The following is a 55,543-nucleotide window of genomic DNA, read 5'->3' as shown; positions in this document are numbered from 1 at the left end:
CTCGCGCCGGCGTGCTGGTGCGGGCCGGCGCGTCCAACCGCCAGATGGCCACCCTGATGGGCGTGCGCGTGCCGCTGCTGTTCCTGGGCGTGTTCGTGCTGGGCGCCATGCTGGCCGCCGTGGCTGGCGCGCTGCTGGGGCCGATCACCTCGGTGCAGGTGGGCATGGGCGAGGAAATCCTGATCCTGGTGCTGGTGTGCATCGTCATCGGGGGTATCGGCTCGATCCGGGGCGCCTTTGTCGGCGCCCTGCTGGTGGGCATGGTCGACACGGCGGGGCGGGCCTTCCTGCCGATGCTGCTGCGCCAGGTCTTTTCTCCGGCCGTGGCTTCCAGCGTCGGCCCGACGCTCGCCGCCATCGCTATTTACGTATTGATGGCGGCTGTGCTGGTGTTCCGGCCCTCCGGCCTGTTTCCGGCGCGGGGCTGACCATGAAGACCAAAATCTGGACCGTGGTCCTGCTGGCCGCGCTGGCGGTGTTCCCGCTGGTGGCGCCGATGCTGGGCCTGGACTTCTACATTTCGTTCGTGCGGCGCGTGCTCATCTATGCGCTGGCCGCGACCAGCCTGAACCTGATCCTGGGCTACGGCGGCATGGTGGCGCTGGGACACGCGGCGTTCTTCGGCGCGGGCGCCTATGCGGTGGGCATCCTGGCCATGTCCGGCGTCACGTCCGCGCTGATCTCGTGGCCTGTGGCGATGCTGCTGGCCGCCGTGCTGGCCTGCATCACCGGCGCGATCTCCCTGCGCACGCGCGGCGTCTACTTCATCATGATCACGCTGGCGTTCGCGCAGATGCTGTTCTACATCTTCATCTCGCTGCGCCAGTACGGCGGGGAAGACGGGCTGAACCTGCCCGGCTATTCCAGCCTGCCCGGCATCGACCTGGCCAACGACGTCAGCTTCTACTACCTGGTGCTGGCGCTGTTCGCGCTGCTGATGTGGGTCTTCGGCCGCGTGGTGGCGTCGCGCTTCGGCACGGCGCTGCAGGGCATCCGCGAGAACGAGTCGCGCATGGAATCCATGGGCTATCCGGTCTACCGCATCAAGCTCATGGCGTTCACCCTGAGCGGCGCGGCGGCGGGACTGGCCGGCGCGCTGCTCGCCAACCACAACCTGTTCATCTCGCCCAGCCTGATGCACTGGACCCAGTCGGCCAACCTGCTGATCATGGTGCTGGTGGGCGGGATCGGCCTGCGCTACGGCGGCGTGGCCGGCGCGGTGGTGATGCTGACGCTTGAAGAAGTGCTGCGCCTTTGGACCGAATACTGGCACTTGCCGTTGGGCGTGCTGTTGCTGTGCGTGGTGTTTGGCGCGCCGCGCGGCCTGGTCGGGCTGTTCGGCCCGCTGTTCAGCGGACGCGCCGCGCCGCAATCGGGCAAGGTGGGCTCATGAGCAATCCGATGCATGCTTCCTCGAACGCCGCCGCGCCCGCCTTGCAGGCGCACGGATTGGTGCGCCGCTTTGGCGCGCTGGTGGCCACGGACAACGTGTCGCTGTCCCTGCAGCCGGGCGAGATCCACGCGCTGATCGGCCCCAACGGCGCTGGCAAGTCCACGCTGATCCATCTGCTGTCCGGCACGCTGGCCGCGGATTCCGGGACGCTCTCGGTCGATGGCCGCGACGTTACCGCGATGAACGCGCACCAGCGCGTCGCGGCGGGGCTGTCGCGGTCGTACCAGATCACCAATATCTTCAAACAGTCCAGCGTGCTGGACAACCTGGTCCTGGCCGTCCAGGCCCATTCAGGCAGCAGCTTCCGGTTCTGGAAGCCGCGGGTGGCCGAGTCCGCGCTGTACGAGCAGGCGCGGGAACTGGCCCGGGAATGCGCCATTGATGCCGGCCTGCTGGAACGCCCGGCCGGCACCCTGCCGCACGGCGAGCAGCGCAAGGTGGAATTCGCCCTGGCGCTGGCCGCCCGGCCCAAGGTGCTGCTGCTGGACGAGCCCATGGCGGGCATGGGGCCCGACGAAACCGTCCGGCTGACTGAACTGATCGAATCCATGCGGGGACGCGCCGCGATGCTGCTGGTTGAACACGACATGCAGGCGGTGTTCCGCCTGGCCGACCGCCTTTCGGTGCTGGTGTATGGCCGCGTGATCGCGTCCGGTACGCCGGACGAGATCCGCGCCAATCCGGAAGTGCGCCAAGCCTACCTGGGCGACGAGGAGACCGCGTAATGCTGACCATCGAATCGGCCAAGAGCGGCTACGGCGCCAGCCAGGTGCTGTTCGGCGTGGACCTTGAAATTGGCGCGGGCCAGGTCGTAACCCTGCTGGGCCGAAACGGCATGGGCAAGACCACGCTGCTGCGCACCCTGTTCGGCCAGTTGCCGCTGCGCGGCGGCAAGATCAGCTTCGCCGGACAGGACATCAGCGGCTGGAGCCCGGATCGCATTGCGCGGGTCGGCATGGCCATCGTCCCGGAAGGACGGCAGTGCTTTCCCAACCTGACCGTCCGCGAACACCTGACCGCCTTCGTGGCGGCGCGCAACCCGGAAATCGGCGAACCCTGGACCCCCGAGCGCGTGTTCGAACTCTTCCCCCGGCTCGCGGAGCGGGCCCGCAACATGGGCAACCAGTTGTCGGGCGGCGAACAGCAGATGCTTGCGATCGGCCGCGCGCTGGTGACCAACCCGCGCCTGCTCATCCTGGACGAGGCGACGGAAGGCCTGGCGCCGAAGATCCGCGAGGAAATCTGGAATTGCCTGGCGCGCCTGCGCGAGGCGGGGCAGACCATTTTGGTCATCGACAAATATGTCGAAAGGTTGCTGAGCCTGGCCGACCGCCACGTCATTCTCGAACGCGGCAAAGTGGTCTGGACCGGCGATTCCGCCGCCCTCGACGCCGACCGCGCCCTGTGGGAACGCTACCTGGGCGTGTAGCAATAAAGCTGCAATAGGCGTGGCCGAGTGGTAACAAAACCTGATATAAACCGCAATAAATCAAGATTTATATTGCTGCGGTGAAACTTAAGGTGTCCGCAACGCATCCAGACGTTTGCACCTGTATCAATTAACCCCACTGTTATCTACACTAGCCGCGCCGGCCTCCCTATAGGGTGGTTCCGGCGATCCGGCTCATGGCTCAAGAGGCAGGACACCAGCAGCAGCGCGCCGACACGGCCTGCGCTCATGTTGCGTCCCCTTTTCGCGCGTGGCGACTCATCAGGCTGTCAGGAAGACTTTGCATGGCGAAATGGGGTTTGCGCAAGAAATCACTAATGGCGTTGCTGTTGGCGTGTCTGGTCGCCCTGGCGCCGGCCGCCTTGATCGGCTGGCAGGTGCTGGACGGGGTCAAAGAACACTTCGGGCGCGCCTTTGCCGACAATTTCACACAGCTGAACCGCCAGCGCGTGCTGGCGCCGGTGTCGCGCGAGCTGGCGCTGTCGCAGCGGCTGGCCGACAGCGAGGTCACGCGCCGCTGGCTGCGCAACGAGAGCGATCCGGCCGCGCGTGAACTCTTCTTCCGCGAAGCCGACGGCTATCGCCGCGACCTGCTGGGACGCGCCTATTTCATCGCCAGCGCCGCGACGGGCAATTACTACTTCAATGACGACAAGCCGCTGTCCGATGCGCCGCGCTACACCCTCAACCCCGGCGCCGCCGACGACGGCTGGTTCTACGCGTCGCTCAAATCGCCGTCCCGCTACAACATCAACGTCAATCCCGACCTGAAGATCAAGACCACGAAGGTCTGGATCAACGTGCAGGTGCGGGACGGCGACCGGGTCTTGGGTCTGACCGGTGCGGGCCTGGACGTGGGCGGCTTCCTGAAGGAATTCGTCAACAGCGGGCAGCCCGGCGTCACGCCCATCATCGTCGACGAAGAGGGCGCCATCCAGGCGCACATGAATCCGGCGCTCATCGCCTACAACTCCGGCGCGGGCGGCGCGACGGGCAAGGGCATGGTCTTCAACCTGCTGGACGCTGGCGAGGGCCGCGCCGATCTGCTGGCGGCCATGCGCGCCGCCCAGGCCGATCCGCAGTCCGTGCAGTCGGCCTGGGTGAAGATGGACGGCGTGCGCCAGCTGGTCTCCGTGGCGTACATGCCCGAACTGCACTGGCACGTCATGACCGTAGTGGACCTGGGCGCGGCCCGCGTGCTGGAGACGGGCTGGCTGTGGCCGGCGGCTATCGGCCTGGTGGTGCTGTTCGCGGCCATGCTGCTGTGCTTCGGCTACGCGATCGAACGCCTGATGCTGCGGCCCCTGCGCCGCCTGCAGCAGTCGGCGCGCGCCATTGCCGACGGCAGCTACGACGTGCGCCTGCCGCCCGGCGGGCAGGACGAAATCGGCGATCTCAGCCGCGCCTTCGGCGTCATGGCCGACAAGGTCCGCAAGCACACGGCCGAACTGGAAACCAAAGTGCGCGAACGCACCTCGGAGCTTGAGGACGCCAATCGCGCCATGGCGGCCGCACACAAGAAGATTGACGACTCCATCGACTACGCCAGCCTGATTCAGCGCGCGATCCTGCCGGACCGCCAGCTGACCCAGTCGCTGGGCGCGCATCACTTCGTGCTGTGGAAGCCCCGCGACGTGGTCGGCGGCGACTTTTACGTGTTCCGCTCGGACGGCGCCAATTGCCTGCTGGGCATCATGGATTGCGCGGGCCACGGCGTGCCCGGCGCGCTGATGACAATGCTGGCGCGCGCCGCGATCGACCTGGCCATCACCGAGGTGGGACCGGGCGATCCGGCCGGCATCCTGACCCGTACCGACAATGCCATCCGCGCCATGCTTGCGGACGCGCAATTGCCTCGGGCCCTGGCCACCAACACCGATGCGGGCCTGGTATATATTGACCGCCAGACCGGCAGGCTGCTGTACGCGGGCGCAAAGATCAGCCTGTACGCAAGCGACGGCCAGACCTTGCGCGAGGTGCCGGGCGCCAAGCGGGCGCTGGGCGACAAGCGCGTGGGGGTCTACGAAAACATTGCATTGCAGATGGAGCCGGGCTGGACGTACTACCTGGCCACCGACGGTTTCCTGGATCAGGCGGGCGGCGAGCACGGGTTCGGATTTGGCAACACGCGATTCGCGGAGATGCTCAAGACGCACGCCGGACGGCCGTTAACCGAACAGGCGTCCGCGTTCACCCAGGCGCTTGCCGAGTACCAGGGTGGGCGGCCCCAGCGCGACGACATCACCCTGCTGTCTTTCCGTTTCGAATAATCGTTATCAAGGCGGTACCCTCCATGAATGCCTCCGATCTCTACGCGTTGGGCGAACGGTTCGACCAGAACCGCACGCTGCTGTGCTTCAACGGCCCGATCTCCCGCAGCCTGATCGAGGAAATCGGCAATGCGCTGAAGAACTACCTGAATGCCGAACACGTGCGGCCCGCGGAAGCCATGGACGTGTTCTCGGTCTACATCGAGATGATCCAGAACATCCGCCAGTACGCGGCCCTGAATGGCGATGTGGACGCGTCCGCCACGGTCGTCATCGGCCGCCGCGACGCATCCCGCTACGTGGTGTCCGCGGGAAATCTGGTCAACGCGGACGACGGCCAAAGCCTGGTCGCCCGCATCCAGGAATTGGCCGCGCTGGACAAGGCGGCATTGAAGGCCGAGTACAAGGCCCAGCTGCACAAGCCGCGCACCCAGGGCGTGGCGTCGGGCGCGGGCCTGGGACTCATCGACATCGCGCGCCGCGCCGGCGCCCCGCTGGAAGCCAGCCTGACCCCCGCCACGCAGCCGGGCAAGGCCTTCTTCAGCCTGAGCGTCGTCGTCTGAGGTCGCGCGCTTCAAGCAATATTTTCGGAGTATTTGATGAAAGACCTGATCATTCCCGGGACCCAGTCCACGCCCGCCATTGCCGCCGACGTCGCCGCCGGCGTGCTGGCGATGCGCGGCGACTCCTATCCCGAGAATTCCTTTGAACTGTTCGGTCCCGTCATCGAATGGGTTGAGACCTACCTGCAGGAACGGGCCGAACCCCTGAAGCTTGAGCTGGAACTGCTGTATCTCAATACCAGCAGCATCAAGTCGGTCATGGACATCTTCGACGTGCTGGAAGCCGCGCACCGCAAGGGCCGCGAGGTCGGCGTCACCTGGTTCTACGACATGCGCAACGAGCGCGTGGGCGAACTGGCGGAAGAGTTCAAGGAAGACTGCACGTTTCCGTTCTCGGTGGTCGGACGCCAATGAAGCCGGGCGCCGCCGAACTCGATCAGCGCATCGCCGAGTTGCTGGGGGATCCGGCCTATGCCGGCCATCCGCTGCGCGAGGCGCTGGAGGCGCTCTGGCGGCACACCGGCGAACAAATGGCGCGGATCCAGCGCGTGACCCAGCTGTCGGACGCCTACCAGAGCATGGCGCACGAGCGCGAACTGGGCCTGTGCGACCAGTTCGACCGCCAGTTGCGGCGCCTGACGCGTATCGCGCGGATCTCGGACCACTACCAGAACATGATGCGCGACTTGAACCGCGCGCTCGAGGAAACGTCCAGCCGAGACCCATTGACCGGCCTGCTGAACCGCCGCGCCCTGATGGAAATGATCAAGCAGGAAGTCCAGCGCGCTGCGCGCAGCGGCGACAGTTTCGTCGTCGCCATGCTGGACGTGGATCACTTCAAGTCGGTCAACGACCGCTACGGCCACGAAACCGGGGACCGGGCGCTCGTCGAGCTGGCGGGCGTGCTGGGCGAAAGCCTGCGCGAATACGATCTTTGCGGCCGCTGGGGCGGCGAGGAATTCCTTGTGCTTCTGCCGCAGACGCAACCGGACGCGGCCCAGACGGTCATGGACCGGCTGGTGGGCGACGTGCGCGGGCTTGCGATAGCGGCGGGGGGCGATGTCGTGCGGCTGACGGTCAGCATCGGCATGGCGCATCACCAGCTTGGCGAGACGTTCTCCGAGACGCTCAGCCGGGCGGATCAGGCGTTGTATCTGGCCAAGCAGGACGGACGCGACCGCGTCGCCCTTGGTTTCCCGAGGCGCTGAATGAAACCGGAACAGCTGTTTTCCGGGCTGGAGCCCCTTATGCTTGATTCTCATCTTGGCGGTTCGAGCGCGAACCCCCAAGGCGCCGCGTGGCATGTGGGCAATTACCTGATGTCGATGGACCGGGCGCTGCTGCTGTTCGACTTCGACGCGGCCGGCTCTCTGCTGAACGCCAACGCAAATTTCCTGGCCGCCGTGGGCTATACCCGCGAAGAGGCCCTGACGCTGCGCCACGACATGCTGTGCGACAGCATGGACGAAGGCAAGGGCATCGTCAGCGGGGAGCAGATCGGGGCACGGCTGCGCGGCGGCAAGCACTTTTCGGGCACCTGCCGCTACCGGAAGAAGGACGGCAGCTCGCTCTGGATCGAGGCAACCTATCTGCCCATGACGGACGAGACCGGCCAGGTTGCCCGCGTCTCGGTCATTTCGCGCAGGTCGATCGCCGACGCCGAGCGCCAGGAAGAAATCCGCCTGCTGATGCTGGGCATCAACGAAACCGGCAATGCGGTGGCCGTGTCCGGCTGCGACGGGCGCATCGTCTACGTGAACGACGGCTTCCAGCGCATGCTGGGCTTTTCGCGCAGCGACGCCGTGAATCAGGATCTGGGCGAACTGCTGGCCGGAGGGCGGCCCGATAGCGGTACGCGCGAGGAACTGCACCGGCGCATCGCCTGCCGCGAGGGCTACCACAAGGACGTGCTGGTCTACGACAGCAGCGGCAAGCCGCTGTGGGTGTCGGTTATGGCCAACTCGGTCTTCGACGAGCGCGGCACGCTGGTCAATATCGTCGATGTGCTGACCGACATCACGCCCACCAAGGTGCACGAGGTTCTGCAGCGCCGGGTGCTTCAGGCCATGGTGAACGAGGCTTCGGTGGTCGAGGTCATGAACATGGTCTGCCGCGAGGTCGAGCGGCTGGCGCCCGAAGTCGTGGCGACGGTGGTGCGCGTCGACGAAGCCGGGCTGTTGCGGCCGTTGGCGGCGCCCAGCCTGCCGCAGGCCTACGCGGACGCCCTCGAGGGCGTGGCGATCGGCCCGCAGGTCGGCGCCTGCGGCACCAGCGCGTATCTGGGGCGTCCGGTCATCGTGCCGGACATCGCCACCGATCCGCTCTGGGACGACTACCGGCACCTGCCGCTGCCGGATGACATCAAGGCGTGCTGGTCGTCCCCGATCAAATCCAGCGACGGCAGGGTGATCGGCACGTTCGGCTTCTATTTCCGCGAGCGCCGCCTGCCCGACGATTTCCACCATCGCCTGGTGGACGTCTGCGTCTACCTGTGCGCGCTGGCGCTGGAGCGCGAGGAAGCCCGCGCCCGCATCCGCCAGTTGGCGTTCTACGACGAACTGACGGGCTTGCCCAACCGCAATCTGCTGCTGGCCCAGGCCGAACAGGCCATCGCCCGCGCCGAGCCGGAGCGCAAGCGCGTCGCGGTGCTGTTCCTGGACCTGGACCGCTTCAAGCAGGTCAACGACACGCTTGGCCACCCGATCGGCGACGCCTTGCTGCGCGATGTGGCCCAGCGCCTGCGCCGGCTGGCGCGTCCTACGGATATCGTCGGCCGGCTGTCGGGCGACGAGTTCGTGATGCTGATGCCCGAGTTCGAGCACGGCCGACTGACGGCGGCCGCGGAGCACATCCTGGTGGCGCTGGCCCAGCCGTTTTCGGTGGGCGGCATTACCCTGAATCCGTCGGTCAGCATCGGCATCAGCGTGTTCCCGGAGAACGGGCGCGACATGGACACGCTGCTGCGCCATGCCGACATGGCCATGTACCAGGCCAAGACGGCGGGACGCAACCGCATTTCATTCTTCAGCGCGGAAATGAACCGTCAGGCGCAAGAGCGCCTGGCGCTGGAAGCCGCGCTGCGCGACGCCCTGGAGGCCAAGGCGCTGCGCCTGCACTATCAGCCGCAGGTGGGCCTGAAGAACGGCAGCCTGTATGGGGTCGAGGCCCTGGCCCGCTGGTGCCATCCCACGCTGGGCGAAATCTCGCCGGCGCGTTTCGTGCCGCTGGCCGAGGAATGCGGCCTGATCGGCGACCTGGGCGACTGGGCGCTGCGCGAGGCCTGCTCGCAGCTGGCCATCTGGCGCAACAACGGCCTGCGGGTGCCTTCGGTGTCGGTGAACCTGTCGGCCACGAATTTCCACAACCTCAACCTTCCGCGCATGATTGCCGCGACGCTGGCCGAGTTCGGTCTGGCGCCAGCGGACCTGATGCTGGAGATCACCGAGGGCGTGGTGCTCGACGCCACGGCCGGCACGCTGCGCACGATCGCCGAACTGCACAGGCTGGGTGTACGCCTTTCGATGGACGACTTCGGGACGGGGTATTCCAGCCTGGGGCACTTGCGCCGGCTGATCGTCGACGAACTGAAGCTGGATCGCAGCTTTGTGCAGGGGCTGGAGAGCGACGACGCCGCCCGGGCGCTGACCAGCGCGGTGATCCGGATCGGGGAAAGCCTGAGCCTGCCCGTGGTGGCCGAGGGCGTCGAGAACGAAGAGCAGCGGCGATTCCTGATCGAGCAGGGTTGCGCGGCGGGGCAGGGATTCCTGTTTTCGCCGCCGTTGCCGGCGGGGGATCTTGAGGAGTGGCTGCGGGGCAGGGGGTAACGGGTTCTGCTTTCTTGGCTTGGTTTGGTGTGTTGCTTGGTGCGTTGTGCAGGGTTCTTGAGACGCCCGGCGCGGCGGGGGCCTGGGGCGCGCGGGGCTACGATTGCGGTCCGGAGCGTTCGCTCCGGACTTCCCCTTCCTCATCCTCGTCATCGCCTTCGGCGATTCCTTCGGATTCCGTCGGGCGCATCTACACGCCCCGCGCACCCCAGGCCCCCGCCACACCGGGCTCTGGCGGTGTCAGCTTCACGGGCGCTGGGGTGGAGTGAGTTCTTGAGGTTCTAGCCGCCAAGGGTTGTGGTGTGGAGCGTCTTGCGGGGCCCGTCCCCGGCCGGCCGCGCGGGCGGCCTTTGGGGACGTACGCGGTGTCTTGCGTCGTGGCGATGCCGCTTCGCGGATGGCTGCTCGGGGGGGGCGTCGCAGGTGACTGACACCGGAGTGAGGCGGCTTCACTCTGCATGCAAGGTGTCTGACACCCTGGTGCGACGGGCTCCAATCTGCAACGGCGTCTCGGCGGGTGTCAGACACCGGTCGCGTGACGTCGCTGCCCACTGGAAGCCCCAAACATCCGCTCGCCGCTATTCGCCAAGTGAACTCCAGTGCCGGATGGGCGGCGCGCGCGAGAAAATTTGCGCAAGCATGCGGCTGCCTGCCGCGCGCCGCCCATCACCACTCCCCCAGTGATGCTGGAGCCACTAGCAAACCACCCGCCACCTGCGCGCAAGCGCACACCGCCGCGACGCCTCACCGTGCGTATGCCAATCGCGGCCGCCCGCGCGGCCGTGATTGGCGGGCCACGCAAGCCTCGTCCCTGACCCTGGACCCAGCAGCGTTCCGGACTGGCAATCCGCAGCGGCACGGTGCGGGTGGTGGGGTGGCGAGCAACCTCGATGCGCCCGAGGGAATCTGAAGGCAGTCGCCGAAGGCGACAACGAAGATGACGACGGGGGGGGCCGCCTAGGCAAGTCCGGAGCGAACGCTCCGGACCGCAATCGTGGGCGCTCGCCGCCCCACCACCCGCGCCGGGACGCGGATCAAGAACTCAAACGCGATGCCCGGGACAAGAACCACTGGCCGGCAACAGCTTCGTCCCGATCCCGTCTCCATATACAAACCGCGAATAAAACTGTCCCCATTTACCATCCCCTCCTAAATACTTTCCCTCATTTGCACACCCCCCACTTCAGGTATATATTTCAAGCCTAAACTATCCAGACCTAAATTTCTGCGGCTTCCCGCTACAGCATCCAGCGACCGTCGCGTACTTCGGAGCATCACGGCAATGAAAATAGTCTGCATCGGCGGCGGTCCCGCCGGCCTGTACTTCGGCCTGCTTATGAAGCTGCAGAACCCTGCCAACGAAATCACCGTCATCGAGCGCAATCGCCCGTACGACACCTTCGGCTGGGGCGTGGTGTTCTCCGACGCCACCATGCAGAACCTGCGCGAAGCCGACCCCGTTTCCGCCCAGACCATCGGCGACGCCTTCAACCATTGGGATGACATCGACATCCACTTCAAGGGACGCAGCATCCGCAGCAGCGGCCACGGCTTCATCGGCATCGGCCGCAAGAAGCTGCTGAACATCCTGCAGGCGCGTTGCGAAGACGTCGGCGTGAAGCTGGTGTTCGAAAACTTCGTCCAGGACGACCAGGCCATCGCCCGCGAATATGACGCCGACCTCGTCATCGCCTCCGACGGCATCAACAGCCAGGTCCGCACCCGTTACGCGGACACCTTCCACCCCGATATCGACCAGCGCCGCTGCCGCTTCGTGTGGCTGGGCACCAAGAAGGTGTTCGACGCCTTCACCTTCGCCTTTGTGCAGACCGAGCACGGCTGGTTCCAGGCGCACGCCTACCGCTACGAAGACGGCATGTCCACGTTCATCGTCGAAACGCCCGAAGAAACGTGGCAGGCCGCCGGCATTGAGAAAATGAGCCAGGAAGAGGGCATCGCCTACTGCGAAAAGCTGTTCGCGCCCTGGCTGGACGGCAACAAGCTGATCAGCAACGCGTCGCACCTGCGCGGTTCGGCCATCTGGATCCGTTTCCCGCGTGTCATCTGCAACACCTGGGTCCACTGGAACACCCTGGACACGGCGCGCGGCCAGCGGCGTGTGCCGGTTGTGCTGATGGGCGACGCCGCGCACACCGCGCACTTCTCCATCGGTTCCGGCACCAAGCTGGCGCTGGAAGACGCCATTGAACTGGCCCGCTGCCTCAGCGGCGCCGAGGGCAGCGTGGAAGCCGGCCTGCACCACTACGAGCAGGTGCGCAGCGTGGAAGTGCTGAAGATCCAGAACGCCGCCCGCAACTCCACCGAATGGTTCGAGAACGTCAAGCGCTACGCCGACCTGGAACCCGAGCAGTTCGCCTATTCGCTCCTGACCCGTTCGCAGCGCATCTCGCACGAGAACCTGCGTCTGCGCGACCCGGCCTGGCTTGAAGGCTTTGAGCGCTGGATCGCCGAGCGCGCGGGGGCCGCCACGCCCGACGGCCGGCGTCCCGCCATCCCGATGCTGACGCCCTACCAGGCGCGCGGCGTGCGGCTCAAGAACCGCATCCTTGTGTCGCCGATGGCCATGTATTCCTGCACCGACGGCGTGCCGGGCGATTTCCACCTGGTTCACCTGGGCGCCCGCGCGATGGGCGGAGCGGGGCTGGTGATGGTGGAAATGACCTGCGTGTCGCCCGACGGCCGCATCACGCCGGGGTGCCCGGGCCTGTGGAACGACGAGCAGCAGCAGGCGTTCGCCCGCATTGTGAATTTCGTGCACGCCAACAGCGATGCCCGCATCGGCATGCAGTTGGGTCACGCCGGCCGCAAGGGCTCCACGCAACTCGGCTGGCAGAAGATCGACCATCCGCTTTCGGAGGGCAACTGGCCGCTGGTGTCGGCGTCGGCCCTGCCGTACATCGAGCGCGTGTCGCAGACGCCGCGCGCCATGACGCGCGAAGACATGGACCAGGTGCGCGACAACTTCGTGGCGGCCGCCCGCCGCGCCCAGGCCGCCGGCTTCGACTGGCTGGAACTGCACTGCGCGCACGGCTACCTGCTGTCCAGCTTCATTTCGCCGCTGACCAACCGCCGCCAGGACGAATACGGCGGCAGCCTGGAAAACCGTCTGCGCTTCCCGCTGGAAGTCTTTCACGCGGTGCGCGCCGTCTGGCCCGAAGACAAGCCCATGTCGGTGCGGATCTCCGCCAGCGACTGGGTGGAAGGCGGGATCACGGCCGACGATGCGGTGGAAATCGCGCGCCATTTCAAGGCAGCCGGGGCCGACATGATCGACTGCTCGTCGGGCCAGGTCAGCAAGGAAGAAAAGCCGGTGTACGGCCGCATGTTCCAGACCCCGTTCGCCGACCGCGTCCGCAACGAGGCCGGCATCCCCACCATCGCGGTGGGCGCCATCTTCGAGGCCGACCACGCCAACGGCATCATCGCCTCGGGCCGCGCGGATCTCTGCGCCCTGGCGCGTCCCCATTTGGCCGACGCCTCCTGGACGCTACGCGAAGCGGCGCGGGTGGGCTATGTTGATGTCTCGTGGCCCAGCCAGTACTTCGCCGGCAAGCGGCAGCTGGAAACCAACTTTGAACGCGCCGCCGCCATGGCGCAACTGGATATCAAATGACCACTCTCACGCAACCGCTCGCCGGGCGTCACGCCCTGGTGACCGGCGGCGCCCGCGGCATCGGCCTCGCCAGCGCCCGGGCGCTGCTGCAGCGCGGCGCCCGCGTCACGCTGCTGGGCCGCGACGGCGCGGCGCTGGACACCGCGGCCGACGAACTGGCCCGCATGGGCCAGGTGCAGGCCGTCAGCGCCGACGTGGCGGACGAGGCCTCGGTGCGCGCGGCGTTCGCGCAGGCCGAGGCCGAGTTCGGCCCTGTGCTGATCCTGGTGAACAACGCGGGGCAGGCGGTCAGCCAACGCTTTGACCGCACCGACGCCGCGCTGTGGAACCAGATGCTGGCCGTCAACCTGACCGGCACGTTCCACTGCATCCAGGCCGCGCTGCCGGGCATGCTGCAGGAAAGATGGGGCCGCGTGATCAACGTGGCCAGCACGGCGGGCTTGATCGGCTATGGCTATGTAAGCGCCTACTGCGCCGCCAAGCACGGCGTGATCGGACTGACGCGCTCGCTGGCGCTGGAAACCGCGCAGAAGGGCGTCACCGTCAACGCGGTTTGCCCCGGCTACACCGAGACCGACATCGTGCGCGGCGCGGTCGCGAACATTGTCGAGAAGACCGGCCTGACGCCGGAAGCCGCCAGGCTCAAGTTGGCCGAGCGCAACCCGCAGGGCCGCCTGGTGCAGCCCGAGGAAGTGGCCGAGACGGTTGCCTGGCTGGCGCTGCCCGCTTCCGCGTCCATCAACGGCCAGGCCATCGCCGTAGACGGCGGCGAAGTGATGACCGGCTGACCCAGGCCGCCGATCCCCCAAGAATCCACGAACGGAGACACCATGAGCACCCAGCCCGAAGAGCACACCATGAAGCATCACAAGCGTCCATTCGCCGGCTATCAGGCGAAGACGTTCCTGTGGCAGGTGTCGGCGGACGGCAAGATCGGCACCATCACGCTGAATCGCCCCGAACGCAAGAACCCGCTGACGTTCGACTCTTACGCCGAACTGCGCGACCTGTTCCGCTCGCTGGTGTACGCCACCGACGTCAAGGTGGTGGTGGTGACGGGCGCGGGCGGCAATTTCTGCTCCGGCGGCGACGTGCATGAAATCATCGGCCCGCTCACCAAGATGAGCATGCCGGAACTGCTGGACTTCACGCGGATGACGGGCGACCTGGTCAAGGCCATGCGCGCCTGCCCGCAGCCCATCGTGGCCGCCGTGGACGGCGTGTGCGCCGGCGCGGGCGCAATGGTGGCGCTGGCTTCCGACATGCGCCTGGGCACGCCCGCCGCGCGTACCGCCTTCCTGTTCACCCGGGTGGGCCTGGCGGGCGCCGACATGGGCGCGTGCACGCTGCTGCCGCGCATGATCGGCCAGGGCCGCGCGTCCGAGCTCCTGTACACGGGCCGCGCCATGACGGCCGAAGAAGGCGCGAACTGGGGCTTCTTCAACGCCCTGCACGACTCCGAAAAACTGCTGGAAGCCGCCCAGACGCTGGCGGCGCAACTGGCCGCGGGCCCGACCTTCGCCCACGGCGTGACCAAGAAGCTGCTGCACCAGGAGTGGAATATGGGCGTGGACGAGGCCATCGAGGCCGAAGCCGAGGCCCAGGCCATCTGCATGCAGACGCGCGACTTCCATCGCGCCTACGAGGCCTTCGTGGCCAAGCAGAAACCCGTCTTCCAGGGGAATTGACGATGCGCGACGCTAGCTGGCTGGACTGGCCCTTTTTCGACGACGCGCACCGCAAGCTGGCGCATGAGGTCGACGCCTGGTGCGAACAATCGCTGGGCGACGTTGACCACCACGACGCCGACGCCGCATGCAAGAAACTGGTCAAGGCCATGGGCCAGGCCGGCTGGCTGCGCTATGCGGTCGCGGGCGGCCCGGAAGGGGCTTGGGGCGGCGCGCTGCCCGAAGTGGATTCCCGCGCCGTCTGCATCTTGCGCGAGACCTTTGCCCGCCACGAAGGCCTGGCCGACTTTGCGTTCGCGATGCAGGGCCTGGGCAGCGGCGCGATTTCGCTGATGGGTTCGGACGAATTGCGCCAGCGCTATCTGCCGCGCGTGGCCCGGGGCGAGGCCATCGCGGCGTTCGCGCTGTCCGAACCCGATGCGGGCTCGGACGTCGCGGCGCTGGCATGCGAGGCGCGGCTGGACGGCGATCACTACGTGCTCAACGGCGCCAAGACCTGGATCTCCAACGGCGGCATCGCGGACTTCTATTGCGTGTTCGCACGCACCGGCGAAGCCCCCGGCGCGCGCGGCATCAGCGCGTTCGTGGTGGATGCCGGCACCCCGGGATTCGAGGTCAGCGAACGCATCGACCTGATTGCGCCGCACCCGTTGGCCACGATTACCTTCGACAACTGCCGCGTGCCGGTCTCGCATCGGCTGGGCGACGCGGGCCAGGGCTTCAAGCTGGCCATGATGACGCTGGACATCTTCCGCGCGTCGGTCGCGGCCGCGGCGCTGGGATTTGCGCGCCGGGCGCTGGATGAAGGCCTGGCGCGCGCCAAGTCGCGCCGCATGTTCGGCCAGACCCTGGCCGACCTGCAATTGACGCAAGCCGCGCTGGGCGACATGGCTACGGCCATCGACGCCTCGGCGCTGCTCACGTATCGCGCCGCGTGGATGCGCGACGTGCAAAAGCTGCGCACCACGCGCGAAGCCGCGATGGCCAAGATGACGGCCACCGAATCGGCGCAAACCGTGATCGACCGGGCACTGCAGATGTTCGGCGGCGCGGGCGTGGTGTCGGGGATGCCGGTGGAGAAGCTTTACAGGGAAATCAGAGCGCTGCGTATCTATGAAGGCGCCACGGAAGTGCAGAAATTGATCATCGCCCGTGAACTGCTGAAGGCGTAAAGGGCCACCGAGCGCCTGCCTTTTGCATCGAAAACCGCATCGCACTAGCCAAGGGGAATTTTCATGGAAGTATCCGCCCACATCGACACCTTCGCCCGGGACAATCTGCCCCCGGGCGAACAATGGCCAGAATTCCTGCTCGACGGCCCCGACGTGGCCTATCCCAAGCGCTTTAACTGCGCCGTGGAATTGGTGGACGCCATGGTCGACCGCGGCCACGGCGACCGTGTGGCGCTGCGCTGGCGGCAGGACGGCAAGCCGGCCGCGATGACCTACCGCGAACTTGCCGCCCTGACCAACCGCATCGCCCATGTGCTGACCGAGGACATGAAGCTGGTGCCCGGCAACCGCCTGCTGCTGCGCGGGCCGAACAACCCCATGATGGCCGCGTCCTGGCTGGCCGCGATCAAGGCGGGGCTGGTCACCGTGCCGACGATGCCGCTGCTGCGTTCCAAAGAGCTCAAGCAGATCATCGACAAGGCGCAGATCCAGGCCGTGTTGTGCGATGTGCGCCTGAAGGAAGAGGCGCAGTTCTGCGCGCAGCCGGACCACGAGAATCACTGCCCCGGCCTGTCCCAGGTCGTGTACTTCAACGACGCCTCGCCGGACGCACTGGACGCGCTGGCGGCGGCCAAGCCGGATGCCTTCGAGGCCTGCGATACCGCTGCCGACGATGTGTGCCTGATCGCCTTCACCAGCGGAACCACGGGCTCGCCCAAGGGCTGCATGCATTTCCACCGCGACGTGCTGGCGATGTGCGACCTGTTCCCCAAGCATGTGATCAAGCCGGGGCCGGACGACATTTTCTGCGGCACGCCGCCGCTGGCCTTTACGTTCGGCCTGGGCGGGCTGCTGTGCTTCCCGCTGCGCGTGGGCGCGAGCACGGTGCTGGCTGAAAAGCTGTCGCCGGAAAGCCTGCTGGAATTGATCCAGGACTTCCTCGCCACGGTCGTGTTCACGGCGCCGACTTTCTATCGCCAGATGGCGGCGCTGGTGGGCAAGTTCGATCTGTCGTCGCTGAAGAAAAGCGTGTCGGCTGGTGAAGCCTTGCCGGACGCCACCCGCCAGCTCTGGAAGGAAGCGACGGGCATCGAGATGATCGACGGCATAGGCGGAACGGAAATGATCCACGTGTTTGTGTCGAGCCCGCCCGAGGCAGTGCGCCGCGGGGCGATCGGCCGTGTGGTGCCGGGTTATGTGGCGCAGATCGTGGACGACGACATGAAGCCCGTGCCCAATGGCACGGTGGGCCGGCTGGCCATCAAGGGGCCGACCGGTTGCCGCTATCTGGCGGACGAGCGCCAGCGCCGCTTCGTGCAGCAGGGCTGGAACCTGCCGGGCGATACGTTCGTGCAGGACGACGACGGCTATCTGTTCTATCAGGCCCGCAACGACGACATGATCGTGTCCGCCGGCTACAACATCGCGGGCCCCGAAGTCGAGGACGCGCTGTTGCGCCACGAGGCGGTGGCGGAGTGCGGGGTGGTCGGGGCGATGGATGACGAGCGCGGGCAGCTGGTGAAGGCGTTCGTGGTGCTCAAGCCGGGTTTTGCGCCCAGCGACGAGCTGGTGGCGGCGATGCAGGCGTTCGTGAAGGCGAACATCGCGCCGTACAAGTATCCGCGCGCGATCGAATTCGTGGAGACCTTGCCGCGCACCGAAACCGGCAAGCTGCAGCGCTTTGCGCTGCGCAAGATGGCATGAAAAGGCACTAAGGAAACACCATGGCAGCACCTTTCATCAGTCAGGTAGAAGTCCGGTTCCGCCATTGCGATCCGGCGGGCATTGTCTTCTATCCGCGCTATTTCGAGATGATCAACGATTTCGTCGAGGAATGGTTCGATAAGGGGATGGGGCTGCCGTTTCATGCGCTGCACGTGGACCGGCACATCGGCACGCCGATGGCGTCGGTGACGTGCGATTTCAGCGCGCCCAGCCGCTGGCATGAAAAGCTGCGGCAGACACTGGAGGTGCAACGCATCGGCGGCGCGTCGTTCAAGGCGCTGGTGCGTTTCGAGGGGCCGGACGGGCAGTTGCGGCTGTCGGCCACGTTGACGATCGTGACGGTGGATTTGCGGACGATGAAGTCGATGCCGTTGCCCGCGGATCTGCGCGCACGCATGCAGGATTATCTGGCGCCCGCGGCGTAAGCGGCGTGCGCCACCCTGTGCTTTGTTTATTTAATCAATAGGATGAGACGTTATGAAGATTCTGCAACCGCCGGATTGGATGGCGCCCCGGGGCTATTCGAATGGTGTGCTTACCGAGATGCAGGTGGGCAGCAAGCTTGTGTTCGTGGGCGGTCAGGTGGGGTGGAACGGCCAGCAGCAGTTCGAATCCGATGACCTGGCCGACCAGGTCCGCCAGACGCTGGCGAATATTGTCGCGATCCTGGCCGAGGGCGGGGCGAAGCCCGAGCATATCGTGCGGATGACTTGGTACGTGACGGACAAGAATGAATACGTGGCGGCTTATCCGGCCATCGGCAAGCACTACCGGGAGTTGATCGGTCGGCATTTTCCGGCGATGACGGCGGTGGAGGTGGCGGATCTGGTTGAGGATCGGGCCAAGGTGGAGATCGAGGTGACGGCGGTGGTGCCGGCGCAGTGATTGTGTTTGGGTTTTGACTGGGTATCGAGGGTTCGCCGCTTGCGCCGTCTGGCCGGCACTGGGTGGCGGGGCGGCGGGCCTTCGATGCTTTGCTGGTTTTCTAGGCGCCTGATTTCTGGAGCGATGTTGCTTTGGGGGTTGGGCGCTTTTGTTTGCGGCCTTTTTTTGTGCTCGGTGTTTGAGTTCTTGAGACGCCTGGCGCGCCGGGGGCCTGGGGCGCGCGGGGCTACGATTGCGGTCCGGAGCGTTCGCTCCGGACTGCCCCGTTGTCATCTTCGTCACCGCCTTCGGCGGTTCCTTCAGATTCCCTCGGGCGCATCTACACGCCCCGCGCACCCCAGGCCCCCGGCACGCCAGGCTTGGCCTCTCGGGTTTCAATGCTGGCGGGGCGGGCGGTGTTCTTGAGGTTCTTGCCGACGGCGTCACCCTCCTAAACGCCGCGTCTCTCGCGGTAATTCCCCGAAGCGCTCGCGGTAGTACTCCGAAAACCTTCCCAGATGGCCGAAACCCACGCTTAGCGCAACTTCCGTGACGCTGGCGTCCATGTCCGTTTTCAGCCGGTTCCTTGCCGCATCCAGCCTGAAGGCGCGCAGCGCGTTCATGGGCGTGGTGTTGCGGTGTTCCTGGAACAGCCGCGTCAGGGCGCTGGCGCTGGCGCCGGCTTGGCGGGCGATGTCGTTCAGGGTCAGGGGGGCGCCCAGGCGTTCGCGCATGTAGGTTTCGGCGATGCTCAGGCGGCGCGGGACGGCGTCGCCGGCCTGGGTTTGCCAGGTGTTGGGCTGGTTGTAGAGCAGGTGCAGGACCAGGGTGTCTTCCAGGTGCTCCAGCCAGGCGGCGGGCGGGCGGCGGGCGCCGTCGTCGAGGGTGGGGAGCAGGTGGATCAGGCTGGCCATCATGCTGCGCCAGGCCGCGCCGATGGGGGTGTCCAGGCGCAGCGCGGGGCTGAAGTCCAGGGGGCGGGAGGCGGCCTGGCCGAAGGCGCGCTGGCCCATGGCTTCCAGCTTGCCGCGCGGGATTTTCAGCAGCAGTTGTTCGCAGCCGGCTTCCCAGTGCAGGCGCAGGCGGCGGTTGGGGGCGATGACGGCGGCGCAGTCGGGGTCGGCGTTGACGCCTTCGTCGCCGCATTCGATGCGGGCGCGGCCGCGCAGGGGGACCTGGACCAGCATGAAGTCCTGGAGGCGGTCGGGTTCGATGTGGACTTCGGCGCCGTAGCGCAGCGTACAGACCGTCAGCGAGCCGAAGCGGCCCCGGTTCAATTCCGCGTCCACGCGGCCGCCTTTCCAGGTCAGGCGATGCTCTTTCAGGGCTTCAGACACGCGTGCGCGGGTCTCATCCTGCTGCGTGGAGCTGAAGACGCGCCGGTTGAGCAGGGGCGCCAGCTCGAGTCGGGACCAGCCGTGCATGGATGCCTCCAGGACGGGACCGATCCCGTATCTGCAGGCAGCCTAATTTAAACGGGCCGCATTGGGAATTAAGTGAATCCCGGATAAGCGTGGCGGTATTCGGATAGAGCCGGAAAGGCTGCGGGCCTAATCTTGCCTGCAGGCGCTGCACGCGCCTATTGGAGGGAGTACGCCGCGGCGCGTAAGCTGGGCGACTTGGATCGGCGGCATGCGTGTACCGACGGCAGACGGGTTCTGTCAGCTTTCCGCCAGCGCGGCTGGCGGCGAATACGGGGTGACACATGAATCGAATTTCCTGGAGCCGGCGCGCGCTGGCGGCGCTGGTTTGCATGACGGCCGCGGCGGGCGCGTCGGCGGCGGACAAGGTCAAGGTGGGCCTGCTCACCACGCTGTCCGGGCCGGGCGCGGCGCTGGGCAACGAGATCCGCGACGGCTTCAATCTGGCGCTGCAGCACACGGGCGGCAAGCTGGGCGGGGTGCCGGCCGAGGTGGTGGTGGCCGACGATCAGCAAAAGGCGGACACCGGCCGTCAGGCCGTGGAGCGCCTGCTCAAGCGCGACCGCGTGGACGTGATGACGGGCATCGTGTTTTCCAATGTGTTGCTGCCGGTGATGCCCGCCATCCTGCAGTCCGGCACGATCTACCTCAGCACCAACACGGGGCCGGAGAACTACGCCGGCGCAGGCTGTAATCCGAATTTCTTCGCGGTGGCCTGGCAGAACGAGGACATTCCGGCCGCGATGGGCAAGTACGCCGCGGACCAGGGTTTCAAGAGCGTGGCGCTGATCGCGCCGGATTATCCGGGCGGACGCGAATCGCTCAACGGCTTCAAGCGCTTGTACAAGGGCGGGCTGTCGGAAGAGATCTACACCCAGCTCGGCCAACTGGATTACGGCGTCGAGATCACGCGGCTGCGGGCCAGCAAGCCCGATGCGGTGTTTTTCTTCCTGCCGGGCGGCATGGGCGTGAACTTCATCAAGCAGTTCAACGGGGCGGGCCTGTCCAAGGACATCGCGCTGCTGGCGCCGGGCTTTTCGGGCGACGAGGACACCATCGCCGCGGTGGGCGCGCCCATCCAGGGCCTGCGCAACACGTCGCAATGGGCGGCCGACCTGGACAACCCCGCCAACCGCAAGTTTGTCGCGGATTTCCAGAAGGCCTACAACCGTAGCCCGACGCTGTACGCGTCGCAGGGCTATGACGCCGCCATGCTGCTGGACAGCGCGGTGCGCCAGACGGGCGGCAAGCTCGACGCCGACGCCTTGCGTCCGGCGCTGCGGCGCGCGGATTTCAAGTCCGTGCGCGGCGACTTCAAGTTCAACCGCAACCAGTATCCGGTCCAGAACTACTACCTGCGCGTTATCGAGGCGGGCGCGGGCGGCAAGCTGGCCAACAAGCTGTCGGGAACGGTGCTGACCCAGTACCAGGATCCGTTCGCCGCCGCCTGCCAGATGAAGTAGGGCGCCGGGTTCCCGCAATAAAGGAGATACGCATGACTCAGAGCATTACGACGCGCGAGGTGACGATCGCCTCGCACGATGGCAAGTCCTTTGGCGCCTACCTGGCGGTGCCGGCCTCGGGCCGCGGCCCGGGCCTGGTGCTGTGCCAGGAGATTTTCGGCATCAATGATTTCATGCGCCGCGCGGCGCAGCTGCTGGCCGAGGAAGGGTATGTGGTGCTGGCGCCGGACCTGTTCTGGCGCCAGCAGCCGGGCATCCAGCTCACGGACGGCCCCGCCGACATGCCGCGCGCCTTTGAGCTGTACAAGGGCTTCGACGTGGACCTGGGCGTGAAGGACATCGCGTCGACGCTGGCCGCGCTGCGCGAATTGCCGGAACAGGAAGGCGGGGCGGGCGTGCTGGGCTATTGCCTGGGCGGCAAGCTGGCCTATCTGGCGGCCTGCCGCACGGACGCGGACGTGGCGGTGGGCTACTACGGCGTGGGCATCGAGGACAGCCTGGAAGAGGCATCCAGGCTGCGCGGGCGGCTGGTGCTGCACATCGCCGAGCAGGACGGCTTCTGTCCGCCCGAGGCGCGCCAGCGCATCCTGGAAGCGCTGGGCGGCAAGCCGGGGGTCGAGCTGTACGTCTACCCGGACATGGACCACGCCTTCGCGCGCACCGGCGGCGAACACTACGATAAGCCGTCTGCGCTGATGGCGCACCAGCGCAGCATGGCGGCGCTGCAGCGCGCCATTGGCCCGGAGTTCGACTATTCGTACCTGTGGGACAAGCACTGCGAATACGAATTCGGCACGCGCGACGTGGCCGCGACCATGGCGACGATGGTGGCCGAGCCCTACGTCAACCACATTCCGACGATGACGGGCGGGGTGGGCCACAAGGAACTGTCGCGCTTCTACCAGCACCATTTCGTCAACAGCAATCCCCCCGATACGCGCCTCGTGCCCCTGTCGCGCACCGTGGGCGCCACGCAGATCGTCGACGAGCTGCTGTTCTGCTTCACCCATACGACCGAGATCGACTGGATGCTGCCCGGCGTCGCGCCCACGGGCAAGTACGTGGAGATCCCGCTGGTGGCCATCGTGAAGTTTCGCGGCGACAAGCTCTACCACGAGCATATCTATTGGGACCAGGCCAGCGTGCTGGTGCAGGTGGGCCTGCTGGACCCGAAGGGCCTGCCCGCCGCCGGCCGCGAAACCGCGGCCAAGCTGCTGGACGAGACCCTGCCTTCCAACACGCTGATGGCGCGCTGGAAGGACAGCGAGAACAAGTAGGAGACGACATGCCTTATACCGACGAGCAACTTGGGTCCCTGGTGCGCGGAGACAGCGTGCACCGGGACCTGTACACCGATCCGGCCATCTTCGACCTGGAGATGCAGCGCATCTATGGACGCGCCTGGATCTACGTGGGCCACGAAAGCCAGGTGCCCAAGACGGGCGACTACCACACCACCCGCCTGGGCGACCAGGACGTGCTGATGGTGCGCGCCGCCGACGGCCGCGTGCATGTGCTCTACAACCGCTGCCCGCATAAGGGTGCGAAGGTGGTGGCTGACGGCGAGGGCTGTGTCGGCAAGTTCTTCCGCTGCCCCTACCATGCATGGACCTTCAAGCTGGATGGCAGCCACCTGGGCGTGCCGCTCAAGCAAGGCCTGGAAGGCACGTCGTACGATCCCGCAGACCCGTCGTTCTCCATGCGGCGCCTGCCGCGCGTGGACAGCTACCGCGGCTTCGTGTTTGCCAGCCAGTCCCCGGACGGCCAGGCGCTGGAAGACTTCCTGGGCGGCGTGCGCTCGTCCATCGACAACCTCTGCGACCGTTCGCCGGTGGGCGAGGTCGAGGTGGCGGGCGGCATCTTCCGCGTGATGCAGCGCTCGAACTGGAAGGTGTTCTACGAGAACCTGCACGACACCATGCACGCCCGCGTCACCCATGAATCGTCCTATGCCGCCGCGCGCGACGAGGCCAAGGAAATGGGCGAGATGCCGCTTGAATTGCACATCATGGACGGCAACGGCGAACCCTACGAATTCTGGGAAAAGCTGGAACTGCGCGCGTACGACAACGGCCATGGCTACATGGAAGGCATCTTCAACCCCGGGGCCGCCGAACGCGATCCCGTGTCGCGCGCGCATTTCGAGTCGCTGTCCACCGCCTATGGCGAGGACCGCGCGCGCGAGATCCTGGGCATGAACCGCCACAACACGGTCATCTACGGCAGCGGTTCGCCTCATACCGTGTTCCAGCAGTTCCGGGTGATCCGTCCGGTTGCGGTTGACCGGACCCTGATCGAGATTCAGACTTTCCGCTGCAAGGGCGCGCCGGACGGCGTGTTCAAGCGCGCCATGCTGTACGCCAACGTCATCAACTCGCCGTCGTCCAACGTCATGCCGGACGATATCGAGCTCTACAACCGCTGCCAGGAAGGCAACGCCACGCGCGGCGGCGACTGGGTCAGCATGCACCGCTACCACGGCAGCGACCGCAGCGACGCCGAGGGGATGGTGTCGGTGAACGGCACCAGCGAACTGCCCATGCGCAATCAGTTCCGCGCGTGGAAGGCCTATATGGAGGCCGGTCCCGCCGCGACGGAGAGGACGGCCAAGGGAGACGGCGCATGCTGCTAGATCTTGATTTCGACGTCGGCACGGCCGATCTGTCGCCGGCCGACGTGCCGGCGGATGCCTACCACCGCATCGCCCAGTTCCTATACCGCGAGGCGCGGCTGCTGGACGAACGGCGCTACGACGACTGGCAGGCGCTCTGGACCGACGACGGCATGTACTGGATGCCGCGCAAGCCGGGCCAGCAGAGCCCCTACGACCATATCTCGCTGTTCTGGGAAGACCGCATGCTGCGCGACGTGCGCATCCGGCGCCTGGAACATCCGCGCAACTGGTCGCAGCAGCCGCCGACGCACAGCGTGCGGCTGGTGGGCGGCGTCCAGGTCGAAGGCGTGGACGCGGGCGGCAATCTGGTGGTGCATTCCGTTTTCCAGATGACCGAATGGCGCAAGCGCCAGCCGCGCCAGCTGGCGGGGCGCTACACCCACAAGCTGGCCGCCGAGGGCGACGGCTGGCGCATCCGCATGAAGCGGGTGGATCTGGTCAATTGCGACGACGTGCACGACGCCTTCGAGGTGTTCGTGTGAAACACGCGGACGTCGCGGTGCTGGCGCTGCACTATCAGAACGATGTGCTGCATCCGGACGGCAAGATCCGTGTCGGGCTGGACGCCGACAGCGGCGCGCGCCAGCGCCTGCTGGACAATGCCGCCGCCCTGCTCGAAGGCGCCCGCGCCCAGGCGCTGCCCATCGTGCATGTGCGCATCGCATTCCGCCCCGACTACGCGGACCTGCTGCCCAATTGCGCCATCTTCCGCAACGTGGCCACGATAGGCGCGGTGCCGGAAGGGCAGTGGGGCAGCGCGTTCTACGACGGGCTGCAGCCGCTGCCGGGCAGCGCACGCGAATTCGTCGTCAAGCACACGCGCATCAGCGCCTTCTACGGCACGCCGCTGGAGGAAACCCTGCGGCTGCTGGGCGCACGGCGGCTGGTGGTGGCGGGCGTGGCCACGCATTCGGTGGTGGAAGGCACTGTCCGCCACGCCGCCGACATCGGCTTTTCGGTCATGGTGGCGCAGGACGCCTGCGCGTCCGCCGAGCCCGCGGTGCACGAGGCGTCGCTGGCCAGCATGCGGCTGATCGCCCAGACGGGTTCGGTGGCGCAGGCCATGCGCTGGGCTGCCGCGCCGGACTGATCAAGGAGCATTCATGGATTTCACAGGTTTTCCGGGCCTGGCGGGCAAGACCGCCGTTGTCACCGGCAGCACCCAGGGACTGGGCGCGGACATCGCGCGGGGATTCGCCGCGGCCGGCGCCAATGTGGTGCTGATCGGCCGCAATGCCGCGGCCGGGCTGGCCCTGGAGCAGGCGCTGGGCGGCCGCGCGCTGTATTGCGAAACCGATATCGGCCAGGACAGCCAGATCCAGGCGGCCATCGACGCCGCGCTGGCGCGCTTCGGCCGGCTCGATATCCTGGTCAACAACGCCTGCCAGTACGCGGACCGCGGCCTGGCGTCGACGCGCGAAGAATGGCACCGCACGCTGGACACGAACCTGGTGTCGGCCGCGATCTTCACGCAGCTGGCGGCGCCGCACCTGCCGCGCGGCGGGGTGGTGGTGAACATGGGCAGCACGGGCGGCAAGTTCGGCGCGGCCGGCCGGGCGCTGTACCCGGCGTCCAAGGCGGCGCTGCTGCAGATCACCAAGAACTTCGCCGTGGAGCTGGCGCCGGCGGGGATACGGGTGCTGGCGGTGTCGCCGGCATGGACCTGGTCGCCGTCGGTCGAGCAACTGTCGGGCGGTTCACGCCAGGCCGCCGACGCGGTCGGCGCGCATTTCCATCCGCTGGGCCGGGTCGGATCGGGCGAGGAAATCGCCGCGGCGGTCTGTTTTGCCTGCTCCGACGCGGCGTCTTGGATGACGGGTGTGGATATCCCGGTGGACGGCGGATTTTCCGTCCTGGGGCCCGACCGCGGGATTTCTCCGCGAGTCTGGTTCAAGGAATTGGCGCCGGGCGACGGGGCCTGATGCCGGCATGATTGCGGAAGGCCGGAGTAGCTCGAACCGGTGTCTGCATGTTTGCGGAGCCCGGTGTGGATGGAACCGGTGTCTGACACCCGCGTGGGATGCGCTTCATGCCTGGGCTGGCGCGCCCTTGGTGTCAGACACCTGCGACCGCCCGCGCGCCGTCTTCGCTAGCGGATGACGATTTCGCCTTCTTCCAGACCAGCCTTGCCGCCCACCTGGTCTTCCAGGAACTCCTGCATCTTGTTGCCGAGCTGGATCGTCGCGCCGCTGCAGAAGCGCCGGGTGGCGGCGATGGTGGCGTTCTGCTGGGGCAGCAGGTCGCGCGCGAGCTGGGCCTCTTCGGATTCCAGTTCGGCCAGGTCGCCGATGAGCTTGGCATGCGTGTTGCGCGCGCGCTCGACCACGTCGCCGCTGGCCCGCTGCGGATTGGCCTGCAGGAACATCAGCAGCTGTTCCAGCTTGGCCTTTTCCTCGTTCATCTTCAGGCGCTTGCGGGTCAGGGCGGTGCGCTTGATGTCGGCGTGCGGATCCAGGCCGGCCTGCACCCGCGTCGGAATGCCGGAGGGCGAACCGATGGTGCCGGCGCGAACGGCAAGCAGGGCGCGGGTTTCGCCGCCCGTGATGGCGCTTTGCTGGGTGTTCGGGGGACCGACGTTCACGCTGCCGCCGGCGGCAATGCTGCTCTGGCGGATTTCGCGCTCGACGTCGATGTCCTGGCCCGCGCTGATGACGGCGTTCTCGATGAACTTCGCGCGCAGCGCGCCGCCACAGACGATGTGGGCGGTCCGGGCGGCGGCGCTGGCATCGTGCAGGGTTTCGGCCATGCCGATGATGCCGCCCCTGACGGTGACGCTGCCGCCGGCTTCCACCAGCGCGGCCTCGATGGTGCCGTTCACGACCACGTCGCCCGTCACGCGCACTTCCATGGTGGCGCTGATGTCGCCGCGCACCTGCAGCGAGCCTTCGAATGTGATGTTGCCGGTGGACAGGTTGACCGCGTCCACCTCCACCATCGGGTTCACCTGCACGCCGTGCGTGATCAGCATGGGCGTGCCGGCGATGGCCGCGCGCAGCAGCAGGGGATCCTCGGGGTCGACGGCGACGCCGGACAGCTCCTTCGAGAAGGGCGTGTCGGGCAGTTCGTCGGGCAGCACGGCCTCGCCCAGCACATTGGTGCCGTCCACGCCGGGCAGCGGCGGAATCCGGCGCATGAGCGGCGTGCCGGGAGACACCAGGAGCAGGCTGCCGAGGTCGCGGTAGTCCACCTGGGCGAGTTCGTCGATATCCTCGGCGCGCGGCTTCAGGCGGTCCAGCAGGCTTTCAAAGCGGGTGGGGGTGCCGCGCGTGGGCGGGGTGCCTTGGGCGGCCAGGATGGTCTCTGCCCGTCCCAGCGCGACGGCTTCGGCCAGCGCCTGGTCCAGCACGCCAAAAACGATGCCCTGGTCGGTCAGGGCCTGGCGCACCGCCTCCAGCGCGACCGGCTTGCCGCCCTTGGGCGGCTGCAGCGTCAGCGTCGCGGCCATGCGGGTCGCGTTCAGTTCGATGTCGAAGCTGCCGTCCACCACCTTGCCGACAGGGCACTGCACGGGCTCGGCGGCGTTGCGGCAGAGATCAATGAAGGCCAGGATGGCGTGGCTGTCCAGGGCCTCTGCGGCCCAGCCCTGCGCGCCGGCCGCGGCGACCAGCGTGTCCCAGTTCGGCAGGTCGGTGTTGACCACCGGCGCATCGGCATTTTCGGATTCAGCGGTGTCGACGGCGACGGCGACGGCGACGTCGGCCGCGTTTTCGTTTGCCTGGGCCTCGTCCGCAGAGACCGACAGGGCTGGCGCCCCCGGGGCGCTGGCGGCGTCGTCCGGCGCAGCGCCGGTGGGCGCGGGCCGGGGCGGCGGCGTATAGACCGCCGTCAGGACGTTGGTTTCGGCGTCCAGCAGCAGCTGGAGCATGTTTTCTGCGCCCATTTCACCCTCTCTCCTGCCCGGCACGCGGCGGCCAGGTTTAATCATTTAGTAATTGTACGAAATATTACGTCATATTCTAAGCAGAGTACGAAATTGCCAACCGGTAGCGGTGAATTTATCGGCCGCATGCCGTAATTATGTCCCCATTTTCCCCTGTGGAGCCGGCGCGCGGTCCAGGACTAGGGCATCGGCAGGAAAGACAAACCGGCATTGCCGCAAGCAGCATAGGGGCTCGCCAACGCGTCTCAGGACGCCGCCGGAGCCCCGTCCCATGTCCCAACCACCCACTCCCATTCTTTCGGCCATGCGCGCCCTTCTGGCGCGCGCCGGCGGGATGGCGGCGGTGGCGGCCCTGGCGACGGGCGCTCTGGCGCTGGCGAGCTCCGCGCCCGCCCACGCCGCAGAGAACTACCGCTACAAGGATCCGTACGGCGTCTGGCGCACGATGAAGGTGCCCAACGGTTACGGCAAATACTACAAGCGCGCGCAGGCGCGGACCGCGGTGCGCGGCGGCGGAAAGCTTTGCCTGACCTGTGAACCCGAGGCCGGCGAAGGGGCCAGGCGGGTGTCGCTGGTGGCGGCGGCCCCCGCTACGGCGCTGCGCTGGGGGGCGATCAAGCCGACCACCAAGCATGACAACCTGATCGCGCGCGCCGCGCAGGATTCGGGCGTGGACCAGGCCCTGCTGACGGCGATCATCGCGATCGAATCAGGCTTTCGCAGCGATGCCCGTTCGCCCAAGGGCGCGCTGGGCCTGATGCAGCTCATGCCGGCCACCGCCGCACCGCTGCTGTCGGTGGACGACGTGGAGCGTGCGCTGGTGGATCCGGCGACGAATGTGCAGGCCGGCTCGCGCCACCTGCGCCGGCTGATCGACCGCTATCCCGGCCGCCTGGACCTGGCGCTGGCCGCCTACAACGCCGGCGAAGGCGCGGTGCGCAAGTACGACGCGGTGCCGCCCTACGCGGAAACCCAGGCCTACGTGAAGAACGTGACCGCCCTGTACGAGCAGTACAAGGCGCCATGAAAAAAGCGGCCCGCGGGCCGCTTTTTCTTGGCGTTTCGGTCAGAGTGCCGCGAAGACCTTTTCCGCGATGTCCAGCGTGGACTGGATCACTGCGTCGTCGTGCGTCGCCGAGACAAAGCCCGCTTCAAACGCGGACGGCGCGAAATGCACGCCGTGGTCCAGCATGGCGTGGAAGAAGCGGTTGAACGCCGCCGTGTCGCAGGCCGAGACCTGCGCGAACGAGGCCGGGATCGAATCGCTGAAGTAGATGCCGAACATGCCGCCCACCGAATCGGCAGAGAACGGCAGGCCGGCCTTGCGGGCGCGCTCCTGCAGGCCTTGGGCCAGCTTGGCGGTCTGGGCCGACAGCTTGTCGTAGAAGCCCGGCGCCGCGATCAGGCGCAGCGTGGCCAGGCCAGCGGCCACGGCCACCGGGTTGCCGGACAGCGTGCCCGCCTGGTAGACGCCGCCCAGCGGCGCGATGTGCTTCATGATCTCGGCGCTGCCGCCGAAGGCGCCCACCGGCATGCCGCCGCCGATCACCTTGGCCAGCGTGGTGATGTCGGGCTTGACGCCGGTCAGGCCCTGGACGCCCTGCGGACCGACGCGGAATCCGGTCATGACTTCGTCGAAGATCAGCAGCGCGCCGTGCTGCGTGCAGACCTCGCGCAGGCCTTCCAGAAAGCCCGGAGCCGGCTTGATCAGGTTCATGTTGCCGGCGACCGGCTCCACGATGATGCAGGCGATATCGGCGCCGTGCTGGGCGAAGGCTTCGCGCACTGCGTCCAGGTTGTTGTATTCCAGGGTCAGCGTGTGCGACACGAATTCCGGCGGCACGCCGGCCGAGCTGGGATTGCCGAACGTCAGCAGGCCCGAACCGGCCTTGACCAGCAGGCTGTCGGAATGGCCGTGGTAGCAGCCTTCGAACTTCACGATCTTGGCGCGGCCGGTGGCGCCGCGCGCCAGGCGGATGGCCGTCATGGTGGCTTCGGTGCCAGAGCTGACCAGGCGCACCTGTTCCAGCGACGGCAGGCGCGAGATCAGCACTTCGGCCAGTTCGATTTCCGCTTCCGTGGGGGCGCCGAAGGACAGCCCGTTGACGGCGGCTTCCTGCACCGCGCGCACGACTTCGGGATGCGAGTGGCCCAGGATGGCGGGGCCCCAGGAGCCCACGTAGTCGATGTATTGCTTGTCTTCAGCGTCCCACACGTAGGGGCCCTGCGCGCGCTTGATGAAGCGCGGCGTGCCGCCCACGGAGCGGAAGGCGCGCACGGGCGAGTTCACGCCGCCGGGGATGCTGCGGCAGGCGCGTTCGAAAAGCTGAGCGTTACTGGACATGGCGTTCAAGACTTGCGGTTGGGGTTGGCGGAATAGGGCGCGGCGCAGGCCGCGGCGGCGGCGCGGACGCTGGGAGCCCCGAACAGGCTGGTGATGACGGCGATGGAGTCCGCGCCGGCCTGCGCCACCAGGGGGGCGTTGTCGGGCGTGATGCCGCCGATGGCGACCACGGCCGGGCGGGGCGCGTCGCGCTCTTGCACCAGCCGGCGGGCCTCGGTCAGGACGGACAGCGGCGCGCGCACGGTGTCGGGCTTGACGGTGGACGGGAACATGGCGCCGAAGGCGATGTAGTCGGCGCCCGCGTCCAGCAGTTCGCGCGCCCGGTTCAGGTCGTCGTAGCTGGAGCCGCCCAGGATCAGGTCCGGGCCGGCTTCGCTGCGAATGCGGGCCAGGCTGTCGTCGTCGCGGCCGACGTGGGCGCCGTCGGCCCCCACGTCCAGCGCCAGGCGCCAGTCGTCATTGATCAGGAAGACCACGCCCAGTTCGCGGCACAGCGGCGCCAGCGCGCGGGCCTGCGCGGCGCGCACGGCGTCGGGCACATCTTTGCGGCGCAGTTGCAGCGCGCGCATGCCGCCCGCGGCGGCATCGCGCACCGCCTGCAGCAGGCGGTCGGTATCGTCCCATTCGGGGGTGACGCCGTACAGGCCGGCGGGAAAACGCAGGGACTTCATTGGGGCAGGATCCGGTTGGGAATGCGCCGGCCCATGCCCGGCAGGAAGCTGGCGGCCACGGAGGCGTCGGCGTGAGCCAGGCCTTGCCGCACGGCTTCAGGCATTTCCAGCCCGCGCGCCAGCATGGCCGTGATGGCGGTGGCGGCCAGGCCGCCGGCGTCGCCGTTGCGGTCCGGGGGCGCCTGCCAGGGCCAGGTGTGGGTCTGGCCGCCGGGGCCCAGCAGCACGTTGGCGAAATGGCCGGGGCGCTGGGGGCTGCCCAGCACCAGGACCCATTCGGCGCCCGCCGCCGCCAGGGCGTGCATGGGCGTAGGTGCGTCCCCGATATTGATGTCGCCGTCGGCGTGCCACTGCGCCAGGCGCAGGTGCTCGATGACCAGCAAATCCGTCTGCGGCAGCACCAGTTCCAGCGTGGCGGCCAGCAGATCGTCGGCTTCGTCCTCGTCGGCGGCGTCGGCCGGCAGCTGGGCGCGCTGTCCCAGGTGCAGCACCAGCGGCACCTGGCTGTAGTCGGCGGCGACCTGCGCTGCGACACTTGCAGTTTCCGCGGTGTATAGTCCGCCCACCTTGATGGCCTGCACGGACATGTCTTCGAGCAGGCAGCGCGCCTGGTCGTCCAGCAGGTCGGGCGATACGGGATGGATTTCTTCGATGCCGGCGGTGTCTTGCACGGTCAGCGCCGTGACGGCCGCCAGGCCATGACAGCCCAGGCGGGCGCAGGTCACGGCGTCCGCGGGCAGGCCGTCCGAACCCGAGGGATCGAGCGGACCGAAGACCAAAACGAGAGGGGGAGTAACGGGGGCCACTTGACTGCGCTTGGAGTTAGGGTTGCCCGGGACGCATTTGGCATGAATCAGGGGAACCCCTATTGGGTTTCGGTAAGATTGTCCCCATTCTAATGGAAGCCCCCCACCTTTGCCCCGCCGCGGGTACCCCGGTGGGGAATTGATGTAAGAGAGAACTATGCGTACTTGGATGTGTCTGATTTGTGGCTGGGTCTATGACGAAGAGGCCGGCCTGCCCGACGAAGGCATCGCTCCCGGCACCCGCTGGGAAGATGTGCCGCCGAACTGGGTCTGTCCTGAATGCGGCGCCCGCAAAGAGGACTTTGAACTGATGGAAATCTGAAGCCGTATCGCCGACTTATTCCGCCAGGGCTCGTAAGATGGGGCTTACCCCATCCATCGCAACCGTCGGATTGCCGTCAGGCATGATGGGCCGCATTTGCGCGGCCTCTCCAACGGTTCACTCAGACTACCCATGAAGGGGTTGCCATGACGGAAAAACTTCACGAAGACGCCACCGCGCAGGCGGCCAACTTCGCCAATCAATTCCTGATCGCCATGCCCGGCATGGTGGAAGGAAGCCTGGCGGGTTCCGTCATCTATGTGTGCGAGCACACTGAACGCGGCGCGCTGGGCCTGGTCATCAACCGGCCCACCGACCTGACGCTGGGCACGCTCTTCGAGCGCATCGACCTGTCGCTCGAAATCGGGCCGGTCAAGGACACCTACGTTTTTTTCGGCGGCCCGGTCCAGACCGACCGCGGCTTTGTCCTGCATGCGCCCGCGGGCGACTACAGCTCCAGCATCAAGCTGGGCGACATGGCGCTGACCACCTCGCGCGATGTGCTGCAGGCCGTGGCCGACGGCAACGGACCTGCGCGCATGCTGGTCACGCTGGGCTACGCCGGCTGGGGCGCCGGCCAGCTTGAAAGCGAGATGGGGCAGAACGCCTGGCTCAGCGTCGGCGCCGACGACCACATCATTTTCGACGTGCCCCCCGAAGAGCGCTACCCCGCGGCCCTGAAGCTGCTGGGCATAGATCCTGTCATGCTGGCCGGCGACGCGGGCCATGCCTGAGGAAACACTGCTTGCCTTCGACTTCGGCGAGAAGAAGATCGGCATCGCCATCGGCAATACGCTGACCCGCCAGGCGCGGCCCCTGGAAATCATCTTCAGCGAAGTGCGCGACGCGCGCTTCGGCCGCATCGCGGCGCTGCTGCAGGAATGGCAGCCGCACCGCGTGGTCGTGGGCCTGGCGCTGGACGCCGACGGCGGCGAACAGCCCGCCACCGCCCGCTGCCGCCGTTTCGCCAACCAATTGCATGGCCGCTTCGGCGTCGCGGTGGAGCTGGTGGACGAACGCGGCTCCAGCATGGAGGCCCAGCGCCTGCTTGGCACCCATGCCGCGGACGACGCGATGGCCGCGGCCGTCATCCTGCAACGCTATCTGGATACCTTGCCCGCGTCCTGACGGCCGCGGCCTGTTCTGCCCATGCTCAATCCGCAACTCGGCCGCCGCGGCGAACTCACGCATCTGCTCACCACGGAAGGCCTGCCGCGGCGCGTCGTCGAACATCTGCTGGAATCGGCGCGCGCCGGCGCCGCGCAACCGCATCCATCGCCTGAGCTGCCCGTGTTCCTCTGCCTGCCCGACACCGACACCGACACCGCGGACCGCGATGCCTTTGCGGCGGCCGCGACCGGCCTGTCGATGCTGCCGGTGCCGCTTGAGAGCGGGGCTGGCGACGCGCTTGCCGAGACCGTCGGCGCCCTGGCGCCCGGCGTGCTGGTGCTGCGCCACGGACAGAGCGGCGCGGCGCATTGCGCTGCCGCTCACGCCGCTCCGGGCCTGCGCGTGCTCAACGCCGGCGATGGCCGGCATGCCGACCCCTTGCCCGCCCTGGCGCTGGTGCAGGCGATCATCGAAACCAAGCCAGACCTCACCAGCCTGGTCGTGACTCTGGTGGGCGACATCCTCCATTCGCGGCTGGCGCGTTCCGTCATCCACGTGCTGACCACGCTGGGCGTGCCCGAGGTGCGCGTGGCGGCGCCGCGCACGCTGTTGCCCGAAGGCCTGCCGCAACTTGGCGTGCGCGCCTGCGCCACGCTAGACGAGAGCCTGCGGGACGCGGACGTCGTCATTGTTCTGCGGCTGGACGTCGAAGGCATCAGCGGTGCGCAACTGCCGTCCGCGCGGGAATACGCCTGCACGCACGGCATCACGCCCGCCGCGCTTGCGCAAGCCCGGCCCGATGTCCTGCTGTTGCCCGCCGCGCGGCTTGCGCCCGGCGTCGAGGTGGACGGCGACATTGCGGCCGCGCTCGAACCCGTCGAAACGCGCCTGGCCGACCTTGAACATCACTTGCGCGTGGCCGCACTGCGGCTGCTTGCCGGAGACCCTTCATGAGGCTGCATATCGCCAACGGCCGGCTGATTGATCCTGCGCACGGCGTGGACGGCCAGCACGATCTCTACATCGCGCAGGGCCGCGTCGTGGCGGTGGGGGCCGCGCCCGATGGCTTCCAGGCCGACCGTCGGCTCGATGCCCGCGGACTGGCGGTGCTGCCGGGCCTGATTGACCTGTCGGCGCGCGTTGCGCAAGCCGGCGGGGCGGGTTTTGCGGCATCCGAACTGCGCGCCGCGCTGGCCGGCGGCGTGACGCAGCTGGTGCTGCCGCCGGACCCGGACGCGCCGCCCGATGAGCCGACCAAAGTGGAAGCGTTGATGCGCCACGCCCAGGCGGGGCAGTGCGCGGTCCATCCGCTGGGCGCGATGACGGTGGCGCTGGCCGGCGAAACCCTGACGGAAATGGCCTTGCTGGCGCGGGCGGGCTGCCTCGCCTTTGCGCTGGGCGAAGCCGGCATCGCCGACACCCGCGTGTTGTGGGGCGCGTTGCGCTATGCCGCCGGACTGGGCCACGCGCTGTGGCTGCGTCCGCAAGACCCATGGCTGGCGCGCGGCGCGTCGGCCGCCAGCGGCGCCTACGCGGAACGGCTGGGGCTGGAAGGCCTGCCGGCGCAAGCCGAGACCGTGGCGCTGCACACGATCTTCGAACTGCAGCGGGCCACCGGAGCCCGCGTGCACCTGACGCGGCTGTCGACGGCCGCGGGGCTGGACCTGCTGCGCGCAGCCAGGCGTGAAGGGTTGCCGGTCACCGCGGACGTGTCCGCCAACAGCCTGCACCTGACTGACGTGGATATCGGTTTCTTCGACACGAACTACCGGCTGGATCCGCCGCTGCGCGGCCAGCGCGACCGCGACGCGATCCAGGCGGCGCTGGCGGACGGCGTGGTCGATGCGCTGTGCTCCGATCACACGCCGGTCGACGGGCGCGGAAAGTCCCAGCCCTTCGCGGCCTGCGCGCCCGGCGCCACGGGGCTGGAACTGCTGCTGTCCCTGACCCTGAAGTGGGCGCGCGACAGCCGCCGGCCTCTGAACGACGCGCTGGCGCGCGTGACGTCGGGCCCGGCCGCCGTGCTCAGGGCCATCGCGCCGCACGTCGAGCCCGGCGGGCACCTGGGCGTGGGCGCGCCCGCGGACCTGTGCCTGGCCGACCTGGACGACGAGTGGATGGCGATGCCGGCCGTGTTGCAGAGCCGAAGTTCCCAGACACCTTTCGCGGGTATGATGCTGCCCGGTCGTGTGCGAGCCACCGTGGTCGGTGGCCAACCGGTCTGGGAGACTCCAGTTTGAAGCTGCTGCGCTTTGTCCTACGCCTGAGCCTTGTCCTGCCCCTGATCCTCTTTGGCCTGCTTTGCGTGGGGCTGGCCTATCCCCTGATGCGCCCGGCGGCGCGCGCCCGGCTGAATCGCCGCTGGTCGCGCTGGCTGATGGCCGCCTGTGGCCTGAAGGTCATCTTCAAGGGCGAGCCGCGCCTGGAGGGGGCGGTGCTGCTGGTGGCGAACCACGTCTCCTGGATCGACATCTTTGTGCTGAATTCGGCGCGCGCCACATCGTTTGTGGCCAAGAGCGAGATCCGCGCCTGGCCGGTCATCGGCTGGCTGGTCGCCGGCGCCGGCACGCTCTTCATTGAACGCGGCCAGCGTCATGCCGTCCACGCGATGGGCGAGTCGATGCAAGCCCGCTTCAAGCAGGGCGACGCGGTCGGCCTGTTCCCGGAGGGCACGACGACCGAAGGCTTTGAACTGCTGCCTTTCCACGCAAGCCTGTTCGAACCGGCCCGCTCGGCCGCGGTCGAGATCCAGCCCGTCGCCTTGCGCTTCCTGCAGCACGGCCAGCGCAGCGGCTACGCGGCCTTCGTGGGCGAAGAATCGCTGGTGGCGAACCTGTGGCGCGTGCTGGGCGTGACGGGGCTGGCCGTCGAGGTGGTGTTCTTGCCGCCGCTGGCCGCGCGGCATCCCGACGGGAGCCTGCCGACGCGGCTGGAGCTCTCGCATCAGGCCCGCGACGCCATTCTCAGCGCGCTTTGAACCCGCAGGCGGCCGCGCCGCCTGTCCGGCGCGTCACCGCCAGCCCGCGGAAAACTCGCAGCAGCTTTCCGCCAGTTCCGCCACGCTCTCGCAAAACGCCACGTCCGCGTCCCGGCGGAACATTGCGCTGTACACCGATTGCGGCGGCGCGGTGCTGGTCCGCGCAATGACCAGCTGCCTGGCGCTGACCATGTCCGCGAAGTAGTCGCGCGGCAGGCAACTGACGCCGAAGCCGGCGGCGGTCAGCCCCGCCATGGCGATCAGGCTGTTGATGGTGAAAATGTTGCTGTCCGCCGTGTGGGGGCGCAGCCACCCGTCGTAGATCATGTTGAGCCCGGACTCCCGGCTCTGCCGCAGCAGCGGCAGCCGTGCAATGTCGGCGGGGGTGTAGACACGGCTGGCGTCGATCAGGTCGGGGCTGCCCATCCAGGCGAATTCCAGCCGCTGCAACGCCACCACCTGCAGGTTGGGTTCCGCGAACTCGCCGTGCAGGAACGCCATGTCCAGCTGGCCGGCCTGCAGGCGCTTGAGCAGGTCGGCGCCAAGGTCGATGTGCGGCTCCAACGTGATGCGCGGGTAATGCGCGCGCAGCAGGCGAATAAGCGCAGGCAGCCAGGTCATGGCCGTGATCTCGGTGATGCCGAAGCGGAAGGTGCCCGTCAGCGTGTGCTGACCTTTCAGGCGCGCCAGCAGGCGGTCGCGGTGGCCCAGCATTTCCTCGGCGAGGGCGTAGATTTCGTGGCCGCGCGCCGTCAGTTCGGCACGGTGCCCGGAGCGGTCGAACAGCGCAATATCGAAGTCGGCTTCCAGTTCCTGGATGCGCTTGGTGATCGCCGATTGCGTGGTGTGCAGCTTCTGCGCGGAGGCTGAAAACGTGCCCAGCCGCACAGTCCAGTACAGCGCTTCGATTTGTTTGAAAGTCAGCATGGGAAGTCGGTGCGAGCGGTGCAGTTCATTCCGAAATTTCCGCTAAGGGGTAACCCCTATATTCCATAAAGAGATGAAGTTCGCTGAAATTTAATCCCTTTTTTGGAATCGCAAAAGCTCGCACCATTCGGTCTGATTCATTCCTGCCGCCCGATCCCGGCCCCTGAAATCCGGGAACCTGACGGCTTAGACTCAGGATACGCAGATCGTCATGGCTACCATTTCCACCGGCGCACGCATATTGCCCGCGTCACCCGTTGCCCCCGCTTCCATCCGGGAAGCGCTTGCCGGCATCGTCACCCCCCATCTCAGCGACAACCTCGCGCGCCGCGAGGGCATCGCCGGCCTGCGCCGCTATAACGGCGCAGGCAAGCTGGTGGGAACCGCGCTGACCGTCAGGACCCGTCCGGGCGACAACCTGCTGATCTACAAGGCCATGATGCAAGTCCAGCCGGGCCACGTGCTGGTGGTTGACGCCGGCGGCGATCTTTCCAATGCCGTGCTGGGCGAAATCATGAAGCGCTACCTGCAGATCCACGGATGCGCGGGCGTCGTCGTCGACGGCGCGATCCGCGACGTCGCGGCCTTCGAGGCCGACAGCTTCCCGTGCTATGCGCGGGGGCATATTCATCGCGGCCCCTACAAGGACGGTCCGGGCGAAGTCAACGTGCCGGTGTCGATTGGCGGGCAGGTCATCAATCCCGGGGACATCGTGGTGGGCGACGAAGACGGGCTGGTGAGCTTTGCTCCTTCGGAAGCCGAGGCGCTGATCGCCGCCGCGCGCGCCCATGCCGACAAGGAGGCGCGCATCATGGCCGAAATCGCCACCGGCGCGAAGACGCAGAGCTGGATGCAGGCCGCGTTTGCCGCGAAGGGGCTCGTATGAACGGCGCCGCCAGCGAATTCCTGGCCGAACGGGCCCGCGTCATCAAGCCGTCGCCCAGCATGGCGGCCAAGAGCCGCGTCGACCAGCTGCGTGCCCAGGGCCGCGACATCATCGACTTCACCGTGGGCGAACCTGATCTGCCCACGCCCGCGCACATCGTCCAGGCCGGTATCGACGCGCTCAACAGCGGCGACATCCGCTACACGTCTTCCACCGGCGCCAAGCCGTTGCTCGAGGCCGTGCGCGCCAAGTTCCTGCATGAGAACGGGCTGGACTACGGGCTGGACGCGCTCATCGTCGGCGTGGGCGCCAAGCAGCTGATCTTCACGGCGCTGGCCGCGACGGTGCAGGCGGGCGACGAGGTGATCATCCCGGCGCCGTATTGGGTGTCCTATCCCGACATGGTGCTGGTCAATGATGGCACCCCGGTGGTGGTGGCCTGCCCGGAGTCCGACGGCTTCAAGCTCACGCCGGAGGCATTGGAACGCGCCATCACGCCGCGCACGAAGTGGGTGCTGCTGAACACGCCCAGCAACCCCACCGGCGCGATGTACGGGGCGGACGAACTGCGTGCGCTGGCGGGCGTGCTGGCGCGTCATCCGCAGGTGTGGCTCATGACCGACGAGATCTACGAACACTTGGCCTATGGCGATGCGCGCCACGCGTCGCCCGCCGCCGTGGCGCCGGAACTGGCCGCACGCACGCTGACGATCAACGGCGTGTCCAAGGCCTACGCGATGACGGGCTGGCGCCTGGGCTACGCGGGCGGACCGAAGGCGCTTATCAAGGCGATGGCCACGCTGATCTCGCAGAGCACCAGCTGCGTCAGCGCCATCAGCCAGGCGGCCGCACGCACCGCGCTGACCGCCGACCAGCAGTGCGTGCGCGATGCCGCCGCCCTGTTCCATGACCGGCGCGACCGCATCGTGGCGCTGCTCAACGCGGTGCCCGGCATCCGCTGCCCGATTCCGCAGGGCGCATTCTATGTCTACCCGTCGGTCGAGGGCTTGCTGGGCAAGCGCACGCCGTCCGGCCGCACGCTGGAAAGCGATCTGGACGTCGTGATGTTCCTGCTGGACGAGGCGGGCGTGGCCGGCCTGGACGGCGCGGCCTATGGCCTGTCGCCATACCTGCGCCTGAGCTTCGCGACCTCGATGGCCAACATTGAAGAGGGCTGCCGCCGCATCCGCGAAGCGTGCGCCAGCCTGACCTGACCTGACCTCCATTTTCTCGGCAGTACCCATACCTATATTCCAAAGGGAAATCGCATGAAGACCGTTATCTCCTCCTTCGTTGCCGCCGTTGGCCTGGTTGCCGGGCTGGCTCCCGCCGCACATGCCGATACGCTTCAGGACATCAAGGCGCGCGGCAAGTTCATTTGCGGCACCATGGGAACGGCCGAGCCGTTCAGCTTCCAGGATCCGAAGACCCGCGGCATCGTGGGCTATGAAGTGGACGTCTGCCAGGCGCTGGCGAACAGCCTGGGCGTGCCGCTCGAGCTCAAGCTGATCGCCGTCGAGGCCCGCATCCCCGAGCTGATCGCCGGCCGTGTGGACGTCGTGGCCGCCAACCTGGGCTGGTCGCCGGAGCGCGCCAAGCAGATTGATTATTCGCACCAGCATTTCGTGAGCCTGCAGAAGGTGCTTGCGCGCGATTCGGAAAAGGACCTGAAGGCGCCGGCCGACCTGGCGGGCAAGCGGGTCAGCGCAGTGCGCGGCTCGTCGTCGGAGCAGGGCGCGCGCAAGAACATCCCCAACGTCGAGCCCGTCACGTTCAAGGATCCCAGCGGCGCCTTCCTGGCCTTGCAGCAGGGCAAGGTAAGCGGTTTCGTGGGTTCGGAGCTGATGCTGGTCAAGCTGCAGAACCAGGCCGCCTCGAGCGCGGTGCCGGTCAAGATCCTGGAACCCGCGCTGTTCGTCGAACCGTGGGGTGTCGGCGTGCGCAAGGGCGATACGGCCATGCTGAACCAGGTGAACAAGGTGCTGGACGAAATGGAGTCGTCGGGCGCGGCGGCCAAGACCTTCGACAAGTGGTTCGGCGCGGGCACGCAGTTCAACATCAAGCGCGACTTCCGCATCGAAGCCATCAAGGGTTGACACGCCAAGCGTGCTGGAGCCTGGTTCGATGCATTACATCTTCGACTTCAGCGCCATATTCCAGGGCGAGTATCCGGACTGGCTGCTCAGGGGGCTGACCACCACCCTGGCGCTGGCCGGGCTCGCCTGGATCCTGGCGTTCTTCGTAGGCAGCCTGCTGGCGGTGATCCGCCTGACGGGCTCGCCCATCGCCAACGGGTTGATCGCGACCTATGTCGCGTTCCACCGCAACGTGCCCATGCTGGTGCACATCCTGTTCTGGTATTTCGGCGTTCCGGCGCTGCTGCCGCAGGCCGCCACCGACTGGCTCAACAGCCATGGCAGCGAGTTCATTCTGTCCTGCATTGCGATCGGGCTGGTGATGTCGGCGTATGTCTGCGAAGACCTGCGCAGCGCCATACGCGGCATCCCGCCCGGGCAAGTCGAGGCGGCGCGCGCGCTGGGGCTGAGTTTTCTTAAGACCATGCGCAAAGTCGTCTTGCCGCAAGCCTTTCGCATCGCGATTCCGCCGCTGCTCAACCAGACCTTGCTGCTGCTCAAGAACACCAGCCTGGCGATGGCCATCGGCGTGACCGAGCTGACCGCGGCCGGACGCGAGATCGAGAACAACACGTTTCGCACATTCGAGGCCTATGCCGTGGTGACGGTGATCTACCTTGTGCTGTCATTCCTGATCATGGGCGGCGGCGCGATCCTGCAACGACGCTACCGTCCGCTGGGAGTGCGCTGATCATGTGGGACATCCTCAAAGACAATTGGCTGCTGCTCCTGATCGGCCAGTATCCGCACGGCCCCATCGGGGGGCTCGCGGCCACCCTGGGGCTGGCCGCCATCAGCCTGGCCCTGGCGCTGCCCTGCGGCGTGCTGCTGGCGCTGGGCCGCATCAGCCCCTACCGGATCTTCTATTGGCCGTCGTCGGCCGTGGTCTATCTGGTGCGCGGCCTGCCGCTGCTGATGTTTATCTTCTGGGCCTATTTCTTCGTGCCGCTCGTCATCGGACGTCCCGTGGCGGGCACGACCACCATGGTGGTGGCGCTGGTCTGCTACGAAAGCGCCTACCTGGCCGAGATCATCCGCGCCGGCATCCAGGCGCTGCCGCCCGGCCAGCAGGAAGCCAGCCGCGCGCTGGGACTGTCGTACCTGCAGACCATGCGGCGCGTCATCCTGCCGCAGGCGCTCTACAACATGCTGCCCAGCATGCTGAGCCAGTTCGTGTCGACGGTGAAGGAAACGTCGCTGGCCTACGTGATCAGCGTGCAAGAGCTGACCTATGCCGCCAACCAGATCAACAGCGTGCTGCTGACCAAGCCCTTCGAGGTCTTCGGCTTGCTTGCGCTGACCTATTTCGTCCTGAATTTTGGCCTGAGTTCCCTGGTGCACCTGACCGAACGCCGTATCGGCAGGCGGCGCGCCGGACCTGCGCCAGCCCAGAAAGTGGTGCCCACATGATCCGATTTTCCGAAGTGCAGAAGTGGTATGGCGAGTATCAGGCGCTGGCCGACGTGACGGCGCAAGTCGACAGGGGCGAGGTCGTCGTGGTGTGCGGGCCCTCGGGCTCGGGCAAATCCACGCTGATCCGTACCGTCAATCGGCTGGAGCCCATCCAGAAGGGCGTCATCGAAGTGGATGGCAAGGACATTTACGGCAAAGACGTCCACCTGGACTCGTTGCGCAGCCATATCGGCTTTGTGTTCCAGCAATTCAATCTCTTTCCGCACCTGTCCGTGCTCGAGAACCTGATGCTGGCGCCGCTGCAGCTCAAGCGCGCCCGCCGTCCGGAAGCCCGCGACCGCGCGATGCAGTTGCTGGAACGGGTGGGGCTGGCGCACAAGGCGGACGCCTATCCAGCCCAGCTTTCCGGCGGCCAGCAACAGCGCGTGGCTATCGCGCGTGCGCTCGCGATGAGCCCGCCCGTCATGTTGTTCGACGAGCCGACCAGCGCGCTGGATCCGGAGATGGTGGGCGAGGTGCTTCAGGTAATGAAGGGCCTGGCCAAGGATGGGATGACGATGGTGTGCGTCACGCACGAGATGGGCTTTGCCCGCGAGGTGGCGGACCGCGTCTGGTTCATGGACGCGGGGCGCATTGTGGAAACCGGCACGCCGGACGCTTTCTTCAGCCGGCCCCAGACAGTCCGGGCACAGAAGTTCCTGGCCGAAATCCGGCATTGAGCCTTGACGCCGCCGTGTGGGCGGCGATTACTCGCCCAGCGGATCCTGGAACTGCGAGCACTTCACCTGCACCAGCTTGCGGTCCTGCAGCCGCAGTGCGGTGAGCGATCCGCCCCACACGCAGCCGGTATCCAGGCAGATGACGTCCGGCCGCTGCAGCAGGCCCAGCGTCGACCAGTGGCCGAACACCGTCGTGACATTGCGCGTGGCGCGGTTGGGGACGTCGAACCAGGGAACCAGTCCCGGCGGCCAGGCGCCCGGCGTCACCTTGGTGGCGAATTCCATGTGCCCGTTGGGCGTGCAAAGCCGGATGCGCGTCAGGGCATTGATGATCACCCGCATCCGCTTGCCGCCCTTGTGGTCTTCCTTCCAGGTGGCGGGCTCGTTGCCGTACATCTTCTGCAGCGCTTTCTGCCAGTTCGGGCTGCGCAGGGCGTCCTGCACTTCGCCGGCCAGGGCCAGCGTCTTGGCGACGTCCCACTTGGCCAGCGTGCCGGCATGGACCAGCAGGTGGCCTTGCTCGAAATGCGCCAGCGGGCGGAACCGCAGCCAATTGATCAGGTCGGCCGCGTCCGGCGCCCGGAGGATGGCCTCGAGGGTGTCCGATTTGGACGGCTTGCGCACGCCCGCGGCCGTGGCCAGCAGATGCAGGTCATGGTTGCCCAGCACCACCGTCGCGCGATCGCCCAGGTCGATGATGCGACGCAGGGTCTCGAGCGACTGCGGGCCGCGGTTGACCAGATCCCCGGCAAACCAGAGGCGCGACTCGGGGTCGCCGACCAGGTCGGGGTGGGACAGCAAGCGATCCAGCGGCGAGCAGCAGCCCTGCACGTCGCCGATCATCCAGATACTGCCGTTCATGCGGGACTTTTACTCCAAGGCCAGCGTTGTTGGACGACACGGGTAATGGTGTGGCGGTATTCCATGTAGCTCATGGCGGCCAGCGCCACCGCCATGGCGCCCAGGTTCGGGCCCAGGGCGGTCAGCCAGGGCGGCCACTTGCCCAGCATGCCCACGTTGAGGGCAAGCTGGTTCAGCATGAAGAAGCCCACGCCCAGCAGGATGCCCACGAACACCTTGGCGCCGACGCCGCCGCGGCGGGTCTGCATCAGGCCGATGGGGGCGGCGATCGTGATCATCACCAGCAGGGTGAAGGGATAAGCCAGTTTGCGCCACAAGGCGACGACCTGTCGACCATATTGGAGCTGGTTGTCGCGCAGATAGTCCACGTAGTCCAGCAGCGTGACGATGGACATGCGTTCCGGGGTCAGCACACGCGCCAGCAGGCGCTCGGCGCTGAGCGTGGTGTCGATGGTGCGCTCCGGCAGCTTCACGACCGTGGCGGGCGGGTTCTTGGGCGGGCGCGCGTTGGCCAGCGCCGACGCGGCATCGGCGTCCAGCCGTGTCTCGGCGACGTCCTTGAGCACCAAGTCGCCGTGGGCGAACAGGCCGGACGGGGCCGTGGACAGCGCCGACAGCGTCAGGTCTTTCTTGAATTCGTAGAGCGTCACGCCGGCCACCTGGCCGTCGCCTTTCAGTTCGGCGATGTTGATGATGCGTGTGCCGCCGTTCGCGGTGGGCTCCTTGAACCAATAGCCGCTTTTGAGGCGGTCGCCGCCGGCCTTGCCGCGGAACAGCAGGTTGGCCTCGCCGGTTTTCATTTCGGCCCAGGGAGTGACGTATTCGGACAACAGGCCGGCGCCGATCATCAGGGGGATGGTCACCACCCACAGCATCCGCAGCAGGCGCATGCCGCTGACGCCGGACACCCGCAGGATGACGAGTTCATTGCGCTGCGCGAGGCCCGCCAGCGCAAGGATGGCGCCGATCAGGAGCCCGATGGGCAGAAGGTCGTAGAGACGGGTGGGGATCGCCAGCGCCTGCATGTACAGCAAGGCCATCATGGAGAACTTGTCGCCCACGTTGTCCAGATCGTCCACCAGTGCGAAGAACGTGAAAAGGCCCAGCAGGGCCATCAGGACCACTGCGCAAGAGCGATAGACCTCGCGGGCCAGGTAGCGGCGTGCGGTACGCATGTAGAAGAATCGGAATGGAGCGCGTAAACGTGAAAGCTTAACAAAATCCGCTGCGCACGGCGCCGCGGAAAGGACGGGTCTGTCCCGTTTCCCGTCAGGGGATGTCCACCATCTGCATGCGGCGCGTCAGCACGCCGACCCGGGAGTTCAGGTAGTTGGACCTGCGGTGCTTGTCGTAGAAGCGCGGATTGGGCAGCATCGCCGCCAGCCGGGCCGACTGGCTGGCCCCGAGATTGGCGGCGGTGGTGTTGAAATAATGCCTGGCTGCGGCCTGGGCGCCGAAGACGCCCACGCCCCATTCGGCTACGTTCAGATACAGCTCCAGGATCCGCTCTTTGCTCATGACATGTTCGATCATGTAGGCCAGGACCAGTTCCTGCCCTTTGCGCAGGTAGCTGCGCGAGCCGGACAGGAATAGGTTCTTGGCCAGCTGCTGGGTAATGGTGGATCCGCCGCGCATCTTGGAGCGCCCGGCTTCCTCCTGCTTCTGGTTGTATTCCCAGGCCTTGCGGATGGCGTCCCATTCGACGCCGTCGTGCCCCGTGAAATTGGAGTCTTCCGAGGCGATCACCGCGCGCTTTAGCGTGCGGTTGATCTGGTCATAGGGCACCCATTCGTGCTTCAGCTCGATAGCAGGGTCGTCCTTGCGCAGGCGCGACAGTTCTTCGCGCATCACCGCGCTGCTGCCGGGATCCCGGTAGTTGTACCAGACCACTTGGGCAAACAGCCAGAACTGATACAGCAGGATCGCGCAGATCAGCGCCATCAGCAGGCCGGTGGTGATCCGGAACCAATTGCGGCCCGAGCCGCCGCGGCTGGAGCGGGTTGCCATGCCGCTCAGCGTCCCGCGGCGAGCGCCTCGCGCAGCGCCGCCAGCACCGGGGCGGGGTCGGGCCGCACGCCGTGCCAGATGAAAAAGCTCTCGGCGGCCTGGCCCACCAGCATGCCCAGGCCGTCAGCGGTCAGCGCGGCGCCATCGGCCCTGGCCTGTTTCATGAAGGCGGTGGGCTGCGCGCCGTACATCATGTCGTAGGCGGTGGCCCCTTGCGCGTACAGCCCGGAGGGCAGATCGGGCGCGGCGTTCTGCAACCCGCTGGCCGTGGCGTTGACGACCAGGTTCCAGCCGCCAGGCGTGGCGGCGTCCGCCAGGGCGCCGGCGGTGACCCGGGTTTGCGGCGATACGCCGCCTTCGCGCCACGCGGCGGCAAGTTCTTCGGCACGGGCGGCGGTGCGGTTGACGATGTGGATGCGGGCGCAGCCGGCCTCGGCCAGCGGCTGCAGCACGCCGCGGGCGGCGCCGCCCGCGCCCACCAGCAGCACGGACGCGCCGTCCAACTGCACGCCCAGGCGCAGCAGGTCGCTCACCAGGCCCACGCCGTCGGTATTGCAGCCGTGCCAGGCGCCGTCGCGCCAGGACAGGGTGTTGACCGCGCCGGCCAGCCGGGCGCGGCTGGACAGGCTGGCGGCCGCCAGCGCATAGGCGTCAAGCTTGAACGGCACCGTGACATTCAGGCCCAGGCCGCCGTCCGCCACGAAGGCGGCCACGGCGTCGGCAAAACCGTCCACCGGCGCCAGCAGGCGTTCGTAGCGCAGCGGCGTGCCGGTCTGCTGCGAAAACATGGCGTGGATCTGAGGCGAACGGCTGTGTGCGATGGGATTGCCGATGACGGCGTAGCGGGCAGGAAGAGTCGCCTCGGTCATTGGGCTTGTGTTTCCAGGGTGTCGTTGACGAAATGCCAGGTGCGGGTGATGACCAGCACGTCCGTATCGCGGGCGATATCGGGCGGGAAGGGGGGGAAGGGAGCCGCCAGCTGGACGATGCGGCGGGCCGCCTGGTTCAGGACGGCATGCGGCGACGGCTGGTCGATCTCGACATTGGCGATGCTGCCGTCGGCGCGCACTGAGACGGTGATGCGCAGCGAGCCGTAGATGCGTCCGCGCGCCTCGTCCGGGTAATGCTGGGTGCCCACGGTTTCGATGCGGGTGCGCCAGGCGTCCAGGTAGGCGGCATAGCGGGAGGCCTCGGCGGAGGGGGCGACGAATTGCTTGCGGGGCTCGGCGCTGTACTGCTGGACCCGCGCCGCCAGGGCCGCCACCTGGGCGTTCTGGATGATGCTGGCCTGGTCCTGGGAGTCCTGGCCCAGGTCGGCGCCGTCCGGCCACGGATTGACGGCCTGGCGTTCGGCGCCCGCGGTCTGCGAGGAGCGCAGCTGGGTCATCAGCCGGGCCTGCTCGGCTTCCAGCTGCACCTGACGCCGGCGCATGGCTTCGAGCACGATGGTCTCGCCGGAGTCGCCAGTCTGGGGCAGGGGCGTGGTGGACAGGCCGCGCTCGGCGTTGCCGCCGCCGCTCATCTGGTTCTGCGCCTGGGCGCGCGGGGTTTCCGGCGGCGTTTCGCTGCGGGCGTTGAGCAGCACGACTTCCAGGCTGGTGACCGGCGGCCGCGTCAGAGCGGGCGCGCCGAAACGCCACGCCAGCGCGCCAGCGTGAACCAACAGCGATATTGCAATGCCGATACGCAGGTAATGCTGGGCGGGGGCGCCCAGCCACCAGAGAAAACGGCTCAGCGTGGAGGGGGAGTCAGCGCGTTGCACGAACGCATTGTAAGTCGAGTCCGGGCCCGCCGCGCGGTCCGTCCAATGGCTGTAACAGCTCTCGGACGGATGGAGGAGGGACGGCTAGGCCGCCTCTCCCTCCGAAGCTTCGCCCTTGACCTCTCCCACATACCGGCAATCCAGCTCCAGCGACAGTTCATCCATCCCCAGAACGTCAATCTCCACTGCCGTCCCGCGCTCCAGCTCCGGCATGCCGCCGACGCGCGTGACCAGCGGCGCGTTTGCAAACCGCACCAGGTCTTCGCGCAGCACGTGCGCGACCGTGCGGGTCACGCCGTTTTGCTTGAGCCAGCGCAGGCACCAGTAGCGCTCCATCGCGCTCTGGAACTCGGCCCAGGCCGCGTACTGCGCATCGAAGGCGCCGATGATGGCGAACAGGTCCGCGTCGCGCGGCTTGAAGGGGGCGATCAGGCGGGCCGACACGCCGTGTTCCACGGCGGCGATCAGTTGCCACTGGTTGACCAGATCGACATAGCGGCGCAGGGGCGACGTGCTCCAGGCGTATTGCGGTACGCCGATGGCCTCGTGCGGCAGGGCCTGCGTGCTCATGCGCACGCGGCCCGCCTGCTGCGACCGGTAAATGCCCGGCACGCCGTGCTGATTCAACAGGCCGCCCCACAGGTTGTTGGCCAGGATCATGTATTCGGCCACCATGCGGTCCAGCGGCGCGTTGCGCTGGCGCGGCACCAGGCGCACGGGCGTGTCGGGATCGTCGGGGTTGCCGTCCAGGTAGAAGCTGTATTCCACCCGCGAGTTGTTTTCCGGCTTGCCGCGCACGTTTTCGCGTTGCGCGGACAGCGCCTGCGCCAGCTTCCATAGCGGGCGCAGCCAGTGGCCGTAGGGCAGGTCGGCCGACGCGTCGGCGAGGCTGGCCTCGGTGACTTTGGTGTCCAGCATGTTGTGGCGCAGGTTCTCGCGCACCACGATGCGTTCCAGGCGGGTTTCGGACTCGATGATCTCGCCGGTTTCCGGGTCGGCCACGACATACAGCGACAGCGCGGGCACTTCGCGGCCCGCATCCAGGGAAAATGCCTGAATGACGCTGTCCGGCTGCATCGGGATCTTGTCGCCGGGCATGTAGACGGTGGACAGGCGGGCGCGGGCCAGCTTGTCGAATTCGCTGTCGCGGGTGACGGTCAGGCCGGGGGCGGCCACGTGGATGCCCACGCGCAGGCGGCCGTCGGGCAGGGGGGTCACGGACAGCGCGTCGTCGATTTCCGTGGTGGTGACATCGTCCACCGAATAGATCTCGGCGTCCGCCAACGGCAGCTCGCGGTCGACGGGCGGCAGCTCCAGGTCGGGGAAGGCCAGTCCGCGCGGGAAGTTCACGGCCAGGAAGCGGCGCTTGTGCAGCGCCAATGCGTGCGGCCATGCGCCCAGTTCGAGCAGCAGGCGATCCGGGGTCTTGCCTAGCTTGGCGCAGGCGGCGTCCAGCGCCTTCCATTGCTGCGAATTCTTGTCCGGGCGGATCAGCAGCGATTCCGCCGCCTGGGCGATGGGTTCGGGCAGGCGGCCGGCGGCCATTTCGTCCACCCACTCCTGCTGCTGCTCGGCCTGGCGCTGTTTCTTTTCCAGCGCCGCCAGTGCGGCGGCCAGGATGTCGGGCGGTGCGGGGCGGTAGCGGCCCTTGCCGCGGCGATGGAAGTACGCCGGCGCGCCGTGCAGGCGCATCAGCAGGGCGGCTTGCTCGACGGGCGTGGGGGCGTGGCCGAAGTAGTCGGCGGCCAGGGCGGGCGAATCAAATTCTTCCTGCGGGGCGCATTCCCACAGGAACTGCAGGTCCAGCGATTCGGCGGTGGCGGCGGCCTGGCTCATCAGCGCCGCGGGCTCAGGCGCGGCGAAGTTGAACAGGGTGTTGGCGCGCTTGATCTTGCTGCGCTTGCCCGATTCCGACTCCACCTGAAGGCTGGCGTCGGTCTCGGACAGGATATGGCCGGCCTTGAAACTGCCGTCGTCTTCGTAAAACACATACATGGTGGGGATCGTCCTGGGCGGCGCGTTCGCGCCGCCTTGCGCAGCTATTTGGGTGTTGAGATTGGATATTGATTATTAAGGGCGCGCCGGCTTGTCGCCAAGGGCGAATTCAAGCACTTCCGGCATCCAATCCGCAAAATCGGATAGGCCATGGTCGCTGCCCTGCACGATGCGCTGGCGGCAACCGGCATACCGGTCGCGCATTTCGCGCCAGTCCAGCACCTCGTCGCCAGTCGCGGCCACCAGGAAATACCGGTCGGGCTGCGTGATGCGGGGGGCATGGATGGCGGCCAGTTCGTCGACATACTCGGGCAGGAAAACGAAGGGCGCGCCGGAATGATACATGTGGTGCTCGCCGACCTGGGTCGCCAGGTCCCGGGCGGCCTGCACCGCGGGATTCAGCAGCACGGCCTTGCAGCCCAGTTGCTCGGCGATCCAGGTGGCGTAAAAACCGCCCAGCGAGGAGCCGATCACGGTCAAGTCCCGGGGGCTGGCGGCGCCGGCAAGCCGGGCCCTGGCCATGCCCATCGCCAGGTCCATGGCCTCGCGCGGGCTGGCGGGCAATTGGGGGCAGGACCAGTCGTCCGACAGGCCCCGCTGGACCATCGCGTCGGCCATCATCCGAGCCTTGAAGGACTCGGGCGAGGACCGGAAACCGTGTAGATAGAGAATCATTGTCTGCTGTTCCCGTCTGCGTTGCCTGGTTCCGCCGGAAGAAAGTCCCCTGCGCGCGTCGGCTTGCACGGGACTCTCCAGCCGATGGTTTTCACGGGGCGGAGGAATGCTTCAGCGGCCGGCCTGCAGAGCGTCCAGCAGCTTGCCATGGATGCCGCCGAAGCCGCCATTGCTCATGACCAGCACCTGGTCGCCCGGGCGGGCGGCCTTGGCGACGGCGTCGACCAGCGCCCCGATATCATCGTAGCTGGATGCGCGCTCTCCCAGGGGGGCCAGGACTTCGCCGGGATTCCAGCCCAGGGCGTGCTTGCCGGCGTTGGCGCCGAAGCAGAACACCAGGTCGGCATCGGCCAGGGCCTGCGGCAGGCGGGCGGCCATGGTGCCCAGCTTCATCGTATTGGAACGCGGTTCCAGCACGGCCAGGATGCGGGACGCGCCGACCTGGCGGCGCAAGCCCTCCAGCGTGGTGGCGATGGCGGTAGGGTGGTGGGCGAAGTCGTCGTACACCTTCACCCCGTTGACCGTGCCGCGCAGTTCCATGCGGCGCTTGACGCCGGCAAACCGCGTCAGGGCGTCGATTCCTTGTTCGACAGGCACGCCCACGTGTTCCGCCGCGGCCAGCGCGGCCAGGGCGTTCATGCGGTTGTGTTCTCCCGTGAGGTTCCAGCGCACCGTGCCGGCGGCCTTGCCAGCGCGCACTACGCCAAACGCGCCGTCGGCGTCGGGCGCGGACGCCTGCCACTGCCCATCGGGGCCGAACGTGACGGTATCCGACCAGCAACCCCGCGCAATCACACGGTCCAGCGCATCGGATTGCGCCGGACGAATGATGCGGCCCGAGCCGGGAATCGTTCGCACCAAGTGATGAAACTGGGTTTCGATAGCCGCCAGATCGGGGAAGATGTCGGCGTGATCGTATTCAAGATTGTTCAGGATCGCGGTGCGAGGCCGGTAATGGACAAATTTGGACCGCTTGTCGAAGAACGCCGTGTCGTATTCGTCCGCCTCGATCACGAAGGGGCGGCGCGCGGGGTCGTAGCGGGCCGACACATGCAGGTCCTGCGCCACGCCGCCGATCAGGAAGTTGGGGGCCATGCCAGCGGCTTCCAGCACCCAGGCCAGCATTGAACTGGTGGTGGTCTTGCCGTGGGTGCCGGCCACCGCCAGCACATGCGCGTCGGGCAGGATGTTGTCGCCCAGCCATTGCGGGCCGGACACATAGCGCGCGCCGGATTCCAGGATGGCTTCCATCAACGGGTTGCCGCGGCTGACCACGTTGCCGATGACGTAGAGGTCGGGCTTGAGCGCCAGTTGCTCGGCGCCGAAACCTTCGATGAGTTCGATTCCCTGTTCCGCAAGCTGCGTGCTCATCGGCGGGTAAACGCCCGCGTCGCAACCAGTGACCTTGTGGCCGGCGGCCCGCGCGATCAGCGCAAGTCCGCCCATGAACGTACCGCAGATGCCAAGTATGTGCAGGTGCATTGATAAATCTCCTGTCCTGCATTGTATATATAGCGGGAGCGCTGGCCGGGGCGCGGGGGTAGCGGCGCAAACCAGCCGCAGCGGTTATGATCGCGCCATGAATCGACGCCTACTTCTTTCCGCTGCCGTGGCGGTCGCCGCCACTGTCGCGGGCGGCTTCACCCTGCTGGGCCGCAAGCCCCAGGCTCCTGCGTCGCCGGCCGACGCCAGCGACCCCGTGGCCGCGCTGATGCAGATGCAGTTGCCGGATCTGAACGGCGCGTCGCATTCGCTGTCGGGCTGGAAGGGCCAGCCCATGGTGGTCAATTTTTGGGCAACCTGGTGCGCGCCGTGCGTGAAGGAAATGCCGGAACTCGACGCCTTGCAGAAAAAATACCCGCATATCCGTTTTGTCGGCATCGGTGTGGATTCTGCGGCCAACATGCAAAAATTTGTCGAGAAAGTACAGGTTTCCTACCCGCTGTGGGTCATAGGCGCCGGTGCTATCGACACGCTGCGAAAGCTCGGAAACCCTAGCGGCGGGCTGCCTTTTACTATCGTTTTCAACGCAGATGGCGGAATTAACCGGAAGATATTGGGTGAAGTGCAGCCTGATGACTTGGACAAGACGCTTTCTGGTTTAAAGGCGTAAGTCTGTTGGACAAATAGTAGGAATTGGCGTAAAAAGCTGGTTTATCGGCTGTTTTGCCAACAATTGGCAATCCACACATCGGCAAGCGCATGGCGCAAAACATACTGGTATTGCATGGCCCGAATCTGAACCTGCTAGGCACCCGTGAACCTCATATCTACGGCAGTCTCACCTTGCCCCAGATCAATGAGCGTCTGGAGTTGCTTGCGGGTGAACTGGGCGCCACGCTGACAGCGTGGCAGAGCAACCACGAAGGTGCGCTAGTTGACCGCATTCAGGCGGCACGGCAAGACGGCACGGACTTCATCATCATCAACGCAGCGGCATATACGCACACCAGCGTCGCAATTCGCGATGCGCTGGCTGGGGTCGCGATCCCATTTATTGAAGTACATTTGTCAAATCTGTATAAGCGAGAGCCCTTCAGGCAGCACTCTTATCTGTCCGACTTGGCGCAAGGCCTGATCTGCGGCCTGGGCGCGGACGGCTACGAGGCGGCTCTGCGCTACGCAGTGCGGCACTGATCTCGCACCAAACTCACCGCCTTTACATCTTATACGGCGCGGACCCGACGCTGGGACGCCGCCGACACTATCTCGGGAAGCAGCTTCTATGGATCTTCGAAAACTCAAAACCCTGATCGACCTGGTGGCTGAATCGGGCATCGCCGAGCTGGAAATCACCGAAGGCGAAGGCAAGGTCAGAATCGTCAAGTTCTCGCAGACCCTGCAGCCGGTGGCCTACCACCAGCCCGAAGCCGGCGTGCCCGCCGCTGCTGTGGCGCCCGCCGCCGCCGCCCCGGCCGCTGCTCCCGCAGCGCCCGCCGCGCCGGTCATCCAGGGCCACGTCGTGAAGGCCCCCATGGTGGGCACCTTCTACCGTTCGCCGAACCCTGGCGCCGCCCCGTTCATCGACGTGGGCGCGACCGTCAAGGAAGGCGACCCGCTTTGCATCATTGAAGCCATGAAGCTGCTCAATGAAATCGAAGCCGACAAGGCCGGCGTCATCAAAGAAATCCTGGTCGAAAACGGCGAGCCCGTCGAGTACGGTCAACCTCTGTTCGTCATTGGCTGATAGCTGAAAATGTTCGAAAAAATCCTGATCGCCAATCGGGGCGAAATCGCCCTGCGCATTCAGCGCGCCTGCCGCGAGCTGGGCATCAAAACCGTGGTCGTTCACTCCGAGGCCGACCGCGAAGCCAAGTACGTGCGCCTTGCCGATGAATCCGTGTGCATCGGGCCCGCGCCGTCGCGTGAAAGCTACCTGAACATGCCGGCCATCATTTCGGCCGCTGAAGTCACCGATTCCGAGGCAATCCACCCGGGTTATGGCTTCTTGTCCGAAAATGCCGACTTTGCCGACCGTGTCGAGAAAAGCGGCTTCGTGTTCATCGGCCCGCGTCCGGACACCATCCGCCTGATGGGCGACAAGGTCAGCGCCAAGCGCGCCATGATCGAAGCCGGCGTGCCGGTGGTGCCGGGTTCCGAAGGCGCGTTGCCCGACGATCCGCAGGAAATCATTCGCATTGCGCGCGAAGTCGGCTACCCGGTCATCATCAAGGCGGCGGGCGGCGGCGGTGGCCGCGGCATGCGCGTGGTGTACACCGAGGCCGCGCTGCTGAACGCCGTCACCATGACGCGTTCCGAGGCGGGCGCCGCGTTCAACAACCCGGAAGTCTATATGGAGAAGTTCCTCGAGAACCCGCGCCATGTGGAAATCCAGGTGTTGGCCGATGGCGGCCGCAACGCCGTCTGGCTGGGCGAACGCGACTGCTCCATGCAGCGCCGCCACCAGAAGGTCATCGAGGAAGCGCCGGCGCCGGGCATCGCCCGCCGCCTGATCGAGCGCATTGGCGACCGTTGCGCCGACGCATGCCGCAAGATGGGCTATCGCGGCGCGGGCACGTTCGAATTCCTGTACGAAAACGGCGAGTTCTATTTCATCGAAATGAACACCCGCATTCAGGTCGAACATCCCGTCACCGAGCTGATCACCGGCGTCGACCTCGTGCAGCAGCAGATCCTGATCGCCGCCGGCGAAAAGTTCACCCTGCGCCAGCGCGACATCACGTTCAAGGGCCACGCGATCGAATGCCGCATCAATGCGGAAGATCCGTTCCGTTTCGTGCCCAGCCCGGGCCGCATCACCAACTGGCACACGCCGGGCGGTCCTGGCGTGCGCATTGATTCGCACGCGTTCAACGGCTATTTCGTGCCGCCGAACTACGATTCGATGATCGCCAAGGTCATTACGTACGGCGATACGCGCGATCAGGCGATGGCCCGCATGCGCACCGCGCTGTCCGAAATGGTGGTGGAAGGCATTTCCACCAATATCCCGCTGCACCGCGAAATGCTGCAGGATGCCCGCTTCATCGAAGGCGGCACCAGCATCCATTATCTGGAACACAAGTTGGCGCAGCGTCCCTGACCGACTTTGGGGCCTCGCGGCCCCTTTTGCGTTTTGCAATGTTGTAGTTTTGTGGTCGAGCGGGCCGCGGCGCATGTCGCGGCCCGTTCACCAGATGGAAGAGAAAATCATGCGTGAACTCGTGCTCCACTGCCTGGAGGCGCAGGCCGAAGCCCTGTCGGATGCCTTGCTCGAGGCGGGCGTGCTGTCGGTGTCCGTCGAAGACGCCGACTTCGGCACGGAAGTCGAACGTCCCCTGTTCGGCGAGCCGGGCACCGAGCCCGACGTCCAGGCCTGGGACCGCAACCGTGTCGTCGCCTTGCTGCCAGACGGAGCCGATCCCGCGCAGATCATGGAAGAAGCCGCCGCAGCGGGGGAACTTGATCCGGCGGTCTTTGCCGGCTGGTCCCTGCGCGACGTGCCCGACGCCGACTGGGTGCGCCTGACGCAATCGCAGTTCGGTCCCATCCACATCGCCGAACGGCTCTGGATCGTGCCGAGCTGGCATCGCGACAATCCCGATGTGCCCGGCATGGACCCGGCCGCCGTTCCCGAGCAGGACGGGGCCATCCATATCGAACTCGACCCCGGCCTGGCCTTCGGCACGGGCAGCCACCCGACCACGCACCTGTGCCTGGCGTGGCTGGAAGCCGAGCTGCCCGCCGGCGCCACGCTGCTGGACTACGGCTGCGGCTCGGGCATCCTGGCCATCGCCGCGCGCAAGCTGGGCGCAGGCCCGACCCAGGCGGTCGACATTGACGCGCAGGCGGTGCAAAGCACGATCTTCAACGCCGAGGTCAACCACGTCGAATTGCAGGCCATGCTGCCCGACGGACTGGCTGACGGCACGTTCGAAGTCGTCGTCGCCAACATCCTGTCCAACCCGCTGAAGGTGTTGGCGCCCATGCTGGCCGGCCGCGTCGCGGCGGGCGGCCACCTGGTGCTGTCCGGCGTGCTGGAACGCCAGGCCGAGGAAGTCGCGGCCGCCTACGCGCCCTGGATCGCCATGTCGGTCTGGCGTGCGCGCGACGGCTGGGTCTGCCTGCACGGCCAGAAGCCTTGAACGTGCGGCCGCAGGATCCCGTGTCATGTCGCTGAGCACCCGCTGCCCGCAGTGCGGCACTACGTTCAAAGTGGTGCCGGACCAGCTTCGGGTCCGCAATGGCCTCGTGCGCTGCGGCGCCTGCTCGACGGTATTCGACGGCCGCGCCTGCCTGCTGCCGGCGCCGGGCGCGCCGATTGCGCCGGCTGCCCCGGCCGGCGCTCCGCTGCCGTCGTCGGCCGCGACCGTCGCCGCGCCCGTGCTAAGCGCGCCCACGCCGCACGCGCC

General features: G+C 67.0%; 55 protein-coding genes (1 of these 55 cut by a window edge). 41 read left to right on the top strand and 14 right to left on the bottom strand.

Annotated features, from left to right (window positions below; translation table 11 throughout):
- The 16 genes from KYC_RS18890 to KYC_RS18815 form a co-directional block, all read left to right on the top strand.
- On the top strand, positions 1–428 hold the 3' end of the coding sequence (locus KYC_RS18890) for a branched-chain amino acid ABC transporter permease (protein WP_008165315.1). The gene continues 493 nt to the left of window position 1, outside the view; only the last 428 of its 921 coding nucleotides appear in the window; the start codon falls outside the window, past its left edge; the stop codon is at positions 426–428.
- 2 nt (positions 429–430) lie between these two features.
- A complete protein-coding gene (locus KYC_RS18885) occupies positions 431–1,393 on the top strand; it encodes a branched-chain amino acid ABC transporter permease (protein ID WP_008165312.1) in 963 nt (320 codons plus the stop codon).
- Positions 1,390–2,178 carry an ABC transporter ATP-binding protein gene (locus KYC_RS18880; RefSeq protein WP_008165309.1) on the top strand — a complete coding sequence of 263 codons (789 nt, stop codon included), beginning with the start codon at positions 1,390–1,392 and terminating at the stop codon, positions 2,176–2,178. The genes KYC_RS18885 and KYC_RS18880 overlap by 4 nt, the downstream gene beginning before the upstream one ends.
- The gene (locus KYC_RS18875; RefSeq protein ID WP_008165307.1) at positions 2,178–2,882 is read left to right on the top strand and encodes an ABC transporter ATP-binding protein; all 705 of its coding nucleotides are present in this window, start codon (positions 2,178–2,180) and stop codon (positions 2,880–2,882) included. Before KYC_RS18880 ends, KYC_RS18875 begins: the two co-directional genes overlap by 1 nt.
- Positions 2,883–3,187: 305 nt before the next feature.
- Entirely contained in the window at positions 3,188–5,173 is a 1,986-nt protein-coding gene (siaA, locus tag KYC_RS18870; protein WP_202946592.1) for a biofilm regulation protein phosphatase SiaA, read from the top strand.
- A gap of 23 nt (positions 5,174–5,196) precedes the next feature.
- A complete protein-coding gene (gene siaB, locus KYC_RS18865; protein ID WP_008165303.1) occupies positions 5,197–5,736 on the top strand; it encodes a biofilm regulation protein kinase SiaB in 540 nt (179 codons plus the stop codon).
- A gap of 36 nt (positions 5,737–5,772) precedes the next feature.
- A complete protein-coding gene (siaC, locus tag KYC_RS18860) occupies positions 5,773–6,150 on the top strand; it encodes a biofilm regulation phosphoprotein SiaC (RefSeq protein ID WP_008165301.1) in 378 nt (125 codons plus the stop codon).
- On the top strand, positions 6,147–6,944 hold the full coding sequence (gene siaD, locus KYC_RS18855) for a biofilm regulation diguanylate cyclase SiaD (RefSeq protein WP_008165299.1): 798 nt from the start codon (positions 6,147–6,149) through the stop codon (positions 6,942–6,944). The genes siaC and siaD overlap by 4 nt, the downstream gene beginning before the upstream one ends.
- Positions 6,945–6,983: 39 nt before the next feature.
- Complete coding sequence (locus tag KYC_RS18850; RefSeq protein ID WP_081478066.1) at positions 6,984–9,560, top strand: sensor domain-containing protein; 2,577 nt, start codon at positions 6,984–6,986, stop codon at positions 9,558–9,560.
- A gap of 1,282 nt (positions 9,561–10,842) precedes the next feature.
- Positions 10,843–13,194 carry a bifunctional salicylyl-CoA 5-hydroxylase/oxidoreductase gene (locus KYC_RS18845; protein ID WP_008165296.1) on the top strand — a complete coding sequence of 784 codons (2,352 nt, stop codon included), beginning with the start codon at positions 10,843–10,845 and terminating at the stop codon, positions 13,192–13,194.
- On the top strand, positions 13,191–13,982 hold the full coding sequence (locus KYC_RS18840; protein ID WP_008165294.1) for an SDR family NAD(P)-dependent oxidoreductase: 792 nt from the start codon (positions 13,191–13,193) through the stop codon (positions 13,980–13,982). Before KYC_RS18845 ends, KYC_RS18840 begins: the two co-directional genes overlap by 4 nt.
- 42 nt (positions 13,983–14,024) lie before the next feature.
- Positions 14,025–14,882 carry an enoyl-CoA hydratase family protein gene (locus KYC_RS18835; RefSeq protein ID WP_008165293.1) on the top strand — a complete coding sequence of 286 codons (858 nt, stop codon included), beginning with the start codon at positions 14,025–14,027 and terminating at the stop codon, positions 14,880–14,882.
- A 2-nt stretch (positions 14,883–14,884) separates the two neighbouring features.
- Entirely contained in the window at positions 14,885–16,054 is a 1,170-nt protein-coding gene (locus KYC_RS18830) for an acyl-CoA dehydrogenase family protein (protein WP_008165291.1), read from the top strand.
- Positions 16,055–16,117: 63 nt separating this feature from the next.
- Positions 16,118–17,758: an AMP-binding protein gene (locus KYC_RS18825; RefSeq protein WP_008165289.1), complete on the top strand. Its 1,641-nt coding sequence runs from the start codon at positions 16,118–16,120 to the stop codon at positions 17,756–17,758.
- A 20-nt stretch (positions 17,759–17,778) separates the two neighbouring features.
- Positions 17,779–18,204 (top strand): acyl-CoA thioesterase, encoded by a 426-nt coding sequence (locus KYC_RS18820; RefSeq protein WP_008165287.1) that lies wholly within the window; start codon positions 17,779–17,781, stop codon positions 18,202–18,204.
- Between the two features lie 52 nt (positions 18,205–18,256).
- Entirely contained in the window at positions 18,257–18,664 is a 408-nt protein-coding gene (locus KYC_RS18815) for a RidA family protein (protein WP_008165286.1), read from the top strand.
- 422 nt (positions 18,665–19,086) lie between these two features.
- Here the strand turns inward: KYC_RS18815 and KYC_RS18810 are convergent, their stop codons facing one another.
- The gene (locus KYC_RS18810) at positions 19,087–20,067 is read right to left on the bottom strand and encodes an AraC family transcriptional regulator (protein ID WP_008165284.1); all 981 of its coding nucleotides are present in this window, start codon (positions 20,065–20,067) and stop codon (positions 19,087–19,089) included.
- Positions 20,068–20,348: 281 nt separating this feature from the next.
- Here KYC_RS18810 and KYC_RS18805 point away from each other — a divergent pair, with 281 nt between their 5' ends.
- Genes KYC_RS18805 through KYC_RS18780 form a run of 6 tightly spaced genes read left to right on the top strand, consistent with a single transcriptional unit; the run spans position 20,349 to position 26,123 of the window.
- On the top strand, positions 20,349–21,527 hold the full coding sequence (locus tag KYC_RS18805; RefSeq protein WP_008165282.1) for an ABC transporter substrate-binding protein: 1,179 nt from the start codon (positions 20,349–20,351) through the stop codon (positions 21,525–21,527).
- Between the two features lie 32 nt (positions 21,528–21,559).
- Entirely contained in the window at positions 21,560–22,804 is a 1,245-nt protein-coding gene (locus KYC_RS18800) for a dienelactone hydrolase family protein (RefSeq protein WP_008165280.1), read from the top strand.
- Positions 22,805–22,812: 8 nt separating this feature from the next.
- Entirely contained in the window at positions 22,813–24,159 is a 1,347-nt protein-coding gene (locus KYC_RS18795; protein ID WP_008165279.1) for an aromatic ring-hydroxylating dioxygenase subunit alpha, read from the top strand.
- Positions 24,150–24,683, top strand: a complete 534-nt coding sequence (locus KYC_RS18790; RefSeq protein WP_008165276.1) for an aromatic-ring-hydroxylating dioxygenase subunit beta — start codon at positions 24,150–24,152, stop codon at positions 24,681–24,683. Before KYC_RS18795 ends, KYC_RS18790 begins: the two co-directional genes overlap by 10 nt.
- Positions 24,680–25,291, top strand: a complete 612-nt coding sequence (locus KYC_RS18785) for a cysteine hydrolase family protein (RefSeq protein ID WP_008165273.1) — start codon at positions 24,680–24,682, stop codon at positions 25,289–25,291. Before KYC_RS18790 ends, KYC_RS18785 begins: the two co-directional genes overlap by 4 nt.
- A gap of 13 nt (positions 25,292–25,304) precedes the next feature.
- On the top strand, positions 25,305–26,123 hold the full coding sequence (locus tag KYC_RS18780) for an SDR family oxidoreductase (RefSeq protein ID WP_008165270.1): 819 nt from the start codon (positions 25,305–25,307) through the stop codon (positions 26,121–26,123).
- A gap of 167 nt (positions 26,124–26,290) precedes the next feature.
- On the opposite strand, the gene KYC_RS18775 is transcribed toward KYC_RS18780, so the two are convergent.
- Positions 26,291–28,081 carry a DUF342 domain-containing protein gene (locus tag KYC_RS18775; protein ID WP_008165269.1) on the bottom strand — a complete coding sequence of 597 codons (1,791 nt, stop codon included), beginning with the start codon at positions 28,079–28,081 and terminating at the stop codon, positions 26,291–26,293.
- A gap of 304 nt (positions 28,082–28,385) precedes the next feature.
- Between KYC_RS18775 and KYC_RS18770 the strand changes: the two genes are divergently transcribed.
- Complete coding sequence (locus KYC_RS18770) at positions 28,386–29,108, top strand: lytic transglycosylase domain-containing protein (RefSeq protein ID WP_008165267.1); 723 nt, start codon at positions 28,386–28,388, stop codon at positions 29,106–29,108.
- A gap of 39 nt (positions 29,109–29,147) precedes the next feature.
- Here the strand turns inward: KYC_RS18770 and hemL are convergent, their stop codons facing one another.
- From hemL to KYC_RS18755, 3 genes are read right to left on the bottom strand one after another with little or no spacing between them, the layout of a single operon-like run.
- A complete protein-coding gene (gene hemL, locus KYC_RS18765) occupies positions 29,148–30,425 on the bottom strand; it encodes a glutamate-1-semialdehyde 2,1-aminomutase (protein ID WP_008165264.1) in 1,278 nt (425 codons plus the stop codon).
- Between the two features lie 5 nt (positions 30,426–30,430).
- Positions 30,431–31,096, bottom strand: a complete 666-nt coding sequence (gene thiE, locus KYC_RS18760; RefSeq protein ID WP_008165263.1) for a thiamine phosphate synthase — start codon at positions 31,094–31,096, stop codon at positions 30,431–30,433.
- The gene (locus tag KYC_RS18755; RefSeq protein ID WP_085945487.1) at positions 31,093–31,902 is read right to left on the bottom strand and encodes a hydroxymethylpyrimidine/phosphomethylpyrimidine kinase; all 810 of its coding nucleotides are present in this window, start codon (positions 31,900–31,902) and stop codon (positions 31,093–31,095) included. The genes thiE and KYC_RS18755 overlap by 4 nt, the downstream gene beginning before the upstream one ends.
- 157 nt (positions 31,903–32,059) lie before the next feature.
- Here KYC_RS18755 and KYC_RS18750 point away from each other — a divergent pair, with 157 nt between their 5' ends.
- The 6 genes from KYC_RS18750 (at position 32,060) to KYC_RS18725 (ending at position 36,311) form a co-directional block, all read left to right on the top strand.
- Positions 32,060–32,224: a rubredoxin gene (locus KYC_RS18750; protein ID WP_003814980.1), complete on the top strand. Its 165-nt coding sequence runs from the start codon at positions 32,060–32,062 to the stop codon at positions 32,222–32,224.
- Between the two features lie 146 nt (positions 32,225–32,370).
- Positions 32,371–32,958 (top strand): YqgE/AlgH family protein, encoded by a 588-nt coding sequence (locus tag KYC_RS18745; RefSeq protein ID WP_008165235.1) that lies wholly within the window; start codon positions 32,371–32,373, stop codon positions 32,956–32,958.
- On the top strand, positions 32,951–33,352 hold the full coding sequence (ruvX, locus tag KYC_RS18740; protein ID WP_008165234.1) for a Holliday junction resolvase RuvX: 402 nt from the start codon (positions 32,951–32,953) through the stop codon (positions 33,350–33,352). Before KYC_RS18745 ends, ruvX begins: the two co-directional genes overlap by 8 nt.
- Before the next feature lie 21 nt (positions 33,353–33,373).
- Positions 33,374–34,288: an aspartate carbamoyltransferase gene (locus KYC_RS18735; protein WP_008165233.1), complete on the top strand. Its 915-nt coding sequence runs from the start codon at positions 33,374–33,376 to the stop codon at positions 34,286–34,288.
- Positions 34,285–35,574 (top strand): dihydroorotase, encoded by a 1,290-nt coding sequence (locus KYC_RS18730; protein WP_008165232.1) that lies wholly within the window; start codon positions 34,285–34,287, stop codon positions 35,572–35,574. The genes KYC_RS18735 and KYC_RS18730 overlap by 4 nt, the downstream gene beginning before the upstream one ends.
- Complete coding sequence (locus KYC_RS18725) at positions 35,571–36,311, top strand: lysophospholipid acyltransferase family protein (RefSeq protein WP_008165231.1); 741 nt, start codon at positions 35,571–35,573, stop codon at positions 36,309–36,311. Before KYC_RS18730 ends, KYC_RS18725 begins: the two co-directional genes overlap by 4 nt.
- A gap of 33 nt (positions 36,312–36,344) precedes the next feature.
- Here the strand turns inward: KYC_RS18725 and KYC_RS18720 are convergent, their stop codons facing one another.
- Complete coding sequence (locus KYC_RS18720; RefSeq protein WP_008165230.1) at positions 36,345–37,238, bottom strand: LysR family transcriptional regulator; 894 nt, start codon at positions 37,236–37,238, stop codon at positions 36,345–36,347.
- A gap of 211 nt (positions 37,239–37,449) precedes the next feature.
- Between KYC_RS18720 and KYC_RS18715 the strand changes: the two genes are divergently transcribed.
- The 6 genes from KYC_RS18715 to KYC_RS18690 are packed head-to-tail and all read left to right on the top strand — an operon-like array spanning position 37,450 to position 42,391.
- Positions 37,450–38,124: an RraA family protein gene (locus KYC_RS18715; RefSeq protein ID WP_008165228.1), complete on the top strand. Its 675-nt coding sequence runs from the start codon at positions 37,450–37,452 to the stop codon at positions 38,122–38,124.
- Positions 38,121–39,338 carry an aminotransferase class I/II-fold pyridoxal phosphate-dependent enzyme gene (locus KYC_RS18710; RefSeq protein WP_008165227.1) on the top strand — a complete coding sequence of 406 codons (1,218 nt, stop codon included), beginning with the start codon at positions 38,121–38,123 and terminating at the stop codon, positions 39,336–39,338. Before KYC_RS18715 ends, KYC_RS18710 begins: the two co-directional genes overlap by 4 nt.
- Before the next feature lie 54 nt (positions 39,339–39,392).
- On the top strand, positions 39,393–40,220 hold the full coding sequence (locus KYC_RS18705) for an ABC transporter substrate-binding protein (protein WP_008165226.1): 828 nt from the start codon (positions 39,393–39,395) through the stop codon (positions 40,218–40,220).
- Between the two features lie 28 nt (positions 40,221–40,248).
- Entirely contained in the window at positions 40,249–40,950 is a 702-nt protein-coding gene (locus tag KYC_RS18700) for an amino acid ABC transporter permease (protein ID WP_008165225.1), read from the top strand.
- 2 nt (positions 40,951–40,952) lie between these two features.
- Positions 40,953–41,669 carry an amino acid ABC transporter permease gene (locus KYC_RS18695; RefSeq protein ID WP_008165224.1) on the top strand — a complete coding sequence of 239 codons (717 nt, stop codon included), beginning with the start codon at positions 40,953–40,955 and terminating at the stop codon, positions 41,667–41,669.
- Entirely contained in the window at positions 41,666–42,391 is a 726-nt protein-coding gene (locus KYC_RS18690) for an amino acid ABC transporter ATP-binding protein (RefSeq protein WP_008165223.1), read from the top strand. The genes KYC_RS18695 and KYC_RS18690 overlap by 4 nt, the downstream gene beginning before the upstream one ends.
- A gap of 27 nt (positions 42,392–42,418) precedes the next feature.
- On the opposite strand, the gene KYC_RS18685 is transcribed toward KYC_RS18690, so the two are convergent.
- The 8 genes from KYC_RS18685 to mpl form a co-directional block, all read right to left on the bottom strand.
- On the bottom strand, positions 42,419–43,252 hold the full coding sequence (locus tag KYC_RS18685) for a symmetrical bis(5'-nucleosyl)-tetraphosphatase (RefSeq protein ID WP_008165221.1): 834 nt from the start codon (positions 43,250–43,252) through the stop codon (positions 42,419–42,421).
- Positions 43,249–44,427, bottom strand: a complete 1,179-nt coding sequence (gene lptG / locus KYC_RS18680; protein WP_043518898.1) for an LPS export ABC transporter permease LptG — start codon at positions 44,425–44,427, stop codon at positions 43,249–43,251. Before lptG ends, KYC_RS18685 begins: the two co-directional genes overlap by 4 nt.
- A gap of 94 nt (positions 44,428–44,521) precedes the next feature.
- Positions 44,522–45,259, bottom strand: coding sequence for a monofunctional biosynthetic peptidoglycan transglycosylase (mtgA, locus tag KYC_RS18675; protein ID WP_008165217.1), 738 nt, complete (start codon positions 45,257–45,259; stop codon positions 44,522–44,524).
- Positions 45,260–45,264: 5 nt separating this feature from the next.
- On the bottom strand, positions 45,265–46,128 hold the full coding sequence (gene aroE, locus KYC_RS18670; RefSeq protein ID WP_008165214.1) for a shikimate dehydrogenase: 864 nt from the start codon (positions 46,126–46,128) through the stop codon (positions 45,265–45,267).
- Positions 46,125–47,021 carry a TonB family protein gene (locus KYC_RS18665; protein ID WP_085945486.1) on the bottom strand — a complete coding sequence of 299 codons (897 nt, stop codon included), beginning with the start codon at positions 47,019–47,021 and terminating at the stop codon, positions 46,125–46,127. The genes aroE and KYC_RS18665 overlap by 4 nt, the downstream gene beginning before the upstream one ends.
- An 84-nt stretch (positions 47,022–47,105) precedes the next feature.
- Positions 47,106–49,016, bottom strand: a complete 1,911-nt coding sequence (locus KYC_RS18660; RefSeq protein WP_008165211.1) for a ribonuclease catalytic domain-containing protein — start codon at positions 49,014–49,016, stop codon at positions 47,106–47,108.
- A 75-nt stretch (positions 49,017–49,091) separates the two neighbouring features.
- Positions 49,092–49,691, bottom strand: coding sequence for a YqiA/YcfP family alpha/beta fold hydrolase (locus KYC_RS18655; RefSeq protein WP_043518896.1), 600 nt, complete (start codon positions 49,689–49,691; stop codon positions 49,092–49,094).
- 111 nt (positions 49,692–49,802) lie between these two features.
- Positions 49,803–51,173, bottom strand: a complete 1,371-nt coding sequence (mpl, locus tag KYC_RS18650) for a UDP-N-acetylmuramate:L-alanyl-gamma-D-glutamyl-meso-diaminopimelate ligase (RefSeq protein ID WP_008165207.1) — start codon at positions 51,171–51,173, stop codon at positions 49,803–49,805.
- 97 nt (positions 51,174–51,270) lie between these two features.
- Between mpl and KYC_RS18645 the strand changes: the two genes are divergently transcribed.
- The 6 genes from KYC_RS18645 to KYC_RS28970 all read left to right on the top strand — a co-directional run.
- Positions 51,271–51,804 carry a TlpA family protein disulfide reductase gene (locus KYC_RS18645; protein WP_008165204.1) on the top strand — a complete coding sequence of 178 codons (534 nt, stop codon included), beginning with the start codon at positions 51,271–51,273 and terminating at the stop codon, positions 51,802–51,804.
- Positions 51,805–51,893: 89 nt separating this feature from the next.
- Positions 51,894–52,328 carry a type II 3-dehydroquinate dehydratase gene (gene aroQ / locus KYC_RS18640; RefSeq protein ID WP_008165202.1) on the top strand — a complete coding sequence of 145 codons (435 nt, stop codon included), beginning with the start codon at positions 51,894–51,896 and terminating at the stop codon, positions 52,326–52,328.
- Positions 52,329–52,416: 88 nt separating this feature from the next.
- Complete coding sequence (gene accB / locus KYC_RS18635) at positions 52,417–52,878, top strand: acetyl-CoA carboxylase biotin carboxyl carrier protein (RefSeq protein ID WP_008165201.1); 462 nt, start codon at positions 52,417–52,419, stop codon at positions 52,876–52,878.
- Positions 52,879–52,887: 9 nt separating this feature from the next.
- The gene (gene accC / locus KYC_RS18630) at positions 52,888–54,234 is read left to right on the top strand and encodes an acetyl-CoA carboxylase biotin carboxylase subunit (RefSeq protein ID WP_008165199.1); all 1,347 of its coding nucleotides are present in this window, start codon (positions 52,888–52,890) and stop codon (positions 54,232–54,234) included.
- A 109-nt stretch (positions 54,235–54,343) separates the two neighbouring features.
- A complete protein-coding gene (gene prmA / locus KYC_RS18625; RefSeq protein WP_008165196.1) occupies positions 54,344–55,276 on the top strand; it encodes a 50S ribosomal protein L11 methyltransferase in 933 nt (310 codons plus the stop codon).
- 25 nt (positions 55,277–55,301) lie between these two features.
- A partial coding sequence (locus tag KYC_RS28970; protein WP_008165193.1) for a zinc-ribbon domain-containing protein occupies positions 55,302–55,543 on the top strand: 242 nt, incomplete at its 3' end.

This window comes from Achromobacter arsenitoxydans SY8, assembly GCF_000236785.1.
Lineage (GTDB): Bacteria > Pseudomonadota > Gammaproteobacteria > Burkholderiales > Burkholderiaceae_B > Achromobacter > Achromobacter arsenitoxydans.
This window is presented reverse-complemented; position numbering and strand designations above follow the sequence as displayed.

What these genes read in the sequence shown, in the direction of transcription:
- KYC_RS18885 (WP_008165312.1), top strand. Translation starts at nt 431, where the DNA reads ATGAAGACCAAAATCTGGACCGTGGTCCTGCTGGCCGCGCTGGCGGTG.
- KYC_RS18880 (WP_008165309.1), top strand. Translation starts at nt 1,390, where the DNA reads ATGAGCAATCCGATGCATGCTTCCTCGAACGCCGCCGCGCCCGCCTTG.
- KYC_RS18875 (WP_008165307.1), top strand. Translation starts at nt 2,178, where the DNA reads ATGCTGACCATCGAATCGGCCAAGAGCGGCTACGGCGCCAGCCAGGTG.
- siaA (WP_202946592.1), top strand. Translation starts at nt 3,188, where the DNA reads ATGGCGAAATGGGGTTTGCGCAAGAAATCACTAATGGCGTTGCTGTTG.
- siaB (WP_008165303.1), top strand. Translation starts at nt 5,197, where the DNA reads ATGAATGCCTCCGATCTCTACGCGTTGGGCGAACGGTTCGACCAGAAC.
- siaC (WP_008165301.1), top strand. Translation starts at nt 5,773, where the DNA reads ATGAAAGACCTGATCATTCCCGGGACCCAGTCCACGCCCGCCATTGCC.
- siaD (WP_008165299.1), top strand. Translation starts at nt 6,147, where the DNA reads ATGAAGCCGGGCGCCGCCGAACTCGATCAGCGCATCGCCGAGTTGCTG.
- KYC_RS18850 (WP_081478066.1), top strand. Translation starts at nt 6,984, where the DNA reads ATGCTTGATTCTCATCTTGGCGGTTCGAGCGCGAACCCCCAAGGCGCC.
- KYC_RS18845 (WP_008165296.1), top strand. Translation starts at nt 10,843, where the DNA reads ATGAAAATAGTCTGCATCGGCGGCGGTCCCGCCGGCCTGTACTTCGGC.
- KYC_RS18840 (WP_008165294.1), top strand. Translation starts at nt 13,191, where the DNA reads ATGACCACTCTCACGCAACCGCTCGCCGGGCGTCACGCCCTGGTGACC.
- KYC_RS18835 (WP_008165293.1), top strand. Translation starts at nt 14,025, where the DNA reads ATGAGCACCCAGCCCGAAGAGCACACCATGAAGCATCACAAGCGTCCA.
- KYC_RS18830 (WP_008165291.1), top strand. Translation starts at nt 14,885, where the DNA reads ATGCGCGACGCTAGCTGGCTGGACTGGCCCTTTTTCGACGACGCGCAC.
- KYC_RS18825 (WP_008165289.1), top strand. Translation starts at nt 16,118, where the DNA reads ATGGAAGTATCCGCCCACATCGACACCTTCGCCCGGGACAATCTGCCC.
- KYC_RS18820 (WP_008165287.1), top strand. Translation starts at nt 17,779, where the DNA reads ATGGCAGCACCTTTCATCAGTCAGGTAGAAGTCCGGTTCCGCCATTGC.
- KYC_RS18815 (WP_008165286.1), top strand. Translation starts at nt 18,257, where the DNA reads ATGAAGATTCTGCAACCGCCGGATTGGATGGCGCCCCGGGGCTATTCG.
- KYC_RS18810 (WP_008165284.1), bottom strand. Translation starts at nt 20,067, where the DNA reads ATGCACGGCTGGTCCCGACTCGAGCTGGCGCCCCTGCTCAACCGGCGC.
- KYC_RS18805 (WP_008165282.1), top strand. Translation starts at nt 20,349, where the DNA reads ATGAATCGAATTTCCTGGAGCCGGCGCGCGCTGGCGGCGCTGGTTTGC.
- KYC_RS18800 (WP_008165280.1), top strand. Translation starts at nt 21,560, where the DNA reads ATGACTCAGAGCATTACGACGCGCGAGGTGACGATCGCCTCGCACGAT.
- KYC_RS18795 (WP_008165279.1), top strand. Translation starts at nt 22,813, where the DNA reads ATGCCTTATACCGACGAGCAACTTGGGTCCCTGGTGCGCGGAGACAGC.
- KYC_RS18790 (WP_008165276.1), top strand. Translation starts at nt 24,150, where the DNA reads ATGCTGCTAGATCTTGATTTCGACGTCGGCACGGCCGATCTGTCGCCG.
- KYC_RS18780 (WP_008165270.1), top strand. Translation starts at nt 25,305, where the DNA reads ATGGATTTCACAGGTTTTCCGGGCCTGGCGGGCAAGACCGCCGTTGTC.
- KYC_RS18775 (WP_008165269.1), bottom strand. Translation starts at nt 28,081, where the DNA reads ATGGGCGCAGAAAACATGCTCCAGCTGCTGCTGGACGCCGAAACCAAC.
- KYC_RS18770 (WP_008165267.1), top strand. Translation starts at nt 28,386, where the DNA reads ATGCGCGCCCTTCTGGCGCGCGCCGGCGGGATGGCGGCGGTGGCGGCC.
- hemL (WP_008165264.1), bottom strand. Translation starts at nt 30,425, where the DNA reads ATGTCCAGTAACGCTCAGCTTTTCGAACGCGCCTGCCGCAGCATCCCC.
- thiE (WP_008165263.1), bottom strand. Translation starts at nt 31,096, where the DNA reads ATGAAGTCCCTGCGTTTTCCCGCCGGCCTGTACGGCGTCACCCCCGAA.
- KYC_RS18750 (WP_003814980.1), top strand. Translation starts at nt 32,060, where the DNA reads ATGCGTACTTGGATGTGTCTGATTTGTGGCTGGGTCTATGACGAAGAG.
- KYC_RS18745 (WP_008165235.1), top strand. Translation starts at nt 32,371, where the DNA reads ATGACGGAAAAACTTCACGAAGACGCCACCGCGCAGGCGGCCAACTTC.
- ruvX (WP_008165234.1), top strand. Translation starts at nt 32,951, where the DNA reads ATGCCTGAGGAAACACTGCTTGCCTTCGACTTCGGCGAGAAGAAGATC.
- KYC_RS18735 (WP_008165233.1), top strand. Translation starts at nt 33,374, where the DNA reads ATGCTCAATCCGCAACTCGGCCGCCGCGGCGAACTCACGCATCTGCTC.
- KYC_RS18730 (WP_008165232.1), top strand. Translation starts at nt 34,285, where the DNA reads ATGAGGCTGCATATCGCCAACGGCCGGCTGATTGATCCTGCGCACGGC.
- KYC_RS18720 (WP_008165230.1), bottom strand. Translation starts at nt 37,238, where the DNA reads ATGCTGACTTTCAAACAAATCGAAGCGCTGTACTGGACTGTGCGGCTG.
- KYC_RS18715 (WP_008165228.1), top strand. Translation starts at nt 37,450, where the DNA reads ATGGCTACCATTTCCACCGGCGCACGCATATTGCCCGCGTCACCCGTT.
- KYC_RS18710 (WP_008165227.1), top strand. Translation starts at nt 38,121, where the DNA reads ATGAACGGCGCCGCCAGCGAATTCCTGGCCGAACGGGCCCGCGTCATC.
- KYC_RS18705 (WP_008165226.1), top strand. Translation starts at nt 39,393, where the DNA reads ATGAAGACCGTTATCTCCTCCTTCGTTGCCGCCGTTGGCCTGGTTGCC.
- KYC_RS18700 (WP_008165225.1), top strand. Translation starts at nt 40,249, where the DNA reads ATGCATTACATCTTCGACTTCAGCGCCATATTCCAGGGCGAGTATCCG.
- KYC_RS18695 (WP_008165224.1), top strand. Translation starts at nt 40,953, where the DNA reads ATGTGGGACATCCTCAAAGACAATTGGCTGCTGCTCCTGATCGGCCAG.
- KYC_RS18690 (WP_008165223.1), top strand. Translation starts at nt 41,666, where the DNA reads ATGATCCGATTTTCCGAAGTGCAGAAGTGGTATGGCGAGTATCAGGCG.
- KYC_RS18685 (WP_008165221.1), bottom strand. Translation starts at nt 43,252, where the DNA reads ATGAACGGCAGTATCTGGATGATCGGCGACGTGCAGGGCTGCTGCTCG.
- lptG (WP_043518898.1), bottom strand. Translation starts at nt 44,427, where the DNA reads ATGCGTACCGCACGCCGCTACCTGGCCCGCGAGGTCTATCGCTCTTGC.
- mtgA (WP_008165217.1), bottom strand. Translation starts at nt 45,259, where the DNA reads ATGGCAACCCGCTCCAGCCGCGGCGGCTCGGGCCGCAATTGGTTCCGG.
- aroE (WP_008165214.1), bottom strand. Translation starts at nt 46,128, where the DNA reads ATGACCGAGGCGACTCTTCCTGCCCGCTACGCCGTCATCGGCAATCCC.
- KYC_RS18660 (WP_008165211.1), bottom strand. Translation starts at nt 49,016, where the DNA reads ATGTATGTGTTTTACGAAGACGACGGCAGTTTCAAGGCCGGCCATATC.
- KYC_RS18655 (WP_043518896.1), bottom strand. Translation starts at nt 49,691, where the DNA reads ATGATTCTCTATCTACACGGTTTCCGGTCCTCGCCCGAGTCCTTCAAG.
- mpl (WP_008165207.1), bottom strand. Translation starts at nt 51,173, where the DNA reads ATGCACCTGCACATACTTGGCATCTGCGGTACGTTCATGGGCGGACTT.
- KYC_RS18645 (WP_008165204.1), top strand. Translation starts at nt 51,271, where the DNA reads ATGAATCGACGCCTACTTCTTTCCGCTGCCGTGGCGGTCGCCGCCACT.
- aroQ (WP_008165202.1), top strand. Translation starts at nt 51,894, where the DNA reads ATGGCGCAAAACATACTGGTATTGCATGGCCCGAATCTGAACCTGCTA.
- accB (WP_008165201.1), top strand. Translation starts at nt 52,417, where the DNA reads ATGGATCTTCGAAAACTCAAAACCCTGATCGACCTGGTGGCTGAATCG.
- accC (WP_008165199.1), top strand. Translation starts at nt 52,888, where the DNA reads ATGTTCGAAAAAATCCTGATCGCCAATCGGGGCGAAATCGCCCTGCGC.
- prmA (WP_008165196.1), top strand. Translation starts at nt 54,344, where the DNA reads ATGCGTGAACTCGTGCTCCACTGCCTGGAGGCGCAGGCCGAAGCCCTG.